This window comes from Pseudovibrio sp. Tun.PSC04-5.I4 (genome assembly GCF_900104145.1).
Lineage (GTDB): Bacteria > Pseudomonadota > Alphaproteobacteria > Rhizobiales > Stappiaceae > Pseudovibrio.
Window position 1 is genome coordinate 1 of record NZ_FNLB01000001.1, and the last position, 57,671, is coordinate 57,671.

49 protein-coding genes and 5 pseudogenes (1 of these 54 running past the window's edge) are annotated in these 57,671 nt (G+C 50.2%); 27 read left to right on the forward strand and 27 right to left on the reverse strand.

Going from position 1 to position 57,671, the window contains the following annotated elements:
- Positions 1-127: 127 nt before the first annotated feature.
- A complete protein-coding gene (locus BLS62_RS00005; protein ID WP_143521456.1) occupies positions 128-535 on the reverse strand; it encodes a hypothetical protein in 408 nt (135 codons plus the stop codon).
- Positions 532-933 (reverse strand): hypothetical protein, encoded by a 402-nt coding sequence (locus BLS62_RS00010; RefSeq protein ID WP_093174753.1) that lies wholly within the window; start codon positions 931-933, stop codon positions 532-534. Before BLS62_RS00010 ends, BLS62_RS00005 begins: the two co-directional genes overlap by 4 nt.
- 484 nt (positions 934-1,417) lie before the next feature.
- On the opposite strand from BLS62_RS00010, the gene BLS62_RS00015 reads away from it, so the two are divergent.
- The 6 genes from BLS62_RS00015 to BLS62_RS00040 all read left to right on the forward strand — a co-directional run bounded on the left by BLS62_RS00015 (position 1,418) and on the right by BLS62_RS00040 (position 7,705).
- Positions 1,418-2,158 (forward strand): class I SAM-dependent methyltransferase, encoded by a 741-nt coding sequence (locus BLS62_RS00015; RefSeq protein ID WP_093176844.1) that lies wholly within the window; start codon positions 1,418-1,420, stop codon positions 2,156-2,158.
- Positions 2,159-3,136: 978 nt separating this feature from the next.
- The gene (locus BLS62_RS00020) at positions 3,137-3,520 is read left to right on the forward strand and encodes a GNAT family N-acetyltransferase (RefSeq protein ID WP_208990609.1); all 384 of its coding nucleotides are present in this window, start codon (positions 3,137-3,139) and stop codon (positions 3,518-3,520) included.
- 260 nt (positions 3,521-3,780) lie between these two features.
- Positions 3,781-4,293, forward strand: a complete 513-nt coding sequence (locus tag BLS62_RS00025; RefSeq protein WP_093174758.1) for a YgjV family protein — start codon at positions 3,781-3,783, stop codon at positions 4,291-4,293.
- A gap of 142 nt (positions 4,294-4,435) precedes the next feature.
- Positions 4,436-5,557 (forward strand): type III polyketide synthase, encoded by a 1,122-nt coding sequence (locus tag BLS62_RS00030; protein WP_093174763.1) that lies wholly within the window; start codon positions 4,436-4,438, stop codon positions 5,555-5,557.
- Positions 5,550-6,050: an isoprenylcysteine carboxyl methyltransferase family protein gene (locus tag BLS62_RS00035; RefSeq protein ID WP_093174768.1), complete on the forward strand. Its 501-nt coding sequence runs from the start codon at positions 5,550-5,552 to the stop codon at positions 6,048-6,050. Before BLS62_RS00030 ends, BLS62_RS00035 begins: the two co-directional genes overlap by 8 nt.
- Positions 6,051-6,187: 137 nt before the next feature.
- Positions 6,188-7,705 (forward strand): aldehyde dehydrogenase (NADP(+)), encoded by a 1,518-nt coding sequence (locus BLS62_RS00040; protein ID WP_093174773.1) that lies wholly within the window; start codon positions 6,188-6,190, stop codon positions 7,703-7,705.
- Between the two features lie 441 nt (positions 7,706-8,146).
- Here the strand turns inward: BLS62_RS00040 and BLS62_RS31900 are convergent.
- Positions 8,147-8,395 (reverse strand): annotated as a pseudogene (locus BLS62_RS31900) (transposase); the annotation flags it as partial.
- 97 nt (positions 8,396-8,492) lie between these two features.
- Entirely contained in the window at positions 8,493-8,645 is a 153-nt protein-coding gene (locus BLS62_RS31905) for a transposase (RefSeq protein ID WP_244283428.1), read from the reverse strand.
- Between the two features lie 568 nt (positions 8,646-9,213).
- On the opposite strand from BLS62_RS31905, the gene BLS62_RS00050 reads away from it, so the two are divergent.
- From BLS62_RS00050 to BLS62_RS00060, 3 genes are all read left to right on the forward strand, one after another.
- Positions 9,214-10,896 carry a sensor histidine kinase gene (locus tag BLS62_RS00050; protein ID WP_093174777.1) on the forward strand — a complete coding sequence of 561 codons (1,683 nt, stop codon included), beginning with the start codon at positions 9,214-9,216 and terminating at the stop codon, positions 10,894-10,896.
- Positions 10,893-11,603, forward strand: coding sequence for a two-component system response regulator BtsR (btsR, locus tag BLS62_RS00055; protein ID WP_093174780.1), 711 nt, complete (start codon positions 10,893-10,895; stop codon positions 11,601-11,603). The genes BLS62_RS00050 and btsR overlap by 4 nt, the downstream gene beginning before the upstream one ends.
- Before the next feature lie 181 nt (positions 11,604-11,784).
- Positions 11,785-13,230 (forward strand): carbon starvation CstA family protein, encoded by a 1,446-nt coding sequence (locus BLS62_RS00060; protein ID WP_093174785.1) that lies wholly within the window; start codon positions 11,785-11,787, stop codon positions 13,228-13,230.
- 190 nt (positions 13,231-13,420) lie between these two features.
- Here the strand turns inward: BLS62_RS00060 and BLS62_RS00065 are convergent.
- From BLS62_RS00065 to BLS62_RS00165, 20 genes and pseudogenes are all read right to left on the reverse strand, one after another.
- Positions 13,421-13,672 (reverse strand): annotated as a pseudogene (locus tag BLS62_RS00065) (DDE-type integrase/transposase/recombinase); the annotation flags it as partial.
- Positions 13,673-13,958: 286 nt separating this feature from the next.
- Positions 13,959-16,319 (reverse strand): carbamoyltransferase HypF, encoded by a 2,361-nt coding sequence (gene hypF, locus BLS62_RS00070; RefSeq protein WP_093174789.1) that lies wholly within the window; start codon positions 16,317-16,319, stop codon positions 13,959-13,961.
- A 34-nt stretch (positions 16,320-16,353) separates the two neighbouring features.
- Complete coding sequence (locus BLS62_RS00075) at positions 16,354-17,082, reverse strand: HoxN/HupN/NixA family nickel/cobalt transporter (RefSeq protein ID WP_093174794.1); 729 nt, start codon at positions 17,080-17,082, stop codon at positions 16,354-16,356.
- A 29-nt stretch (positions 17,083-17,111) separates the two neighbouring features.
- Positions 17,112-18,161, reverse strand: coding sequence for a hydrogenase expression/formation protein HypE (gene hypE, locus BLS62_RS00080; protein WP_093174799.1), 1,050 nt, complete (start codon positions 18,159-18,161; stop codon positions 17,112-17,114).
- A gap of 19 nt (positions 18,162-18,180) precedes the next feature.
- Complete coding sequence (hypD, locus tag BLS62_RS00085; protein WP_093174803.1) at positions 18,181-19,332, reverse strand: hydrogenase formation protein HypD; 1,152 nt, start codon at positions 19,330-19,332, stop codon at positions 18,181-18,183.
- Positions 19,319-19,600, reverse strand: a complete 282-nt coding sequence (locus BLS62_RS00090) for a HypC/HybG/HupF family hydrogenase formation chaperone (RefSeq protein ID WP_093174808.1) — start codon at positions 19,598-19,600, stop codon at positions 19,319-19,321. The genes hypD and BLS62_RS00090 overlap by 14 nt, the downstream gene beginning before the upstream one ends.
- A gap of 30 nt (positions 19,601-19,630) precedes the next feature.
- The gene (locus tag BLS62_RS00095; RefSeq protein WP_093174813.1) at positions 19,631-20,719 is read right to left on the reverse strand and encodes a hydrogenase large subunit; all 1,089 of its coding nucleotides are present in this window, start codon (positions 20,717-20,719) and stop codon (positions 19,631-19,633) included.
- Positions 20,719-21,288 carry an NADH-quinone oxidoreductase subunit C gene (locus tag BLS62_RS00100; protein WP_093174818.1) on the reverse strand — a complete coding sequence of 190 codons (570 nt, stop codon included), beginning with the start codon at positions 21,286-21,288 and terminating at the stop codon, positions 20,719-20,721. Before BLS62_RS00100 ends, BLS62_RS00095 begins: the two co-directional genes overlap by 1 nt.
- Complete coding sequence (locus BLS62_RS00105; RefSeq protein WP_093174822.1) at positions 21,285-21,767, reverse strand: hypothetical protein; 483 nt, start codon at positions 21,765-21,767, stop codon at positions 21,285-21,287. The genes BLS62_RS00100 and BLS62_RS00105 overlap by 4 nt, the downstream gene beginning before the upstream one ends.
- Positions 21,764-22,273 carry a 4Fe-4S dicluster domain-containing protein gene (locus BLS62_RS00110; protein ID WP_093174827.1) on the reverse strand — a complete coding sequence of 170 codons (510 nt, stop codon included), beginning with the start codon at positions 22,271-22,273 and terminating at the stop codon, positions 21,764-21,766. Before BLS62_RS00110 ends, BLS62_RS00105 begins: the two co-directional genes overlap by 4 nt.
- Positions 22,273-22,704 (reverse strand): NADH-quinone oxidoreductase subunit B family protein, encoded by a 432-nt coding sequence (locus tag BLS62_RS00115; RefSeq protein WP_093174832.1) that lies wholly within the window; start codon positions 22,702-22,704, stop codon positions 22,273-22,275. The genes BLS62_RS00110 and BLS62_RS00115 overlap by 1 nt, the downstream gene beginning before the upstream one ends.
- A gap of 11 nt (positions 22,705-22,715) precedes the next feature.
- Positions 22,716-23,672 (reverse strand): respiratory chain complex I subunit 1 family protein, encoded by a 957-nt coding sequence (locus tag BLS62_RS00120; protein WP_093174837.1) that lies wholly within the window; start codon positions 23,670-23,672, stop codon positions 22,716-22,718.
- A complete protein-coding gene (locus BLS62_RS00125; RefSeq protein WP_093174841.1) occupies positions 23,669-27,424 on the reverse strand; it encodes a proton-conducting transporter transmembrane domain-containing protein in 3,756 nt (1,251 codons plus the stop codon). The genes BLS62_RS00120 and BLS62_RS00125 overlap by 4 nt, the downstream gene beginning before the upstream one ends.
- A complete protein-coding gene (gene hypB, locus BLS62_RS00130) occupies positions 27,411-28,172 on the reverse strand; it encodes a hydrogenase nickel incorporation protein HypB (RefSeq protein ID WP_093174845.1) in 762 nt (253 codons plus the stop codon). Before hypB ends, BLS62_RS00125 begins: the two co-directional genes overlap by 14 nt.
- 16 nt (positions 28,173-28,188) lie before the next feature.
- Positions 28,189-28,440, reverse strand: coding sequence for a hypothetical protein (locus BLS62_RS00135; RefSeq protein WP_143521457.1), 252 nt, complete (start codon positions 28,438-28,440; stop codon positions 28,189-28,191).
- Positions 28,433-28,639 carry a hypothetical protein gene (locus BLS62_RS00140; protein ID WP_093174855.1) on the reverse strand — a complete coding sequence of 69 codons (207 nt, stop codon included), beginning with the start codon at positions 28,637-28,639 and terminating at the stop codon, positions 28,433-28,435. Before BLS62_RS00140 ends, BLS62_RS00135 begins: the two co-directional genes overlap by 8 nt.
- Complete coding sequence (locus BLS62_RS00145) at positions 28,629-29,504, reverse strand: ATP-binding protein (RefSeq protein ID WP_143521459.1); 876 nt, start codon at positions 29,502-29,504, stop codon at positions 28,629-28,631. The genes BLS62_RS00140 and BLS62_RS00145 overlap by 11 nt, the downstream gene beginning before the upstream one ends.
- Before the next feature lie 57 nt (positions 29,505-29,561).
- On the reverse strand, positions 29,562-31,475 hold the full coding sequence (gene cooS, locus BLS62_RS00150; RefSeq protein WP_093174864.1) for an anaerobic carbon-monoxide dehydrogenase catalytic subunit: 1,914 nt from the start codon (positions 31,473-31,475) through the stop codon (positions 29,562-29,564).
- Between the two features lie 236 nt (positions 31,476-31,711).
- Positions 31,712-32,287: a 4Fe-4S dicluster domain-containing protein gene (locus BLS62_RS00160; protein WP_093174874.1), complete on the reverse strand. Its 576-nt coding sequence runs from the start codon at positions 32,285-32,287 to the stop codon at positions 31,712-31,714.
- 149 nt (positions 32,288-32,436) lie between these two features.
- On the reverse strand, positions 32,437-32,688 hold the full coding sequence (locus tag BLS62_RS00165; RefSeq protein WP_093174879.1) for a hydrogenase maturation nickel metallochaperone HypA/HybF: 252 nt from the start codon (positions 32,686-32,688) through the stop codon (positions 32,437-32,439).
- Between the two features lie 540 nt (positions 32,689-33,228).
- On the opposite strand from BLS62_RS00165, the gene BLS62_RS00170 reads away from it, so the two are divergent.
- The 5 genes and pseudogenes from BLS62_RS00170 to BLS62_RS30365 form a co-directional block, all read left to right on the forward strand.
- Positions 33,229-34,407 (forward strand): MHYT domain-containing protein, encoded by a 1,179-nt coding sequence (locus tag BLS62_RS00170; RefSeq protein ID WP_093174883.1) that lies wholly within the window; start codon positions 33,229-33,231, stop codon positions 34,405-34,407.
- 643 nt (positions 34,408-35,050) lie between these two features.
- Positions 35,051-35,380: a hypothetical protein gene (locus tag BLS62_RS31495; RefSeq protein WP_208990610.1), complete on the forward strand. Its 330-nt coding sequence runs from the start codon at positions 35,051-35,053 to the stop codon at positions 35,378-35,380.
- Between the two features lie 902 nt (positions 35,381-36,282).
- Positions 36,283-36,963 (forward strand): hypothetical protein, encoded by a 681-nt coding sequence (locus BLS62_RS31915; protein WP_244283430.1) that lies wholly within the window; start codon positions 36,283-36,285, stop codon positions 36,961-36,963.
- A complete protein-coding gene (locus tag BLS62_RS00185) occupies positions 36,872-39,415 on the forward strand; it encodes an autotransporter outer membrane beta-barrel domain-containing protein (protein WP_244283459.1) in 2,544 nt (847 codons plus the stop codon). The genes BLS62_RS31915 and BLS62_RS00185 overlap by 92 nt, the downstream gene beginning before the upstream one ends.
- A 443-nt stretch (positions 39,416-39,858) precedes the next feature.
- A pseudogene (locus BLS62_RS30365) lies at positions 39,859-39,930 on the forward strand (IS6 family transposase); the annotation flags it as partial.
- Positions 39,931-39,981: 51 nt separating this feature from the next.
- Here BLS62_RS30365 and BLS62_RS00190 read toward each other — a convergent pair.
- Entirely contained in the window at positions 39,982-41,037 is a 1,056-nt protein-coding gene (locus tag BLS62_RS00190; protein ID WP_208990611.1) for a LacI family DNA-binding transcriptional regulator, read from the reverse strand.
- Between the two features lie 373 nt (positions 41,038-41,410).
- On the opposite strand from BLS62_RS00190, the gene BLS62_RS00195 reads away from it, so the two are divergent.
- From BLS62_RS00195 to kduI, 12 genes and pseudogenes are all read left to right on the forward strand, one after another.
- Entirely contained in the window at positions 41,411-43,390 is a 1,980-nt protein-coding gene (locus BLS62_RS00195) for an ABC transporter substrate-binding protein (RefSeq protein WP_244283433.1), read from the forward strand.
- A gap of 97 nt (positions 43,391-43,487) precedes the next feature.
- Positions 43,488-44,474 (forward strand): ABC transporter permease, encoded by a 987-nt coding sequence (locus BLS62_RS00200; RefSeq protein ID WP_093174897.1) that lies wholly within the window; start codon positions 43,488-43,490, stop codon positions 44,472-44,474.
- A gap of 6 nt (positions 44,475-44,480) precedes the next feature.
- Entirely contained in the window at positions 44,481-45,623 is a 1,143-nt protein-coding gene (locus BLS62_RS00205; RefSeq protein ID WP_093174901.1) for an ABC transporter permease, read from the forward strand.
- A 12-nt stretch (positions 45,624-45,635) separates the two neighbouring features.
- Positions 45,636-46,634 carry an ABC transporter ATP-binding protein gene (locus BLS62_RS00210; RefSeq protein WP_093174906.1) on the forward strand — a complete coding sequence of 333 codons (999 nt, stop codon included), beginning with the start codon at positions 45,636-45,638 and terminating at the stop codon, positions 46,632-46,634.
- Between the two features lie 13 nt (positions 46,635-46,647).
- On the forward strand, positions 46,648-47,688 hold the full coding sequence (locus BLS62_RS00215; protein ID WP_093174911.1) for an ABC transporter ATP-binding protein: 1,041 nt from the start codon (positions 46,648-46,650) through the stop codon (positions 47,686-47,688).
- Positions 47,678-48,487 (forward strand): hypothetical protein, encoded by an 810-nt coding sequence (locus BLS62_RS00220; protein ID WP_208990612.1) that lies wholly within the window; start codon positions 47,678-47,680, stop codon positions 48,485-48,487. Before BLS62_RS00215 ends, BLS62_RS00220 begins: the two co-directional genes overlap by 11 nt.
- 15 nt (positions 48,488-48,502) lie before the next feature.
- A pseudogene (locus BLS62_RS31500) lies at positions 48,503-48,913 on the forward strand (HAD family hydrolase); the annotation flags it as partial.
- A 38-nt stretch (positions 48,914-48,951) separates the two neighbouring features.
- A complete protein-coding gene (locus BLS62_RS00225; protein ID WP_093174916.1) occupies positions 48,952-51,465 on the forward strand; it encodes a hypothetical protein in 2,514 nt (837 codons plus the stop codon).
- Positions 51,458-52,549, forward strand: coding sequence for a beta-galactosidase BglB (locus BLS62_RS00230; RefSeq protein ID WP_093174921.1), 1,092 nt, complete (start codon positions 51,458-51,460; stop codon positions 52,547-52,549). The genes BLS62_RS00225 and BLS62_RS00230 overlap by 8 nt, the downstream gene beginning before the upstream one ends.
- Entirely contained in the window at positions 52,539-53,930 is a 1,392-nt protein-coding gene (locus BLS62_RS00235; protein WP_093174926.1) for a glycoside hydrolase family 28 protein, read from the forward strand. Before BLS62_RS00230 ends, BLS62_RS00235 begins: the two co-directional genes overlap by 11 nt.
- A gap of 9 nt (positions 53,931-53,939) precedes the next feature.
- Positions 53,940-54,698 carry a 2-dehydro-3-deoxy-D-gluconate 5-dehydrogenase KduD gene (gene kduD, locus BLS62_RS00240; RefSeq protein ID WP_093174932.1) on the forward strand — a complete coding sequence of 253 codons (759 nt, stop codon included), beginning with the start codon at positions 53,940-53,942 and terminating at the stop codon, positions 54,696-54,698.
- Positions 54,699-54,792: 94 nt separating this feature from the next.
- Entirely contained in the window at positions 54,793-55,629 is an 837-nt protein-coding gene (gene kduI, locus BLS62_RS00245) for a 5-dehydro-4-deoxy-D-glucuronate isomerase (protein ID WP_093174936.1), read from the forward strand.
- A gap of 128 nt (positions 55,630-55,757) precedes the next feature.
- Here the strand turns inward: kduI and BLS62_RS00250 are convergent.
- Positions 55,758-55,943, reverse strand: a pseudogene (locus BLS62_RS00250) (ISKra4 family transposase); the annotation flags it as partial.
- Between the two features lie 450 nt (positions 55,944-56,393).
- A complete protein-coding gene (locus tag BLS62_RS00255; RefSeq protein WP_244283434.1) occupies positions 56,394-57,347 on the reverse strand; it encodes a LysR family transcriptional regulator in 954 nt (317 codons plus the stop codon).
- A 43-nt stretch (positions 57,348-57,390) separates the two neighbouring features.
- On the opposite strand from BLS62_RS00255, the gene BLS62_RS00260 reads away from it, so the two are divergent.
- On the forward strand, positions 57,391-57,671 hold the 5' end (the start) of the coding sequence (locus BLS62_RS00260; protein WP_093174942.1) for an aldo/keto reductase. The gene runs 703 nt beyond the window's last position; the window shows 281 of its 984 coding nt (coding positions 1-281); the start codon lies at positions 57,391-57,393; its stop codon lies beyond the right edge, outside the window.

Consider the following 57,671-nt stretch of genomic DNA (forward strand, 5'->3'; position numbering starts at 1 on the left):
ATCACAAGACGAACAGAAGTCATAATCCCTCCAAGGTTAGGGGTTTTTCCGGATTCTGGAACCACAATTGCGGTCACCGCCTCGCCAAACTCAGGGCAGACATAAATCCGCCCTGAGTTATCAACGGCTACGCAGCTTCTTGTACAGCATACTGGTTTTCCCAGAAAGCACACCAGCGATCACAGAACGCAAAAGCGAGTTCGTGCGCACGGGCATGGTCTTCTGGCATCATGAACTGAGACAGAATAACAAGGATATCATTCTGATGCTCATCGTCTTCAGCGTCGGTCTCATCATCTGAGCTACTTCCGTGAGCATTGTAGTATCCCGCATCGACGGAGACACCGACTGCACGAGCAGCCTCGCGCATTGGTGGGCTGTACACCATGGCCTCTTCTTCTGTCACCGCGATGTACATCAGGACGCCAAGGAAATCATTCATGATTTCCTCAACATAGCGGTGAAGTTCTACAGCTGGGGCGCCGCATTTGTAAGCATCACGGCCTTCGCGAGGTACACCCAGTTGATCAATCACCTGCTCAAACAAGAGGTAATGTGAGTGTTTGGTGTTCCTTCATAATCACCCTGACCGGCATAAAAGCCGAGTTCATCAAGAAGATTCAGCGTGATAAGGAACCGCGCGGACATATGGTCCATGTTCCGTTTGCTATCAATTTCACGCGTCAAAAACTGCGCCATCAAAATCACATCAGTGAACTGTTTGGTGAGCAGACGAAAATCCATGTGTAGATCTGTGACAGCAGCTTTAGATAAAACGCCGTTTTGAAGATCAGAAATCACCGGGTGAGAAAATAGCCGATGCTCTTTAATTTCAACCATCAGTTGCTCGATGAACTTGTAATTCTGCGCGTATCTGTCTGTAGGTGTCTCTGCCTTAATAAGGTCTTGAACGACGTAACGAGTAGCCTTCATAATAAGTTCCCTCTCCCAAAACATCCTGAGATGACAAATTTGCAAATTCAAAGCTAGTAATTATGCGGGATGATATTAATCATCACTAAGTATATTTATCAACACTACCTCCAAAAATCCTGCCCACTGAATGGTCTTCATGCAAATTTTGCAATCGCAAAAGGAAAATAAATATAAAATTTCTAGTTGATCCAAATTCATCAAGCTGGAGTGATTGATGAATTGCTATATCTCGTAAATATATTCAGGCCTTTGATTTTCTTACTCTAGGTCAATTTTGCACATCACCAAATGTGAACAATATTCATCATTATATTTTTACTGTTCGCTCTGAAGCCATGTGCGTTTAATTTATTTCAGCAATGCAGCACGCATTTATTTTTTTTGTGAATCCAAAGGTTATCCAGACTTGTCCAAGTCTTGTTCAGAGACAGGGAGCGAACTAAACTCTTTTTTGCCCCTATATCGAAAGCCATTCATTCAGATGATTCACCACACAATCTTTACTGACCCTTCCGTTGCACAGTTTTATGAGCTTGGTGAAGTTGTCCGCTCTGACTATGATTTTTGCAAAGCTCAGGCAGCAAACGCCCGTTCAATTTTGGACTTAGGCTGCGGAACGGGTGAGCTCACTGTTCAGCTCACAAAAGGACGACACGTCGTTGGGTTGGACCCCGCCACAGCAATGTTGGATATTGCGAGAGCTAGAGCGGGGGGAGAAAATGTGACGTGGATTGAAGGCGATGCGCGCAACTTCTCTCTCAATGAGCATTTCGATCTTGTAGTCTTGACGGGCCACTCCTTTCAGTTTTTCCTGAATGAAAAAGACCAACTGTCCGCTTTGAACTGCATAGCAAAACACCTCTCTCCCAATGGGCGCTTTATCTTTGACACCCGCAACCCGGATTTTGGGGGCCGCAAGACAAGAGAAAAACACGAAACACTGCAGTGTCGTGTGCATCCAGATCTCGGTGAAATCGAAAGCTGGAACATCTCCGAGTACGATGAGGAAAATCGTATCCTCAGTTTCGTTAATGTCTACAAACATCTGGAGACGGGCGAGGTCTATAGTGCACCCTCTCAGATCAAATACACCAATCAAAACAAGATCAAGGCTCTGATAAAACAGGCGGGCCTGCACGTAGATGAATGGCTAGGAGAGTGGACGGGCGAGCCGTACAATCCGGCTTCTCGTGAGATCATCCCGATTGGAAGAAAAGCGTAGGCCTCGGCGCTCAATACGAGCGAAGGCAAAGCGGATGCCAGAGCCAATGAATAAGGCACCGGTCAACTGGCAATTCCCCAATCTTTGATCGAGTCGATAAGATCGACAGAGGACGAGCTTCGCCGCTTCATGAAATGTACGCGGAGCTCATCCTACAAGAGAATTTTTGAAAGAAGCTCTGGGAAAAAGGACGAAGTCCATCTCAACGTAAAGAGATAACCCGCACAGCCGTGGCAACAAGCAGATATCGATTTCTTGGGAGTAAACCAACAGTGTTATCGCTATGAGCGAGCTTGCCGCATTTACCAGTATTTGGAGCTAAACCTTCGGACCAAACCACGTAAGCGGCAGAAACGGGATAAGCCGAATAAGTTAGAAGCTCCGGCAACAACCAATCTAGTTTGGCCAATGGACTTCATGTCTGACAAAAAGGACGACGGTTCAGAACTTTGAATATCCTTGATGACTTCAACTGGGAGAGACCGGCTATTGAAGTGGGTATTTCATTCCCAGCACTGCGGATCATACGTGCTTTGAAACAAGTGACGGAATGAGTGGGATGCCTGAGACCAATCGGGTTGGCAATGGGCCCGAGAAGATCAGTGAACTATTGTTGTTCCGGGTAGAAATCAGGGCATCAGGATTTTGCATATTTAGCCGGCCAACCAGCGCAGGATGCATATATAGAGCGTTTTAGCCGGACTGTTCGGCAGGAATGACTGGATCAAAATTGTTTTGCAACGATCAACAAGCCCAGACGGAAACAACCAATTGGCTCTGACCTTACAATACCGAACAGCTCATCATGGTCATCCGCGGTGTTACACCCGCAACCAAAATGAGTTTGGCAGCATAACTCTACTGCCAAACTCATCCAATAACGGGAGGATTACTCCCTCGCACATCCGTGTGAGGGGGTTTCACTTTCTGTTGCATGGGTATGGTTGGACGAACCCAATATTTCGAGAAGATATTTCCATGGCAACAATTCCAATTCCGCAAACGGTACACATTCATGAGTTGGCCGAGAGTGATGCCATTGATTTACTGAAATTTGAAAGAGCCAATAAGTCTTTCTTTGAGAAATGGGTTCCAGCTCGCACCGAAGACTATTTTGAACTGGAAAGCCTCAAAGAGATTATCCGCGAGCTTGTTATGGACGAGGATCATTTTTTCCTCGTTAGAAACGAAGAGTACCAACTGATCGGCAGAATTAATCTGCGTGCAGCAGGCGCTAGTACTGATGGAGGTGCAGAACTCGGCTATCGCATCGGAGAAGCATTCGGCGGGAAGGGATTTGCCAAAGCCTCAACCCTCGCGCTTATTCAACATTTGAAGGCGGAAGGCGGGCCGTCCTCCTAATCGCCTTTGCCGCAGTTAATAATCCGGCATCCTCAAGCGTCCTCAAGCCTGTGGCTTCCAACAGGACGCGACAGGCACCAAATCTGTTCAACTGAACGACCAAACGCTGACCCTGCACAAATATACACGTCTCCTGGAGGCATAAGTTCGTAAAGTATGCGCTTTTTCTGAACTCTAGCCAGTATTCTTCGCGATAATACAGACGCGGCGAAATCCTTTTTCGGCTTAATGTCTTCGTCCCAGACGAAAGACGCCGACATATGGATCTCTATATTATTCAAGCCCTTGGTATAACGGCTTTTGCAGTCAACATGGTTGGCTTTTCAACTTCCCGAGATCAGTTGCTCCGCAGCCTGATTTTCCTCAGCGCCAGTCTGTTTTGCATACACTACGTATTACTGGGTGCATATGTTGCTGGTCTAAGCCTTGCGCTTAGCGGTTTGCGATCCTTAATATCGTTGAAATACAAAGGAAATCGCTGGTTTTTTGGCTTTGCTATTGTGCAAACGCTGATGAGCCTTGCCATTTATGACTCTCCCTTCGACCTTTTACCATGGTCTGCCTCCCTCCTCAACGGCTATGCCATGTTCTGCTTAAGCGGCATCCGTATGCGCGTTGTCATGCTGGTTGGTGCTGCCCTCTGGTGTTCAAATGCTGTCATCGTCGGGTCCTGGGGCGGCGCAATAAATGACCTGACAAACGGCACACTGTTGCTCGTAACCATTTATCGCATGAAAACGGCCACAAATAAGGAAGTGCTTAACCAAGCCTGATAAAACCCTCCACCTTTTCACACCAACAATCCATCCCCAGCAAAACAACCCTAAAAAACGCCGGATTTTCAGAGGTTTGTTCACCGCCTATAACGTTGAAGAGCAGAAATGGCATAACAATAAATCAGGGTTGGAGAGCCGAATGCCCGTTTATCTGACCGGCCTTGCGACAGCGGTGCCGCCCTACGAATTAACTCAGAACCTGGTGTTGGAGTATGCACGCCGCATCCTCGGTCCAAAGTTCGCCCAGTTTGAGCGCATGTCTGGCACTTTTTTAAATGCAGGCGTTGAAAAACGCTATTCTCTTGCGCCGCTGGAATGGTTTTTAGAACCACAAAACTGGCGGACACGCAATGAGGTGTACCTACGCGGTGGAACAGAACTGTTTATTGATGCTGCCCGAAGAGCGCTCTTGAAGGCAGGCCTGCGTGCACAAGACATAGACACAATCGTAACAGTTTCATCCACTGGCATTGCCACCCCAACATTGGAAGCACAGGCATGGAGCCAAATGGGGTTTCGGCAGGATATTCTGCGGGTTCCGGTTTTCGGCCTCGGTTGCGCTGGCGGTGTATCCGGCATGGCAATCGCGCGCGAGCTTGCCCAAGCCAAACCCGGTACCAACGTACTGCTGGTTGCACTGGAAGCCTGCACGCTCTCATTCCGGTCTGATCGTCTCACCAAGGCTGATATCATCGCAACTGTATTGTTTGGGGACGGCGCTGCAGCTGCATGCCTTTCCACCAACATGCCAGAAGACACGCGCAAAACTATAGAGCTGGGTTCGGGCCAGCAGGAGATTTGGCCCGATACACTCAACATTATGGGCTGGAATGTAGATGAGAGCGGGCTTGGTGTGGTGTTTGATCGGTCCATTCCTGACTTTGCTAGAGACCATTTCAAAGATGTGACGGATCGCAGGTTATCAGCGCAAGGGTTGTCCATGCAGGATCTTACCCGGTTTGTCTGTCATCCCGGCGGCGCTAAGGTTGTTCAAGCGTTGGAGCAAGCACTGGACCTGCCCTCCAATTCCCTTGATGCGGAACGAGAGGTATTACGGGATTATGGCAACATGTCAGCACCGACTGCTCTGTTTGTTTTAGAACGCGTGCTGGAACAACCAAAACCAGGTCTGATGATGATGTGCGCACTCGGCCCGGGTTTTACTGCCTCGTTCCTCCCAATCACGGTTGTGGCGCAGCCATCATCATCTGCAAGCCTTGCCACCGATCACACTGAGCCAACAGGAGTAATCAATGCCTGATGCCTCGCTACCCGCCCTGCTCTTCCTCGCGTTTATCGTCGTTCAACGCCTTTCTGAGCTCGTAATCGCAAAACGCAACACGGCTAGGTTGCTAAAAAAAGGAGCCCGTGAAGTTGGTGCCAGCCACTATCCGCTTGTTGTGAGCGTTCATGTGGCATGGATACTTTCACTTGTTGTTCTGGGTTACAACAAACCGGTCGCAATGCCGTGGCTCTATATTTTTGCGGGCCTACAGATTTTTCGATTATGGATTTTGTTGTCTCTTGGTTCCAGATGGACAACACGCATTATTGTGCTCAAGGAGCCTTTGGTGAAAAGGGGTCCATTCGCCTTCATAAAGCACCCCAACTATCTTCTTGTGGCATTGGAGATCTTCACCGCACCGATGGTTTTGGGTTTATTCCCCGTTGCCTTTCTGTTTTCCGGCATAAATGGCGCAATACTCGCTCTGCGCATTCGCGTGGAAGATGAAGCTCTGGTAGACCTCAGGTAACATGAGTTTCTCCGTAAAACTTAGTTAAGTGCTTGAACTGGATAAAACATAGTGATATATCACTATCCAATTACCATGCGAGTTGATCACGGTTGCTCGCTAATCTGACTTATCAAAGTTTTTGTGCCGAGGTCATCATGCTAACAGGTTGCCATCTTATCGCTGGAAAATGGGTCGATAACACCCAGAAATTCCAGTCCACTCCGTACTCAGGTGACGCCAGCTCTTATTCCTGTGGCACTGCTGAACTGATCGACAAAGCCGTTCAAGGCGCAGAAGACGCTTTTATGAGCTTTGGCTGGTCCTCCCGTTCAGAGCGCGCCACCTTCATTCGCAAAATCGCTGAGGAAATCGACGCACGCGGTGCGGAAATCACCAAGGTTGGCTGTGCTGAAACTGGCCTTCCAGAAATGCGCCTCAATGGTGAGCGCGGTCGCACCGTTGGTCAGTTGCGCCTGTTCGCTGATCATATTGAAAAAGGCGATTACCTCGATCTGGCTCATGATAAAGCTATACCAGACCGCGCGCCGCTTCCACGTCCTGATATTCGTTTGAGCCAGCGCCCTGTTGGGCCGGTTGCTGTATTTGGCGCCTCCAACTTCCCTTTGGCCTTCTCCACTGCCGGCGGAGACACAGCGTCCGCCCTTGCAGCAGGGTGTCCGGTTGTTGTCAAAGGCCATGAAGCTCATCCGGGTACTGCTGAGCTGGTAGCCCAAGCCATTGACGCGGCAATCAAATCCTGCGGCATGCATCCCGGCGTTTTCTCACTGGTACAAGGTGGCAGCCGCGAAGTTGGTACAGCCCTTGTCAAGCATCCATTGATCAAAGCAGTTGGGTTTACCGGGTCACTAGCTGGTGGCCGCGCTTTGTTTGACCTTTGTGTTTCTCGCCCTGAGCCTATCCCGTTCTTTGGTGAACTGGGCTCTGTCAACCCTTCCTTCCTGTTCCCCAATGCTCTCGCCAGCCGCGGCGAAGCAATTGCCGCTGGTTGGGCTGGTTCTCTGTGCATGGGTGCAGGTCAGTTCTGTACCAATCCAGGCGTCATGCTCGTGGTTGATGGTCCGGATACAGATGCCTTCATCGCCAAAGCAAAAGGCGCACTGGAAGCAGCTGGCGAACAACCAATGCTCACAGACGGCATTGCCGCAGCCTATCGTGCAAGCTCGGCCAAAATCGCAGACGAAGCCGGCGTAGAAGAGTTGGTAGGCACAGCTTGCACAACACGCGGCGCTAAGCCTTACATGTTCGTGACCGACGCTGCTAACTGGCTTAAAAACAAAGAGCTGCAAGAAGAAGTATTTGGGCCACTCGGCATCGTCGTCAAACTGGAAAACCTTGATCAGATGCACGATGTCGCCAAGCAAATCGAAGGTCAGTTGACTTGTTCCGTTCATGTGGATGCTGCCGATTATGCTGATGCCCGCAAATTGATGCCGCTTCTGGAGCGTAAAGCTGGCCGCGTGCTTGCCAATGGGTTCCCAACCGGTGTTGAAGTTTGTGATGCGATGGTTCATGGCGGTCCGTACCCGGCTTCCACCAACTTTGGCGCAACCTCTGTGGGCACCATGGCAATCCGCCGCTTCCTACGTCCAGTAAGTTATCAGGACATTCCGCTGGAGTTGGTCTCCAGTTTTGAAGTCGAGGAAATGGCGTAAAGCTGTCTCAATATAACCATCAATAGCCCTGAACGTAGCTGTTCAGGGCTTTTCTTCGTCTACTGGTCGCTCTGGAGTGGTTAGGCTGCCAGGTTTTTCAGGGTACCTCGGCCGTGTTGCACAACTCCAATTTAGATTGCGGCTTGCCCAAACCCATAAATTGAGGTGTCCTGAAACCCTTTCGAACGGCGGCTGTCCGAAGGACGTTATTTTATTTAGAACAGCAACGCCAATTTGCGCTTCTATCCTCTGATGTTTAAAGTTTCTTGAGCTCAGTTTTCCCCCGACCACCCGCTTTAAACGACCCATCGGGGTTTCACCTCGCGCCCGCTGCCCGTATCAGGTGTATTTCTGCCAGTCCATTCTGCCGCACTTTTGAATTGCAAGGATATGCGCGTCACGCGATGTCAGGTCAGTCTCAGTGTCTCGACTGAGGATTGCCTATTTAGGCGATGGAATAACAACCTCAACACTTTCAAAGCACTCTGCCAATTCTTGTCTGGTTGGCTCGCCGTCGTAAGCGCCATCACCCAGAAACTTCGCCACCGTGTCGTCAATTTGATCCAACAAATCCGTTAGGGCTGACGGCTCGTCAACGCTCTCTTCCGTCAACTCACCGCACAGGATTTTGCGCGTATTCAGCTCTGTCCCCAGATGCAGTTTGCGCCAGTTTCTGCGTTTTATCTTGGTTCTCTGCCATTCACCCGCCCAAAGACCTTTAGTCCTGTGCTGTCTATTACTAGATGAGCCGGTTCAGCTATGCGTGTAGCCCGCAGCTTTGTCAGCTTCAAACCTTCCGTCCGACGCGACAGCGTAGAAAATCAGAAACAGGCAGGTCCAGTTGTATCAGGCGAAACAGAGAGCGTGCAAATCCTTGGATCGGGCGAAGCGCGAGACCGAATAATGACCTCACCTGCAAACAGGTTTCGATGGCAAGCACTGAGAATTTGGTAGGACGACCGCGGCGCTTGCTGTGTGGGGCGTGCCAATAAACCTGGCAATGTCCTCATCGATTCAAACGCTCACATCTCAGCGCTGGCGAAGACTTTCGTTAGACTCTGGCCAGTTGGTGAGACGATATCCGGTTTTTGTAAATATCTCCCGCCGAGCAGCATTATGTTTGAAGGGCATGAAAAGACTACCTGACCAAAAAATAGGCTGCCTACATACACGCTGGAGGCGGATTTGTGCAGCAAGGCCGTTATACCCCACGTCGCGAACGACAGTTACTCGCGCATGTTCTTCAGTTGTTCTGAAACGAGGCCAATTTTGCAGCTTCGGGGCCACTGGGCCAAGTTCGTGCATTTTAAGCGAGCTGAACTCAACGGGTAAGGGCTATCTGTAAGCAAGTTCCAAATTAGGCAGGAACGCTGCGTCTTTCCATTAATTCAGAGCCTGTCCATTCCTAGCTTTTCTTAGGATTTGATTGAAGTCTTTGCATAGGCTTCAATTATCTGGCAGTTGCTTCAGACAACAACATAAATAACCGACAAAGAAGCTTGTTGTCCATGGCGCTGATCCTTCTTCTGCTGCAACAGATGTGTGTCTATCTCGTTATTGTATATCTGGTCAGCAAGACGCCGCTGTTCAAGATATTCACGGAGGATGCACCCCGCCTCCCGCATAAGGTCCTAATTTACTTCGTGTTTTCCGGCTTTTGCATTATCGCAACTTATTTCGGTGAGCAGGTTAACGGAGCGATTGCGAACACACGTGCCATGGGAGCCGTGCTCGGCGGTCTGCTTGGCGGACCGATCACGGGCTTGCTGGTGGGCATTACAGGAGGCCTGCATCGCTACAGCTTTGGCGGTTTTACCGATCTGGCCTGCACCATTTCCACCACTTCTGAAGGGCTATTGACGGGTGCTGCGGCTCTGTATTTGCGCCAACAAAACAAGGGCGCTCTTCTGTTCCGGCCCCTCTTCGTGTTCTGGCTGACGTTGGCTGCCGAGGCAATGCAGATGCTCATCATTCTGGCAGTTGCGCGCCCGTTTGACCATGCATTTGAGTTAGTCCAGCAAATTGCTATTCCGATGCTTCTGGTGAATTCCTTAGGGGCGGCGCTCTTCATGAGCATTGTTCGCGATCAGAAGACCATGTTCGACAAGCTTTCCTCCGCATTTTCCAGTCAAGCGCTCAAGATTGCAGAACGGTGTGTCGGAGTTCTGGCCAAGGGCCTCAATGAGACATCGTCGGCCAAAGTCGCCAGGATTGTGAGTGAGGAAACGAAAGTTGGCGCCGTTGCCATAACCGATAGATATAAGTTGCTGGCCTTTACCGGCAGTGGATCAGATCATCACATTCCCGGAACGCCGATTTCCTCTCGGTTGACGCTGGATGCGATTACGCACAACACAGTTATGTATGCAAACGGTGTTGAGGTGCCCTACGGCTGCTCAATCTCTCAGTGTTGCAAACTGGGGTCATGTCTGGTTATTCCACTCCGCAGCGATACCGAGGTGATTGGCACCATCAAAATGTATGAGCAGAAGAACAAAATGTTCCTCAACATCAACCGGACTCTTGGAGAAGGTATTGCCAAGTTACTTTCCAACCAGATCCTTTATGGGGAGCTGGAAGAGAAACAAAACCTGCTGACGTGTGCTGAACTTAAGTTGTTGCAGGCTCAGGTGAATCCGCATTTCCTATTCAACACGCTCAATACTATTGCAATTATTACGAAGCGTGATCCTGTGAAAGCTCGTTTTTTGCTCCTGCAGTTTTCCAAATTCCTCCGCATCAATCTAAAACGCACATCCGGCCTTGTGTCGCTGAGCGATGAGCTTGACCACATTGATGCGTATCTGGCGATTGAAAAAGCACGGTTTGCGGACAAACTGAGTGTGGAGATTGATCTGCCGACAAAGCTTCACAATATTCAGGTCCCCGCCTTCACGCTCCAACCAATTATCGAGAACGCCATCAAACACGGCATTTCACAAAGTGTAAATCAGGGCCACATTCATATCAGTGGCCATATTCAAGATGATGCTATTGAACTGCGCGTCGAAGACAATGCAGGATTGTATGTTCCTCCAAAAGACAAGGAGGGTCTTGGCATGTCCCTCGTCGATAAGCGGCTTAAGAAACAATGGGGTGAGGACTATGGCCTTTCCATTGAATGGGAAGATGATCTGTTTACACGGGTGAGTATCCGCGTGCCTCAACATGATCTGGAGGCTGCGCAATGATCACCTGTCTTGTGGTTGATGATGAACCCTACGCCCGCGAAGAGCTTGTTGAGCTGCTGGATAAAGCCGGGAACATCGAGGTTATCGGAGAATGCAGCAACGCGATTGAAGCTCTCAGCACCATCAATAAGCTGAAGCCTCAACTGGTGTTTTTAGATATCCAAATGCCACGCATTTCGGGAATTGAGCTGATTGCAATGCTCGACCCGGAAACTATGCCACGGATCGTTTTTTCAACGGCCTATGACGAGTACGCCATCAAGGCCTTTGAACATCACGCCTATGATTATCTTCTGAAGCCGGTTGAAGAGGAACGTCTGGCGAAAACGCTCAACCGGATTAGGGTCGATTTACGTCCTCAAATGTTACAGGACATCACCCCGCAGCAACTTACTCACTTGCCCTGTTACATCGGCAATCGCCTGAAGGTTATTCCGCTCGCCAACGTGGAATATGTCTTCAGCGACCTCAGCGGCATTCACGTTGCCACCACAAACGAATACGTGCACACACAACTCACCTTGAAGGTTCTGGAACAGAAAACGCCGTTGGTGCGATCCCATCGCCAGTACCTTGTTTCCCGCGATACGATTGCCGAAATCACATTGCTGGAGACCGGAGCGGAAGTCATCACTCATAGCGGCACGAAAATTCCGGTTTCGCGGCGTTATTTGCGAAGTGTAAAACAGGTGTTTGGCTATGCCTGAACCAAGCCAAAACAACGGTTTCTCAATTCGAATCAAATTTTCTTGAAACAGGACATGTGCCGCGGACCGCTTATCTACGATTATTACCGCTTAGCCTCCCAGCATGCCGCTTAGCTGAAACCTCAACATCAAACCCTTGAAACCGTTTTACTCCTACCCAAAGAAATAGGAGGAAGAAGAAATGTTGTGGTTTCTCTTTAGTGTTGGACTTCTGCTAGTAGGCTACTTTGTCTACGGCACATTCGTTGAAAAAGTTTTTGGGGCACGCCCTGGACGCCAAACACCGGCGCATGCGCAAACCGACGGTGTTGATTACGTTCCGATGTCAACACCTAAGGTCTATCTGGTTCAGTTGCTGAACATCGCTGGCGTTGGTCCGATCTTCGGCCCGATCCTTGGTGCGATGTACGGCGTTTCTGCCATGCTCTGGATTGTGCTTGGCTGTATTTTTGCTGGCGCGGTGCACGATTACTTCTCAGGTATGCTGTCTGTGCGTAATGGCGGTCAGTCCGTTCCAAACCTTGCCGGTAAGTACCTTGGAACTGGTGCAAAGCATTTTATGAACATCTTCGCGCTCATCCTGCTGTTGCTGGTTGGTGTTGTGTTTGTTTCTGCTCCTGCCAGCCTTTTGGGTCGCCTGACAGGTGTTGATGTCACCATCTTCCTGATTTGCATCTTTGCCTACTACCTTGTTGCAACAATTGTTCCTGTCGACAAAATCATTGGCCGCTTCTATCCGTTCTTTGGTGCGTTGCTGGTGTTCATGTCTGTTGGCCTGACTGTCGCTCTTGCGCTCTCCAGCGAACATTCCATGTTGCCAGGCGTAGAAGCCAGTGACTTCTTTCTCAATCTGAACCCGAACGACATGCCTTTGTGGCCAGCTCTGTTCATCACCATCGCGTGTGGTGCAATCTCAGGTTTCCATGCGACCCAGTCTCCTTTGATGGCACGTTGCATGGAAAACGAACGAAATGGTCGTTTCGTATTCTATGGTGCAATGATCGGTGAAGGCATTATCGCTCTTATCTGGTGTGCGATTGCATTGTCTTTCTTCGACGGTGTTGAAGGCCTCGCTGAAGGCATGGCTGGCAACCCAGCGAACGTCGTTTATGAAGCATCAAACGGTCTGCTTGGTACAGTTGGCGGCTACCTGGCCGTTCTTGGTGTGATTGTTCTGCCAATCACCTCCGGCGATACCGCGTTCCGCTCTGCCCGCTTGATCATGGCAGAATTCTTCGAAATGCCACAGAACAAGCTGCCTAAGCGTTTGTTGCTTGCTCTGCCCTTGTTTGTTGGCGGTGCCCTTCTCACTCAGGTCGACTTCGGCATTATCTGGCGCTACTTCGGTGTCGCAAACCAAGCAACAGCAACCATGATGCTCTGGACTGCGGCGGCCTACCTGCTGCGCCACAACAAGCTGCATTGGATTTGCACCATTCCAGCTCTGTTTATGACAACAGTTGTGGTCACTTTCTTGATGAATTCAAGCACACTTGGCTTCGGTCTGCCAATGACAATCTCCACCGTCGCGGGCATCTCAGCTGCAGCGCTGGCAGGCATCACTGTCATAATGAAAGTCAAAGGCAAAGTGGTTGATCCCGAAGACATCTTAGAACCGGGCGAATAACCCCAAATCACCACAAACACCCAACCAACGCACTGACCAAACTCAGTGCGTTGGCTTTTTCATAGACACTGCCTAGGATTTTACATTTCCCGTCGTTTGACTTTGCTACGTAAACGCACTTCGGGCGTCCCGTTTAGGCTGCGTCGCCAACTTTGTCTTTGGGTGTAATACAGTTGTTGACTGGATAGATTCATCCCGCGAGCGCCATGAACTGGCGAAAGGGTGGAATATCCTCCTGACGTAGTTGGCCTTTTCTGATCATCTGAGCGCTTTCAATACCGTCGAGTGTGGTGGCGGCTGAACGGAAGGCCTTAAAGCCTATCATCGGCGTCGTCAGTCGTTTAATGAACCGATGGTCGTGTCCAATGATGTTGGTGAGCCCAGCACAATTGGCTCCGTTCTTGTCCATGACACGATATAGGTCAACCCACTTGCCTTCATTGAATAAACGCTTTTGCTCATTGGAAAATGGCTGCCATTATTGATGCTTGAAATGTGCTTGCCGCGGCCTTTCGCAAACAATTTCAAGTTAATGTGACAACACCCCTGCACTAAATATACATGTTCATGGTGGGCTCCTGTTCTGGGCATCATGCCAGTTTCAGGAGCTAAATCCACTTATACCACCTGTCTAAAATTCCCGAGCCAGCTCTCTGCCGCCAGTAGGGCCTTTATGCAACACCGCCAGCTGGAACTATAAAGGTGATCCCTCTTCCAGCAGGTGCATTCTATTGGTTTTGCGCAGCTGCGACTAGAGCCTGCCCTAAGCTTATGCCTCCGTCGCCCATAGGGTACAGGCTTGGCAAAAGGACGTTGATACCGCTCTTTCCCATGCATTGACGGAGCGCATTAGCTAAAAGTCGGTTCTGGCAAACACCCCCGCTCAGCAGAATATGGTCGCATTGATGTTCTTTGGCTAACGCTATTGCCATCTCACTGATCCCACGAGCCAACGTGTTGTGAAATCTGGCGGCGATGTAGCCAACAGACTGTTTGTCCGCAAGATCTTTTAACAAAGCAGGCCATAGGGGTCGAAAGCTCAGAACAGCAGGGGCATCCATTTGAACTCGAGTTGGGTAAGTAGGAACATCCAGTAGATCAGTCCTACTAAGGTAGTCCTCTGCGCAGGCCTGCAACCGCATTGCGGCTTCCCCTTCATAGGAAATGCAGGCTCTGCAAATGTCCAAGGCGCCAGCTACGGCATCAAACAACCTGCCAGCGGAGGAACTGAGCGGCGTATTAAGCCCCTTTTCCAGCATGGTTTCCAGAACGGAAAGCGGTTTACATTGTAACCAGTTCGCCAGTTCAAGATCCCCGAAATCCCGCTCAAATACTTCCCAGCCCATTGCACACTGAATATGGGAATAGGTGTTACGCCAAGGCTCTTGATTTGCCTTATCTCCCCCAAGTAGGCCTACCTCTTCAAAATGCCCAAGGCGTTCGGAGCTGGTATAATCTGCAAGTAGGAATTCCCCACCCCAAAGATGGCCATCAGTCCCAAGGCCGAGCCCATCTAACACGACTGCCAGAACTGGCTTCGTATCCATGGGCAAGGCAAACTCCGCTAGGCCTGCTGCCACATGCGCGTGGTGGTGCTGTACTTGCACCAATTCCACGTCCAGCTTCTGGGCGAGACTGACCCCCTTCTTGGTGGAAGCGTAGTCTGGGTGGAGATCCACGGCGATGCTGGCAGGTTTGAACTGACGTGTGTCACCATAAAGCGCCATCGCTTTGCTGTAATCATCATGTGCACTTACTCGGTCAAGATTACCAATGTGGTGTGAAACGATGGCTTGGCCGTCACTCAGCTGACAAAATGTATTTTTGAGTGCAGCTCCCATGCCCAACACGGGCGCACAGGAGTCAAATCCGCGGGGCAGCAGCAGAGGTTCCGGAGCAAACCCACGGGCGCGGCGCATAACTGTAAGCGTGTCTCCAATCACCTGTACTACAGAGTCATCTATGCGATTAACAATGGTTCGGTTATGTAAAAGAAAGGCGTCAGCAACACTGCTAAGGTCCGTCAGTGCCTGCTCATTTTCAATAACTTGCGGTTCACCAGACAGGTTGCCAGAGGTCATTACAAGCGGCCTGTCACACAGCTTATGCAAAAGATGGTGAAGCGGAGTATAGGGCAGCATCACACCAACGCGAGCTATCCCCGGTGCAATCTGATCCGCAAGTTTTGCGACTGAAGATTGCCCCTCCTGCCCTGATTGGTCCGCTAAAACGATTGGGGCTGCCGTCCCTATCAGCGCCTTTTCTTCCAAAGATGATAGGCTCACATATTGGCGAGCCATTTCAACGCACTTTACCGTCACCGCCAGCGGCTTGCTTGGGCGGTGTTTGCGGGCCCGCAAAAGGGCCACTGCCGCTTCATTGGTTGCATCACAAGCAAGATGGAAACCACCCAGCCCTTTGATAGCAAGGATTACTCCTTCTTTGAGAAGTGCCGCCGCCGCCGTAAGAATTTCACAATCTTCCTGAGCGCCAATCGCGGCACCGTCGTTATTCACCAATGACAGGCGTGGGCCGCACTGGGGGCATGCGTTAGGTTGTGCGTGAAATCTACGGTCTGCTGGGTCGTCATATTCGCCCTGGCAGGCTGAACACATGGTAAAATCAGCCATGGATGTGTTCTTGCGGTCATAAGGTAAGTGCCGTGTAATGGTGAGGCGCGGCCCGCAGTGCGTACAGTTGGCAAAGGAATAACCTGCACGGCGATTATTCTGATCCAATATGTCCTCCAAGCAGTGAGGGCACGTCGCGGCATCAGGAACAATCGCTGTGCTGATCTTTCCTTGCTTACTGGGTATAATTTGGAAGTCTATATACGAACAAGCTTCCTTCAGCTCGGCACTTTCAATCACGTCAATCCGAGATAAAGGGGGCCGTTCAGCCTCCAAACGGACAATAAACCTGTCAATGTTGGAGGACGTTCCATACAAATGGATAAGCACGCCCTCGCCATCATTGAGGACAGTTCCAACCAATCCAAGCTGGGTAGCGATTTGCCACACGGTGGGACGAAATCCGACGCCTTGCACCAATCCACGCACTCGAATACGTCTTCCAACACTCAGCTTCATTTCTTAACCTATTGGGAAGAATGCCCTCTAAGTGTCAAAGCACTGTAGTTAGACTTCCAAGAATGAGGGACCCGGTATCGACTGTGATTTTGATACCAACAACAATAGCAAGACAACCCGTTACGACTTGAAGGCCGCCCATAAGATTCTTTGTGAATCGTGCACCGAATTGGATCGGCCAGGAAATGACGAAGGTGAGGAAAGCCATGCCAAATACAGAGCCTAAACCAAACAACAGAACATACAGCAATGCCATCATTGGATCCTGTGTTGAAGCAGTCACAAGAACCAGCAATCCTGCTGTCCCAGCAACACCATGAACCAAACCAATCGCATAGGATTTCAGTGAAAAACGGGAGACATGCTCGTGATCATGCGCGTCTTTACTATGAGCTTCCTTCGTTTCATGATGGTGTGCATGAATGTGTTGTGGGCCAGTTCCGTGTGTGTGCCTATGAAAATGGATACCAGATTTCTTTAGTTTCCAAAGTGCGTGAAGGCCAAGCGCTATTAGCATACAGCCAACAAAAAATTCCAAAGTGTTGGTCATCAATTCACTGAGAACGAAGCCGAACGTTATTACAAAAACAGCAAGAACAAAAAGTGTCGTTGTATGGCCTAATCCCCAAGCAGCCCCTAAAGCAGCCATACGGCGCGGGGAGTTTTTGCCTGACGTGACCAGCGTACCAACAGCGGCTAAATGATCTGTTTCAAAAGCGTGGGTCATGCCAATCAGAAAACCCAGCATCAAATATGAATTCATCGTGTTTTAAACCTTCTTATTTTTGCGCACTAACAAATACGGGGTAATTGGTCGCCCGAGAGCCATTCAACAATGCGGGTGCCCCCAAAATCGGTTTGCATAGTCACGAGGTGCCGGTCATCAACAACAGCTTCCCCAATAATGGCTGCATCAGATCCCAATGGATGAGCTTTCATGACAGAGAGTAAATCATGTGCTTGATCAGGCTTACAGAACGCGACAAGTTTGCCCTCATTGGCAACGTTCAACGGATCTAGCCCAAGTAACTCGCAGGCTGCCTTCACTTGTTCTTTAACTGGAATGGCATTTTCCTTCAAACGCATTCCAACGGATGATTGGTGGGCAATTTCATTCAGAGTCGCAGCCAATCCGCCTCGTGTTGGGTCACGCAGGCAGCGGATTTGTGGGCACTGACCAATCATGGTTTCCACCAAGCCGTGCAGAGCAGCGCTGTCAGATTGAATAGTTGTCTCGAACTGCAGGTTCTCTCGGCTAGACATGATAGCGACGCCATGATCTCCAAGGGAACCGCTGGTCAGAATAACATCGCCCGGCTCGACCTTGTTTCCTGATAGGCAGACTCCATCGGGAATCAAACCAACCCCAGTTGTGGTGATAAAGATGCCATCGCCCTTCCCCTTCTCAACCACTTTGGTATCACCGGTTACGATGTTCACCCCTGCGTCCCGTGCAGCAGCACCCATCGATTGCACGATGCGATCCAACTGTTCGAGCGGAAACCCCTCCTCCAAAATAACAGCAACGGAAAGATAGAGTGGTTTTGCGCCTGACATCGCTACATCGTTGATGGTGCCATGTACGGAAAGTGAACCTATATCTCCACCGGGGAAGAACAAGGGCGAGATAACATGGCCATCAACCGACATAACCATGCGCCCGGCGGGTACGCTAAACAGGGCTTGATCATTGCCCTGTCGCAGCCATTCGTTGTCCAGATGGCGCATGAAAATTTCGTCAATGAGCTGCGCACTTGCCCGGCCTCCTGCACCGTGTGTCATGTCCACTCGCCCATTGCGAATATCTAGCGAGAACGGAAAGCGTTTATTCTTATCGGTCATCTTATGGATCTCACTAAACTCAATGATGGGAGGTGTTCGCATGGGGATGTTCATGGCGAACCCGGCCATAGGACCAATAGGCGGCACATGCCCCTTCGGAGGACACCATGCACGCACCCCGTGGATTATCTGGGGTGCAAACCGTGCCAAATAATTTGCAATCTGTTGGCTTTTTCTCGCCCCGCAAAATTGCTGGACAAGCACACCCTTTCACATCGCTGATCGCTTGTTCAGACAAGGCAAACCGATGCTCCGCATCATAAGCAAGGTAGGTTTGCTTTAACTGCAGACTGCTGTCTGGTACCTCTCCCAAACCCCGCCATTCAAAAGACCCGCGCTTTTCAAAAACACGTTCAACAATCTGTTGCGCCTTGAGGTTCCCTTCCTGCGAAACAACGCGGGTATATTGGTTTTCAACCTTTGCTGTTCCCCGGTTCGCCTGCCGCACCAACATCAAAGTAGATTGCAGAACGTCCAGCGGCTCAAATCCGGCAACAACCACAGGTTTGTTGAATGCCTGCGCCAGTGGCGCATAAGGCCCGGCCCCAATCACAGCACTCACATGAGAGGGCCCTAAAAACCCATCAATCCGACTGGCATTGGTGACGCCAAGCCCTGCTGACTCAAGGATAAAGCGTATGACTGCGGGTGTGAGCAGGTGATTGCATAAGATCGAGAAATTCGTCAGGCCCTCGGCAGCAGCATGCAGAATGGCAACCGCACTTGGCGGGGTCGTCGTTTCAAACCCAATGGCAAGAAACACGACTTCACGCTCCGGGTTTTCATGGGCCAGCCGCAAAGCATCTGTGATGGAATACACCATGCGCACATCGGCACCCTTTGCCTTAGCTGTGATCAGGCTCGTGCCCTTTTTTGCAGGCACACGCATCACATCGCCATAAGTACACAAAATCACCCCTTCCGCTTCCGCCAGTTCAATCGCCATTTGAATGCGCGAAGCTGGAAGAACACACACAGGGCAACCCGGTCCGTGCAAAAAGGTTACGTCCTCTGGCACCAGATCCATCAGGCCATAGCGGAAGATCGCGTGGGTATGGCCACCGCAGAATTCCATCAGACCATAGCGACGGCCTGGTTCAACGGCTGCCGCTATTTCTGCAGATAGGTGGAGAGCTTTTTCGCGATTACGAAAATCATCAAGAAAGCGCATCAGTGCCTCCTTGAGATCCGCCCTCAGCAGCTTCAGAGGTACCCTTCTCCAACATGCCAGCATCTTCCATTATGGCAAGTGTTTTCGCCGCTTCTTCTGGGCTGATCTTGCTCAAAGCAAACCCAACATGCAGCAGCACATAATCCCCGACAGCTACTGTATCAAGGAGCGCTAAAGAGACGCTCTTTCGAACGCCCCCCAGTAACACGATACCTGTGCTCGCATTTTCGCTGATCTCTACAACTTCAGCTGGAATAGCCAGACACATCAGTTCGGTCCTCTTGTTAACGCGTGCATTTTAGCGCTCGGTGCAGGCGATACACGGGTCAATGGAGCCGATAATGATCGCAGCATCAGCCACATCCGCCTGGCGGAGCATCACACGCAGAGCTTCCCAGTTTGGATAGGACGGAACACGCCATTTCACGCGTGCAGGACCATCACTTCCGTCCGTGCGCAGATAGTAGATCAACTCTCCACGAGGGGCCTCACTGCGGGCCACACTTTCACCAACAGGAACATGAGGCATATAACCAATACCGAGATCCCCTTTTGGCAGACGATCAACACACTGTCGGACTAGGCTGATCGCGGTTAAAACTTCACGCGTGCGCACCACTGCACGGGAATACACATCCCCATCCGGCAAAAGGTGTTGTTCCATTTCAAGCTCAGGAAAAGCGTAGTACGGCGCTGTCACTCGCACATCATTTCCCACCCCCGCGGCACGGGCTACTGGGCCGACCACACCGTATCGTCTTGCATGGTCATGATCGAGAATACCAACGCCTTTGGTCCGTCTGGCAATGGAACTGTGCGTTTCAATGAAATTGAAGGCTTCACGCAGCTGTGGTTCAAGTTCATCCAAGCGGGTTTTCAGATAAGTGATTTTGTCATGATCAAGATCGACACGAACACCGCCAATAACATTGACGCCCAGGTTCATGCGGTTGCCCCAGAGCACCTCCTTAATGTCCTGCACAATTTCGCGCAGTTCCATCAGGTGCATAAACAAGGTGTCAAAGCCCACCAGATGGGCCAGAAGAGAAACATTGAAGGTGTTAGACGCTATGCGCTTCACTTCCTCGGCAATCACGCGGATGTAGCGCGCCCGAGGTGGAATTTCGATCCCGGCGATGTTTTCAACTGCCATGCAGTAAGTTGCCGGGTGAGAATTAGAGCACAAAGAACATAGGCGCTCTGTCAGAATGATGCACTGAAAGAAGTTCCTATTCAGCGCGATCTGTTCAATCCCCCTGTGCAGGTGACCAGCAAAGATGTCAACGTTCTGAATTGTATCGCCTCGAACATCGAGCTTAAAATACATCGGCTCTTCAAGAGCGACATGCAGCGGTCCGACTGGGACTTCGAAGGTTTCGGTGGTCATTACATCGCTTCCTTGTCGTTTGTCTCAGTCTTTTGTTCAGCCGCATCTTTGGCACGACTTTCTTCGCGAATTCGGTTCCAAACACCATCCGCATTGGCAAGGTTTGTGAGTTCTGAGAACGGAACGTAGCGATCAAACACACCTGCATCCACGCTCTCATCCAGAAAGAGACGGCGCGGATCGGGATGTCCCGTAACCACGACATCCGACAGCTCCATCAACTCCCTCTCTTCCCAATCTGCATTGGGGAACAAGCTGGTGACAGACGGCAAAGTCTCGCCCGCCTCCACAATGACCCTCACGGTCAAAGGCAACCCTTCCAGCATGAAGTGATAGGCAATCTCATGACGCTCAGGTGCGCCTTTCGGGTCCGGGCGGTACACAGTCACCGTAGCAAGGCGGCAACCAACCTCATACATCTTGGTTGCAAACTCGAAAAATTGACTGGGCTGCGCAAATTGCATCCAAGTAGACGCCAAACCAGCTGGGCTCACATCCACACGCACGCCTTCCTCTGGCATAGCATAAGGCTCACAGAGCGGTTTGATGGTCTCGATCAGATGTTTCATATCCGCACTCCCGCGACTTGCCGGGCATCGTGTGCACGGCAACAGTTATTGCAAAGCGGAGCATCTTTTTGCGTAATGTGCTCCTGCCCGATGATAGATAATGAGGTGACACCTTCCTGAGGCATCATCAGTGTCTCACCGCAGCTCACACACGCCTCATAATTTGCGACAATTGTGTTCGCGATGGCGCGTTCTTCCACGATGACCTTCACGGTCAGAGGCAGCTCTTCCAGCATGAAATTATAGGTAATCTCGCGCCGATCCTTCGCTGTTTCCTGATCAGGGCTATCCACTGTCGCCGTTGCAAGGCGACATCCGACTTCCTGCATCTTGGTCGCAAACTCCAAAAACTGAGTTGAGTGCGCCAACTGCATCCACATCGATGCTGAACCAGCTGGATCGACGTCCACACGCAACCCTTCTGCTGGCGTAGCGTATGGCCCACAGAGCGGCCTGATGGTTTCGATCAGGGGGTTCATATCCGCACTCCCGCGATCTGTCGGGCTTTCTGCACACGGCGGCATTTATTGCATCGCGGAGCATCTTTTTGGTTCAAACGTTCATGCCCGATGATGGAGGATGAGATTACGCCTCCATGCGGCACCATCAGTGCCTCACCACAATCCACACACACCTGATATTTAGCAACGATGGTGTCCGCGATGGCGAATTTCTGTTCGTTTCGGTGGCTTAAGTCCCACTCGTTGGTCACAGTCATGGCATCAGTTGGACAGTAGTAGGCACAAAGACCACAGAAGGTGCATTTGGAGTGCCAGATGGTCAGAGCAATACCGTCCTTCTCTTCCACAAGGTCGATGGCACTGGAAACGCAAACTCTGGCACAGGTGGAACACCCAACGCATTTTTCAGCTGTTACAACCACCTTGCCGCGATAAGAGGCTGGCGTTTGTGGAGGAGCAAAGGGAAAGGCCTCTGTTCTTGGCGGTTTCAGCAAGTTGGAAATAATTTTCTTCAGGAAGCCCATCAGATCCTCTCTTTCCAAAGCTCAATGGCATCAGCCAGTCCAGAAACAATGGCTTGAGGCCGCGGGGGGCAGCCCAGGATATTGATGTCGATAGGGATATGCTTATCAACGGGCCCAACCACATGGTAGCTGTCGGCAAAAACACACCCAGTCACCGGGCAAATGCCCACGGCAACAGTCACTTTTGGTTCCGGCACTTCCGCATAAAGGCGCATAACTTTGTCATAAAGCGGTCTGGTCATCAGTCCGGTGATGAGCACAATATCGGCATGTTTGGGCGAACCGCAGTATTTGCAGCCTAAACGCTCAACGTCATAACGTGGGATCAATGCGGTGGTCGCAAGCTCCACATCACACCCGTTACAAGACCCCGCGTTGATCCTGTAAAGCCAGGGAGAACGTGCAGCAGAGGGGAGTAAATTCTTTAACATTGTTTTTGCCTCTACACGAAAGTGATGATTGCGATCAGACCAAGAAGCCCAAGAGCTTCTGGCCAGGTGAAGAAAAAGCCGAATGCCTGATCGATGCGCATTCGGCCCATGGAAGCGCGCAGCAAAGTGATGGCAACCATGGCAAACAGTGTTGTTTTGCCCATCATCACAATCAGACCGAGTATTCCGTCAGGCCCGTTGGGGATGAACAACACAACACCAAGAACAAGCACCACCAGCCGTTGCATAGCCTGCATCAACTGCAAGTAGGCAAGCGGTGGGCCGGAGTACTCGATCAATGGACCTTCCAGAATTTCTGTTTCAGCCTCTGCGATATCAAACGGGCCGACGCCCAATGTAGCTGGCAGACACGCAAGGTAGGTGAGAAGCGCAGGCCACATCAGTGGCTCCAGCAACAAAGGACCATTGGCTTTCTGGTAGGCAACAATTTCGCTGAGCGAGAACACCGCAAATGAACCCGTGGATTGACCTACGAACACCGCTACTGATGTCAAAGCAAACAGCAGCGGGCCTTCATAAGCCAGGATCAATGACATTTCTCGGGAGAAGCCCAAAGATCCATAGACAGACCCGGAAGATGACCCCGCTAGCATGATTACGATACCGGGCACTGCAAGGAGATAGAGCAGAACCAGCAAGTCGCCCCCTATTGAAAGAGAGCTCCAACCTGGAATTGGCAGAAGGCACACGGCCAGCACCATGGAAGCCACACCAATCAATGGCACTCCCAAAAACAACGGTTCATGAGCGTCATTTGGAATCAGGATCTGTTTCTGCAACAGCTTTGAAACATCGTAGAACGGCTGGACAAGAGGAGGCCCCTGCCGCGCCTGCAAACGCGCAATCAGTTTACGATCCACGCCTTTCAACAGGAGGCTGAAAGCAACACCAAAGAAGCTTGCAGCTAGAACTGAGGCAATTGCCTCAATGGGGAAATAGCCACTCATTTGCCGTCTCCTCGAACAAACAGAACTTTGCGGATCAACCGGTCTGGCGTTGCGTAAAGATTTCCGGCAGCAACCCGTGTCTGGTGCGGTCTGATATCTACACCGCACGTGTGTGCATGAACTCGTCTGACAGGTAGGCCTGACAGTTTCATCAGGGACCACCCAAGAGCCATGACCGCCAAAAGCGGGATCATCAATGCCAACGGGTGCCAGCCATAAAGGCCGGGTAATGGCCCAAACCAAGTTGCTTGCACAGGTTCAAGGCCCATTGCAGCTTGCAATCGTGACACCGGTACAAGTAGGAGGCCGGGGAAGATGCTGATCATCAGGGACATTGCATTCATTGCCAGCATTGGTGCCAACATTGTCCAGGACGCCTCTGACATTTTCTCTGACTGAGGTGACGGCGCACCCATAAACGCAGCGTGAGCAAATTTAAGTATGGCCGCCAAAGTTGTCAGGCTCGCCCCCATCAACATCAAGGCAATGAACGGATGACCAGAAAGCATTGCACCTTCATAAATCAGCCATTTAGAGCCCAGTCCATTGAACGGTGGCATGCCAGAAAGAGACAACCCGGCAAACAGGAACATCGCAAAGGTGATCGGCATGCGTTTCGCTAACCCGCCAAGATCATCCAGAGAGGTTACATGGGCTTGGGCAAGGATAACGCCAGCTGCAAGGAACAATGTATTTTTGAGCAGAGCATGGTTGGCAAGATGCGCCAGACCGCCTGCAACACTAAGCGAGTCCCCCAGTGAGAGAGCACACATCACATAGCCGAGCTGAGCAACGGTGGAGTAAACCAACAGACGTTTGATGCCTGTTTGAATAACCGCCATCATGCCGGCGTAGAGCGCTGTTACGGCCCCAATAATTGCCAGAGAGTAGCTGAACGGATCCAAACCGGACACGACCCCAAACCGACTTGCAAGAACCCCGGTTCCAATCAGGAAGAGAAACTTAAAAGCGAACAAAGGACCGCTTTTCAAAAGCACAGCGGAGATATAGCCAGAGACAGGTGTTGGTGCTGTTGCCGGATGCATCTGATAATCTACCCGCACAGTCAGCATGGCCGCTTTCATAGCCACGCCCAACAAAACACTTCCAAGCCCCAACCCAAGTTGCCACAAAGGCATTGTCTGTGCAGCGGCACGCACACTGTCAAAGTCCAGAGCTTGGGCCCCAACAGCCAACATGGCGACACCAAAGAACAGGAAGCTCGCCCCGATCATGTTGAACAGGAAATATTTGAAGCCTTCTTGCAGAGCCTCCTTGGTTTCATCGTGAATAATAGCGAAGTAGAGCGTCCAGCTGCTCATGATCTCCCAGAAGAAGAAAAAGCTGAACAGGTCGTCGGCCCGTGCCATGCCGATGAGGCCACCTATCATCAAAATGAAGCTGGCCAAGAACCGCTCGATCCGATGCCCGTGATGCTGAAAATAGCCAATGGTGTGCAAAATATTGAGCAAGCCCAGACCAGTGACAATCACCACGAACCCCAGAGACAAAGCCCCAAATTGTGCCCGCTCAATGTACAGTGCCAGAATTGCACCAACCATTGTCAGTACGGCCAAGACCCCCGCAAGGGTGTCGGAACGACGACCAAGCACGTAAATGACAATAGCACCAACAGCACAAGTTATGGCGGCAAGTGGCCACGTCACATCCAATGTGAGGGCAACACCTTTTGCTCCAGTCACCCATTGACCTGCCTCAGTAGCAAGGCCGAGGAAGTACTCAGGAGCAAGGCCACTGACCACAAGCGCTGCGGCCAAGACCACTAACGGCAGTTGCATCAAGAGTGGTGCTGCGCTCACAGGCGCTGATGTTTCCTGGACTTTATCAAACAGGATAACCCGGATCAGGCGGCCATAGTAAAGAACACCAATCACCCCACCCAGCAGAAGCGACGCTGCGATAACAGGCATCCCCGCATCCATGCTGGCGTAGATCATCATGAACTTGCTGTAAAAACCCGCGAATGGCGGCAACCCCATGATGGCCAATAGGCCAACTGTAAGCATCACGGCAGACACCGGCATGGACCGGCCAATACCAGCGAGATCAGAAATCTGACGCGATCCGGCCCGGTAGATAAGAGCACCTGCCCCAAGGAACAATAATGTCTTCATGAAACCGTGGGTCAGAATATGAGCAAGACCAGCGGTGGCGGACAGTGTTGTCGCTAACCCGATCAACGCCATAATCTCGCCCACCTGAGCGATGGTGGAATAGGCCAGCATCCGCTTTAGGTCAGTTTGACGCCACGCCATGATTTCACCATACAGCAACGACAAAACGCCGATCAGGCTGATGGTCAATCCAAGTCTGGGAAGGTTGACCAACGCAAGACCAAGCACAATCAATTTAAAAGTGCCAAGCATGCCTGTTTTAGTCAGGATGGACGAAAGCGGAGCAGACACAGGAGACGGTGCTGCAGGGTGAGCAACAGGCAACCAACTGTGCAGCGGCACAAGGCCAGCTTTCACAGCAAAGCCAGTAAAGAGCAACAACCCGATCATGGTTGCAGTTGTTGTATCCAGAGCTGCGGCGTGCGCATAAACCGCCTCGAAACTAAAGCCTCCAGCTTCAAGTCCCAGCCAGACAATACCCAACAGCATCACGTAGGCACCACCCACGCACATAATGAAATAACGCTGACCTGCTGCAAGAGCTTCCTCAGACCGTGTCTGAACGATCAGCAGATAGCTGGACCAGGTCATCAATTCCCAAAACAGGTAGAAGGAACCGAGATCCTCTGCCACAGCTAGGCCGATCAAACTACCGCTCATCAAAAACAGGAAGAAGAAGTAAAGCCGTGTATCGCCTTCATGACTCATATACGCGACTGAGTAGATGGTGACAGCCACCATGACAGCTGCAAACAACAGCGCGAACAAATAGGAAAGTGGGTCGACACCTGTTGCAGTAGCAACTATTCCTAGGGTCACAATTGCTAACGTAATAGCCACGCCATCACGTGCGCGGGTCGAGATAAATCCGAGAGCCAGAATGACAAACGCGCCCGCATAAGGCAACGTGGACAACATAGGCCACGGCCCTTCCACATGGGGCATGCGTGCAGTTAGTTGGAAGATAACCGCCGCGATTTCTGCCACAGGCTCTGGAAAGAAATTCATCAACGCGGTGAGCGCTCCCAGAACCAGCAAAACCGCATTGCTGACCAGCCAGATGCCTGTTCCACTTTGGGTTTTCGGGGAACTCACGTTGACAGGGTTTGCAAAGCAAATACCTTGAATGAGCCGGATCGCGTAAATACTAGCCAGAATGCTGGCAAGTGTTGCGCAAACAGCCAGAACCCAATAGCCCCCGGCCACAAGTTCATTGACGATCAAGAAACGGCTCATCGCCCCTTTGAACGGTGAAAGCCCAAGCAGGGAAAACATGCCAAACGCAAACAAAACACCGTAAAGCGGTGTTGTTCTGCCTGCGCCGCGCAAATCTTTTAGTTGCCAACCACCGGCCTTTGCCGCCATGCGGGCCGCAACCACTATAACCAGCAAGCGCATAATGGATTGGTACACAATGTGCATACCTCCGCCCAACTCACCGGTTTCACTAAGCGCAAAACCAATGAGGGCGAACCCGATTTCTGCAATCGTTGACAGGACCAAAACCCGTTTGAGATCACGCCAGACCAGAAGTGCAGCGATCTCACCCAGCATCAAAATGGTGACACCGAGATAGGCCATTATTGGTTGGAACAGAGATGGTTCAGAGACGTGCATGATCTACCTGACCTTCTGTTCGTAAAACCGTGAGTTTGGTGCCAAGCCAGTCCAACCAACTTTCCACGCCTTCGCCGGTTTTGCTTGAAAGCGTCAGAATTTCAGTCTTTGGGTTGATCCTTCGAATGCAACGCCGAGCGGTGTCCATATCAAAGTCATCCAGCACAGGAAGAAGGTCGGATTTGGTAATGAGGACACAATCAGCCGACTGGAACATGACAGGATATTTTTCCGCCTTGTCAGCCCCTTCCGTGGTGGACAGCAGGACCACATTAAGGTGCTGGCCCAGGTCGAAGGTTGCCGGGCAAATCAAATTACCCACGTTTTCAATAAACAGCAGGTCCGCACCTTGCCACTGCAAATGGTCTAGCCCCTTGGCCACCATTCCCGCTTCCAGATGACACGCCATGCCAGTGGTAATCTGATAGGCTTGCACACCGTGCGCGCGGATGCGATCTGCATCATTTTCCGTTTCCAGATCGCCCTCAATCACCGCCATCTTTGCAGCTCCGAGGCGAATTGCAGTTTCTTCCAAAAGCCGGGTCTTGCCGGAGCCCGGAGACGACATCAAGTTCAGGCCTAAAGTGCCCTGCTCGGTCAGTTTCTCGCGAACAGCCGCAGCCGTCTGGTCATTTCTCGCCAGAATATCTTCCAGTACTTCAACTTCTAAAACCGGGTCGATCACGTAATCTGCTGTCGATGGTCCAGTGTGTTGGTGTTGGGGTGCGCAGCCACAGTTTCCACACATGTCAATTATCCTTGTTTCATTCTGAAAGTGCGGAGCCAGAAAGGGCTTCGGCTACAGTGAGAAGAAGCAGTGTTGCTTCCTGCATTTTGGATTTGGCGACGCCCAGCTGGTCTTTCAGTTGCTCGTTTGGCAAATGCGCAGACTGCATAAGCTGATCCAGCTCATCTTCATGACCTTTCAAATGATCAGCCCAGTGCAAGATGAGTTTGCTGGTCCGCTCAGTGGTGGACACCACCGCCGAGTTCGTCCTCTGTGAATGGCTATGCATGGGGCTGATCTTTCGTAGCAAAGGTAGCGATATAGATTTCACCTTGCGAGCAATCGACACCCACTATGGTTTTGCCCGGCAGATGTTTGGTTCCGTCCAAAAGCGTCTCAACCACCAACCCGTCTGCTGTTGTTTTCACTGCAGTAATGTTTTCAAACCGTTGGTTCTGACCCTCGTCATCGAGGCAATTAATTTTCATCAGGCACATGGGTGTTCGCCTTCGCGTTTATTTTTGCACCCAGAGCCTGAATTCGGGATTGGATGTCTTTGATTTGCGACAGAGGGGCGTCGTCCTGATCGAAAGGAGACAGGTCATTTAAATCCGCTGTTCGGATCGCATCACTCAACTGAATACCACCCAGAAAACGTTCATTTGGCAAAGCGTTGGAGAGGAAGTCCATGTCCGCACTATCGCGCAGCTTTGACCCCACATAAGCTAGGTTTTCGATGCCCAGATCTTTGGCTAAGCGCTCAATTTGTGCAGCTGTTTCCAAGCTGCGGCGGCCGGGCTCCACAACGATGATCAGCAGATCAACGGCCTCTGCCGTGCCCCGACCCAGATGTTCGATGCCCGCTTCCATATCCATCAGGACAAGGTCATTTTCTTTCAGCAGAATATGGTTCATCAACGCACGAACAATGGTGTGCTGGGGGCAAACGAAACCAGATCCACCATGACGAATAGAACCTAAAGACAGAATTCTGATGCCCTCGTGTTTGATGGACAACGCTTCGGGCAGATCATCGACGGTAGGATTTAGAACAAAGAAGCCGCCATACCCGCTGCCATGGCCGGTGCGTTCAATGGCCAGATCTTTCATATTGGCGATAGGAACGAGTTTCTCACGGTTTTCGGGACTAACCCCCAAAGCACCAGCCAAATTCGCATCAGGATCCGCATCGATCGCGAGAACTCTCATGCCTTCTTTCGCAAACGAGCGGGCCAACATACTTGTCAAAGTTGTCTTCCCAACACCGCCCTTGCCCGCAACTGCTATTTTCATTAGTTCACCCGCATTTTTAGATTGCTTTCCAAAGAGCTCGGTCTTAGTTGGCCACTTCACTTCAAAACAGGAGGGACAGAAAGCTAGCTTCCTGCCCGCCCTGATTCTTGGCTAAACCTAGATTCCAAGCCCTTTGCGGCGTTCAAGGATCGCCTCATAGAGAGTTTCAGCTGCGGAGATTGGGTCCGGATCAACGACGAAGTACCCGCCGAACAACTCCTTGGTGGTTTCAGTGACCAGCTCGACCACTGCGTCAGAACCCATAATCTGTGGGATATTACCGAGATGGGTTGGGAACCCGAGCGCTACAGACCAACTGCCGATTGCGACAGCCTTTTCAGCCATAGCCTCTGGTGCACTTGCGACGACGGGCAGATCAGAAAGGTCAACGCCCAGCTTTTCAGCAATCGCAGTGGCAAGCATCACAGCACGGCTGTTGTCAACGCAAGAACCCATATGGAAGACCAGCGGGAGTGGTCCGTTGAGGCCAGCTGCTTCGCCCAAAGTGGTCAAAACAGATTTGAGGCCCGGTCCGGCAAATTCCTCGACGGCTTGCTGAGACATCAAGCCATCTTTTGCAAATGCACCAGCACCACACCCTGTTGCCAGTAGAAGAACATCACGCTTGGCCAGTTCACGGCCCATCTCTTTGAAGTTCCTATCCTGATCAACTTGGGTCGTGTTACACCCAGCAAAAAGAGCAATTCCTTTGATCTGACCGCTCACGATTGCATCAATCAGTGGCTTCAGAGGATCCTCAGCGTTGAGCCGTTCCAGAACTTGCATGATGGCTTCAGTAGAGAAACCAACGATGCAGGTCTCTTTGCTATCCGGGATAAGGACATTGGCAGGATTACGGCGTGTGTATGCATCCAGCGCCAGCTTCACAATGCCTTCAGCAGCTTCACGTGCGTTGTCTGCATGAACACTTCTGTGAACGGCACCCGGGATCTTGTTTTCATCATGAGTGGTAATGATGACCGTATGGAAGTTTTCCGCGACGCTTACGATGCCCGGCATGATGCATTGAACGTCAACCACCATTGCATCAATGGCTCCTGTGACCAGAACCATTTCCTGACTGAGGTAGTTGCCCGCCATTGGCACACCATGGCGCAGCATGGACTCATTCCCCGTGCAGCAAACACCAACAATGTTTATGCCGTCTTTAGCGCCAAGCGCTTTTGCCTGTTCTTGCATCTGGCCGGCAATCAGACAAACAGCTTCGGCAACCAGCGGGTTATGACCATTGACGGCGATGTTGACCGAGTTTTCGTTGATTACTCCGAGGTTCGCTTCGCTGACGATTGGGCTTGGAGTACCAAACAAGATGTCAGACATTTCCGTTGCCAATGCCATGCCATCAAAATCACAAAGTGCTGCACGAATGCCACCCATGACAATATTTGCAGGGTCCGCATCACAACCAACTGCGGTACGTGCAACAGTTTGACAAACAGCCATGTCAATATTTGGCGCAAGAACTCCCAGTTTCTGCAAGCGGTCAATGCGTTTTTGCGGCAAAGTCACCCGCAGCCAGTTCATGACATTGTCATCTTCCTGGTTGCCGAAATCATCATAGGTGGCGTCTACAACATCGCTGGCAACGCTCATGATGGCGCGGCCTTCTGTTTCAATGCCCATCCGCTTGGCACAGGCCAGCAATTTGGCTTCGTCTTTGATGTTATAGATGTCTGTCACTTCACCACGCACGATCTGGCGCATTGCGTGAAGAATATGACGACCGTGCTCGGAGTGTGCGCCGGCACCGGCTGCCATCATACGCGCCAGTTGGCGAGCCACGATGGTGTGACGGTCAGCTCCACAAATACCAGTTTGCGGGCCCGCACCAAACGGATCAATCCGGCAAGGACCTTTCCAGCAGAAGCGACAGCATAAACCAAGTGTTCCGAAGCCACATTGAGGCTGTTGCTGCTGATACCGGTCGAAGACTGTTTCGATGTTGCTTGTCGCTGCTTTAGAGATCATCTCTTGCACAGCTACGTCTGAAGATTTTTCTCGTTGGTCCATTTTATTTCGCTTTCTCACGCATAGAGCGATCGTCTTCGTTCAGCGATGAACAACTTGAGCAGAGAGAATCCTGCGGGGCACCCGGCTTCAGTTCTGCAAGGAGTTTGGAAAGGCCGGAACATCTCGAGCATGCCCCCATAGCTGACCCCGTGTTTGATGCTGCACCCCAAAGAGGAGGGAATTTTTGCTTGGTGTTCTCTGCTTTTTCAGTCACTGATCCGCTCCTGTGCGGTTGCTCAGAATGTGAAGAAGATTGATTTGTGGGCATTGGCGATTTCGGCGGCACGTGCTTTGCTGCGTGCTGTGCGATACTCGTATAGGTCAACCAGTTTGATGGCCTGTGTCGGGCAAGCCTGCTCGCAGGCCGTCTGAGTTTCGCCTTTTTCTTTACGCCAATCGTTACAAAGGTCGCACTTCATGGCAACGCCGTTGTTGGTTGCGCTGCTACTGTCTGAGTCAGGTTTTTTCTCAACCGAAATCACACCAAACGGGCACACCATCGTGCAGAGCTTACAACCGATACAGCTTTGCTCGGTGATCGACACTGACCCAAGGCCCGTTGCCTGTCTCAGTGACCCAGTTGGACACACCTTAGTGCAGGGTGCGTCTTCGCAGTGGCGACACTGCATCGGCACATTGGAATCCCCAACTTTGACCACATGCGTTCGACTGACAGCGCCCTTTAATGCTTCCACATCAAACAATGATTTAGCGGAACTGTGCGCCAACGCGCAGGAAAATTCGCAACTATGGCACCCGAGGCACTTGCCCGGATCCACATAGATAATTTTATTCTGAGATTTATTTCTCATGATTTGGCTTTCTCTCAACCGTGTCATCGGAGAAAATGTTAGGTTCAATTGTGAAGGATAGGTTTTGCGAGAATTCTCTCAACTTTGAGCTCACGACCAGACAGGATCTCCAGATCGGAGCCCGAACAGAAATCGCATTTAAAGTGAAATCATTTGATTTCGGTCTTACCGCTACAGGACCGGCAACGGACTGTGACAGGAACCTCACGAGGTTGCAGTTTTGCATTTTCGCAAAGTGTCCCTTTGGCAAGGGCAGTAAAACACTGGACCAGCAATTCCGGTTCAATAGCCTTCAGCTTACCAATGACCACCTCGATACGATCCACTTCGGCATCTTTCAGATCCCCCATCGCCGAATTTGCGATGCGTAAAATGCTCATTGCAATGCTGGCTTCATGCATGATGCTTGCTCACCTAGTCCTCTACTCACCAGGACTGATGTACTCCTCTCCCCTACTCCCAAAGTCGAGAAGTCAGTCTAGCTTGCGGCCAAACTGGTGAAGTGTGAGCATGAGCTTGATGACCTGTATCAAAAAGGCCCTCAGCGGCATTCGTCGTTCATCAAATGCGACTAATTCTGCACAAAATGCGACTGAGAAAATCACGAGTAGCGATAAAAGGAAGTGATAAATCTGGAGTAATTAACTCACGTATTGTAGTAATGTAATAGTTGAATGTAACGATTGACCGTCGCCATCAAGAAGATTTTGAATTTCACGGGAAAACAACCTAGAAACAAACTTGCTGTAAGCCATTTTGATTGTAATCAATGTGACCTTGATCTTAACAAGTAATCCAAGTGCGACTTCAAATCACATTGCACAACTACAAAGATAGAAGATATGTGACAATGGAAGGAAACTGGAGTTTAAGCCCATGACGCACCACTTACTCGTTTCAGAGTCTGTGCCTTCTGCAATGATACTGTAGGTCTCCCGAGCATGTTGACCTATACCTATGATCTTCCCCTTGTCATGGCGTCGATCCTGATTGCGATCCTTTCTGCATTCACGGGTTTGGCGCTTACCAATGGCATTTCAGAGCTCTCCAACAACAAGAAGAAGCTCTCCATCGGCATGGCCGCTATTGTGCTTGGTGGGGGGATTTGGTCTATGCATTTTGTTGCGTTTCTAGCACTACAATTACCAGTTTCCATATACTACGACCCGTTATGGACGCTCAGTTCTGTGCTCATCGCGATTTTGATGACCTGCACCTCTTTGCTGATCATACATTTTGGAAGCCGCAACCCGCGCAACACGATCATTTCGGGTTGTTTCCTAGGGTATGGTATCGTCACCATGCACTACATTGGAATTCTGGGCATTCAGGGGTGTTTGCCCGTATTTGATTATACAAATCAAATTTTTGTCGTTTTGATTGGCCCGTTAACGGGCATTCTGGCTATTTGGGCCGCCTACAAACAACGTGCGCGATTCAATATAATTCTTGGCGCCACAATATTCGGCTTATCCGTCTCTCTTGTGCATTATCTGGGATTGTATTTGACGAACTTTGCCATACTGCCGGTCGAGGAGCCTATCGTTATGGCCTTAGACAACGGTGAGTTGGCATTTCTTGTTATTATCTCTGCCTTTACAATTTGCGCAGCGTTCCTCCTCACCGCAACAACGTTTCTCGTGCCCGAGGTGTCAATCGCACAGCAGGTCCCTCAGCCAGATATCACGGTTGCAGCATCGCACAGCGACGGCGCCTACGAAGACCCTCCTGTGATGGATGTGGTGGACTTAGAAAACAAAACCTCTCCTCTTGCACCCACCCCGCAAAATACTGTCCGGGTCCCCGTCGAAAAAGATAACCAAATCACTTTTTTAACGGAGGAAGACATTGCCGCTGTTCAGGCCGAAGGGCATTATACTTTGCTGCATACACCTGCAGGCCGCTTCTTCTGTTCCTGGTCCATTTCAGTTGCTCATAGCAAATTGCCAGACAACTTCATTCAGACACACCGTTCCTTCCTAGTGAACATTAAACATGTCCAGGGTTTCACCAGGAACAAAGACAACGGCAAGTGTCTATTTGATACCATTTCATCGCTAACCTCGGTACCCGTCAGCCGCTCCCGCATCAATGAAGTAAAAGCAGTTCTGGGCCTTTAACAAAGGTTGTGTCGCAAAATTTAGTCGATTTCCAACTCTGATCGCTTCGCTTACCACCGGCACGCTCGGAATTCACGGTTCGAAGTTTGGTGAGTTGATCAGTTTTAGACCGTGTTGCTAGCTATCCGATACAGCGTTTCCTTGAGCGCTGATCAGTGGTTCCACATCCGCATTGCAGATTTTGGGTGTTGTCACGTTAAGCTGGGTTTGGTCGCAAAACCAAATAGAACGCACTTCATGGGTCAATCATGGCAGCCATTTTCCATTGAGCCAAAGAGCTAATTCGATAAAAGTGAGTGTCGATTGAAGAACGTTTATCGCGAGGTCAAACGAGGAGATTACGCAGGCCAGAGAAGACAGCCACAAACCTTTGCAGCATCCCGGTGATTTATGCCTCCGCATGCACTCTCACGTTTCCGCGGGGGCATATGTGAGTTCTCAGCGCGTTGTTCTAGCCTTTGTGAGAGCGGTGCTCAACATCAGGCATGACCCCGCGTTTTGCGGCACCATAGGACCCAAGCTTGTCGGTGATCATCCGCTTTGGAGCTCCACCTTGGTTTTGTCAAAAGGCGGGTTAGCAAACGCTTGACGGTCTTGAAGTTGCGCCGTTTCTGAAGGATTTCATCGAGGATATATCCATGTAATGAATGAACAGAGCATTTCTCTGCCCTTTCACTTTAAAGAGGATGGTGAGGAAGAAGACGTGTACGATCTGCTGCAGGCCGGTGTGGAAAATGGTTTCACGGTAAGCACTTATGCCACACCGCGCCAGATGGAACCCGACTATGATCCCACTACAGAAAAGCTGGGACCACCATTGGCAACCTACACTGCCCCAACAGCGAGGACGCGCCTGCAGGCTACTCTGCGCAATGTGACGGAGGCCTCTGCTCTACCAGTACTCAAGGGCGGGATTTCCTGGGTATCAGGCCAGTCGAGGAAGATGAAATTATCTATTCCTGTCCCCCGATAGCCAGCCCTTCCAAGGGCTTTCAGATATCCGGCCCTTGGAGTGTGCTCCGGATGACCGCATCTGATGGCAAGTGCTGCGATAAGTCGTTCCATGATAAGCTCTGTTCGGTCAAAAATGTCAATTCCACTGGTACGGGGCTTATGGTTGACGCGCCCTTAGGAGTCGCCAAATTGCTTTCGAAAAAGCTGGATGGCCAGACTCCGGGCATTAACCGCTGCGTATTTAAATAGGCAGCAGGTGCATCAGGTCGGAATTTGGCCGATCCAAAGTAAGCCTGACACCGGAATAAAAACACCTTAACCTGCCCATTGTCGGCAGGTTAGGTTCAAAACCCTCAAATCAATCTGTAATTATCACGCTTCATGCGTGCATCAACAATTTATAAATGATCGACTTTGAGTTGAACTGTGTCTCAGGTTGGATAGTCCCAGGGCTAAGACGCACGTCCGCTTTGGTCACACAGCTACATGCTACGCCAGCAAAATGTTGTAAACGGGCCTGCATTTGGAGTGATGCTTTATTTTCATTTTAGGCAACTCAGGACGGAATATATTTCAATGGATGGCCCTATATTTCCATCCCACAGGAATGCCAACGTTGCGCAAAAAGTCATGGGCTTGGCAATCTGCATCCTAAACGTAAATTGAGTATTTCGACCAAACTTAGAGATTGCACGTGGCCTCAGTGGAAGGGTGCCACAAACACTTCGTGGGTGCTGTGAGAGGGAAGATGTGTGCTGCTGTTGGAGATGCAAATTGTAGAAACAGAAATGAGAATAATAGAGGATATCCTCTAATAATACCGTTAGTGATATTCAAAAAAAATCAACTTGAAGTAGATGTTTTAAATTAGGTTCATTTCGTGCATCCCGCATGTTTTCCGGCTTCAGGTGATCAAATTTTATGAATAAGCCTCAACTCTTCTTCACTAGAGCTTTAATCTTGGCATCAACGGCCCTCTCCCTCTCTCTACCTGCTCATGCAGGTGGAGAAGGTGGTCGGGCACTAATAGGCGAAGGTGGAGACGGTGGAGATGGTGCGGATGGCGTGGCGACAAGCGGAGTAATTTCCAGCAGCATATTTGGTGGAGGAGGTGGAGCTGGAGGCGGTCCGACTAGCCCTACAACACCAGGTGAAGCTGGAAGTGGTGGCAATGGTGGCTCCCTGGGAAATAACAGCACAGCTTCTGAAGGCGGTTCAGGATCAAGTGGGGTTCGATATGACGGTGAGAATGGCGGGGATGGAGCTGGGGGCATTGGTGGTTCAGCAGGGGCGACTGAAGATGGAGCCGATGGCTTAACAGCAGGAGCTGGCGGCGGCGGCGGTTACGGAAAGACTAGTGGGTTCCACGGCGGTGGTGGAGGTGGTAGTGACGCAGTTCGTATGATTGGTGACGTAATTGTTAACGTCGGGACCTCCGTGAGCGGGGGCAATGGCGGAGCTTCTGGAAGTGGTAGTGGCAAAGGCGGTTCAGGAATTGAAGCTAGGGTGGGTGGTCTTTTACTCACCAACCGTAGCTTCAATTCAAGGCGGAAATGGAGGATATGGTCGTTATGGCAGTGCAGCTGGCGGCATAGCCGTTGATCTTTCTGGAGGGGCCTACACCATTCATAATGAAGGCAGTATTATTGGGGGAAACAAGGCAAAAGGTATCGTTGGTTCAAATATTGAAATAACCAATAGCGGTACTATTCAAGGTGGCGAAATTTCTACTGGAAATTATGCTTCAGCAATAAAGTTTGGATCCGGAATAAATCGTCTTACAATTACATCGGAATCAAACATAATTGGCAGAGTTGAAGCAACAACGAGCACCAATGACGCATTCATATTGGGAGGAAACACAAGTGCTTTCTTTAATGTAAATGATATCGGAAATAGCTCACAATACCAGGGTTTTGAAACCTATCAAAAGAATGGTTCCTCAACTTGGACATTGACAGGTACTGGTGTTCAGAACTGGGATGTCGCACAAGGCCGCCTCAAGGGCAATACGGTTAGCATTCAAGGCGATGTTGATATTGCAGCGACCGCAGAACTTGAGCTTGATCAATCAAATGATGGAGCTTTTGCCGGAGATATCTCTGGCGCAGGACAGTTGATTAAATCCGGCACGAGTACAATCACGCTCACTGGTACCAACAGCTATACTGGCGGCACGACAATCAACGCAGGTCTGCTTTCTATCTCCGATATGGCGCAGTTGGGAACTGGAGAAATCCTGCTCAATGGCGGTACATTCCAAACAACAGGCAATAGCGATCTAACAACAGATAAATTTGATCTGGATGCCGCTGGCGGCGAACTTGATGTCTCCAGTAAGAGCTTTACGCTGACCGGAGATGTGAGCACGACAAGTAATCTGCAGAAAACAGGTACTGGCGCCCTTGTCCTTGACGCGACTTCTAACACAATCAGCGGCGGCACATCCGTTCAAAATGGATCACTTATTGTTGGCAGCACTTCCGGCATGAGCGCTGTACAGCTCATCAGTGACGTCACGGTTGAGAATTCTGCTGTGCTGGGTGGTCATGGAACGATCATTGGCGATGTGACTAACAATAATGGCCGCATCGCGCCAGGTAACTCTATAGGCACCACAACAATCACCGGGAGCTACTCGGGTGTTGGTAGTTTGGAGATTGAAGTTGAGGGTGATACCAAACTTGCCGACAAACTCGTTGTTAATGGCACAGTTGATGTGAGTGGAACTGCTCTTGATCTGGTCCTGACACCTGCAGGCAAAGCTGATTGGAGTGTCGACCCGACAGGCCCTTTTATTATTGTTGAGAATGATGGAACCGATGCAATCACTGGAACGTTTGCTTCAGTTTCCGACAATCTACTCTTTATCGACACCACGCTTGACTATGCCGCAGGCACGAATAACAATGATATCGAACTCACGCTCACACGAAATGACGTCGAGTTTGCTAGTTCTGCAAGAACTGTAAACCAGAAAGCATCTGGGTCAGCGGTGCAAAACCTTGGCTCCGGTAATGCTGTCTATAATGCGCTTATCGCAACTGTGAGTGATGAAGCTGCGGCTCAAGCTGCATTTGATAGTCTTTCTGGCGAGATCAATGCTTCCGCTCGCAGCATTCTTATTGAAAATAGCCGCTTCGTTCGCAACGCTGTCAACGATCGTTTGTATGCATCAGCCACCAGAAATTCAGAAACCAGCGGAGCTCAGACAACTCAGCTTGGCTCTTTAACTTTATGGAACACGACCTTTGGGAGCTGGGGTAAAGCAGATAGCGACGGGAACGCTGCCTCTGTTGAGCATTCAACCGGGGGTGTTTTGTTTGGTGCAGATGGTGACGTATTCGGAAATGTTCGTGTGGGCCTGACCGGCGGGTATAGCCGAACCAAAGTCAGTGCAGGCGACAGAAACTCCTCTGCAACCAGCGATAACTACACGCTTGGTGGATATGCGGGCACTCAGTTCAACGCTTTCTCTCTTCGTGCAGGCACTGCTCTGACATGGCATCAAATTGAGACAGAGCGCTCTGTTACTGTTTCTGCCGGATCGTTTACCGATGAACTTGAAGCCGATCAAAATGCAGCTCAATTGCAAGCATTTGGTGAGTTGGGTTATGGATTTAATTTTGGGCCAACATCCATCGAGCCGTTTGCGGGCTTAGCCCATGTTCATCTTATGAGCCAGGGTTTTACTGAAGACGGCGGAGCATCAGCTCTTTCAGCCAAGGAACAAAGTGCTGCCGTGACCTTCTCCACACTTGGAGTGCGTGCTACATCGCAGTTTACTCTGGGCGGGATGGGGCTAACAGCACGAGGTCTTGCGGGCTGGCAGCATGCTTCTAACGACGCAATCAACTTTACCCAAAGTTTTGCTGGCACCGGGGACACGTTTACAGTTGTTGGCACTCCAATTGCAAAAGACATTGGCATCCTTGAAGCTGGTTTAGATCTTGCCATTAACGAGCGCGCTCAATTTGGGCTTTCCTATACAGGCCAACTTGCAAGGGAAAGTACAAAACATGGCCTAACTGCAAGATTGAATTTGCAGTTTTGATTGAGCAGACATGTGCGAATGGCAGGCATGGTCACAGAGCGACATACCGGGAATATCTATGTAAATAGGGCTACAAGCGGTCGGTCGCTCATTTCAACCACTGTTAGACTGTTTTTCTCAGATAAAAGTTCTCACGACGCAACAAAGACGCTTTGCTCTTCTTCACTCAGTTCGGCCCAAAAGCCGTCTGTTGCTAGAATAAGTGAGGTGTTATCGACTTGGATTGTTTTAGTGCCCCTGTCCGCTGTCCTAAGACAGAGGACACCAGAGCGTATATGAAGGCAATTATCTACGTTTCATCTGAAAAGCCTGACCGGCCGCCGATGGTTGTGTCGCAAAGTTTAGTCGGAGTCCAACTCTGATCGTTTCGTTTACAATCGACGCGCTCTGAATTGGCGGTTTGAGGTTTGGTGAGTTGATCACGATACCCTCAACCGCTGGTTATCAAGCGATTGACTAGGCCAATGATGGGCTTCAAGGCCTTTCATTCAGCCGCCGCTACACTCGATGGGATCTAGTCTTTTGATCGATACAGGCAAAACTGCGTCTCGAATATAGTCGATCTTTCATAGTTCCGGCTCCACTTTCTTGGCAGGGGGTGGAGCTGTGCTGCCTCTTTCGACCAGGCGGCAACCTAATTCTACACGGCGTGCGCTCCGTTCGCCATCTGGCAGAGTGAGAGCTTCTTCAAGCAGGTTGAGTGCGACATGCCCGATCTCCTCCATAGGGACATGCATTGTGGTGAGGGGAGGATTGGAGAGTTCTCCGAATAATGCATTGTCAAAGCCTGTTACAGATACGTCCTTGGGAACGTTGTAGCCCGTATTTTGAAGTGCATTGATGGCGCCAAGTGCAACATTGTCTGCTGAGCAGAAGAACGCAGTATAGGGGGCGATACCATCATGCTCCCTCAACCACTTTCCCATATTGTCTTCAACCACGTCCTGCTGGTAATCACCAACGTCAATCACCATCTCGGGATGAGTTTCAAGGCCAGCCAGCCGAAGAGCGTCAAGGTACCCCTCTGTTCTTTGACGGCCAACACGGCGACGACCCCAAGTCAAATGACCAATATTGCGATGTCCCAGTTTAAGGAGGTGGTCCACGGCCAGTTTTGCGCCGTATCGGTTGCTCGGGGTCACTGTATCAACCCGCATGGATGGATCTTGACCGCTAAGAATGACTGAGGAACAGGGCAGTTTAGCCAAGACATCTATGAGTTCTTGCTTGTCATCTTGCATGACAGCAATGCCCTGAGGTCGGTGTTTCATAACCGCGCGGCTGACATTGGCGGGGTCGATCTGCTCATCCTCTTCAATATGAGGGATGAGACGGATACCGCGACTTTGGCATTCCTTCCGAAATGCGTTGAGCATGGTCCAAGCGACGAAGTTTCTGTCGGATTTTGGAAAGGCTTTTTTTGTTCCTACCAAAAGTACAGTCGAGAGAAGAGAAATAGAGGCTTTACGTCGTCTCTTCGCAAGATATCCGGTTTCACGAGCAACGCTTAATACACGTTCCTGCACTTGGCTGCTTATGGGAGCCGATGCATTTAAGACATGTGAAACCGTGCTGATTGACACGTTCGCGAGTTCTGCAATTTGCTTGATACCGGTTGCCACGAAACTTCCATTCTTCAAGGTTTCTATAAGTAAGTAGTGAATGAAAATATTTTCATATGCAACGCTTACGTATGGGAGGAAACAGAGATTATGAAGTGGTTTGTTGATGAAATTTACTTATGTATTTCAAAAATAGTACCAAACATTCTTATAGATATTAGTCAGCATACTTCGCTAATAAATTGATTCAACTGAGCAAATAACTGATTTCACAAGGATGGGATGATTTTGAAATTATTAGGTGTGTTTGCGAGTTATTTGTGGAAGTTATAATGATGAAAATATTTTCATAATACCACCTTGTTGTCGTGGACTTCTCCTGTAACCTCCGCCGGGCAAGTGATTGTCATAATTGGTCTTATTGAGATTGAACATGGCCACTATGCTTATTTTGGAAGGCTCTGTCGTCGTCGGGGAGGAACTGATTGCGCGGGGCTGGGGGGAGAATTTGATGAAGAGCGTAACTCTTACGTCGATTGTTGCTTTGACGCTGCCACTGTTGGCTGCCAACAGTTGGGCTTATAGCGAAGCACCTATGTTAAAAAAACTGGTTGAAGCTGGGCAGCTTCCGTCCGTTGATGAGCGTCTGCCAAAAAATCCACGCGTCATTCCTGTTTATGACAGCATTGGTACATACGGCGGCGTTATGAAGCGTGCATTCAAAGGTCCAAGTGATCGTTGGGGGCCGACAAAGCTCATGGAAGAGCGTGTCGTTGAAACCTACATGGATGCGGACAAGAACCTATCATTAGTACCTGGCTGGATTAGTGAGTATTCTGTCAGTGATGACTCTCGAGAGTTTACCTTTAAAATTCGCGAGGGTCTGCGCTGGTCTGACGGCGCTTTGGTCACTACTCGTGATGTGCGTTTTTGGTATGAAGACGTGTTCCTCAATAAAGAGCTGATGCCAAACGTTAAGGCGCTTTACACCTCTGATGGTGTGCCAATGAAACTGTCTTTTCCCGATGAACTTACCTTTACTGTTTCCTTTGAAAAACCTTACCCGCTGTTTTTAACCGTGCTGGCCAAAGAGAGCACTGGCCGTCCTGGTTTGGATCGGCCCGGTTTCATTGAGCCATTCCATTATTTGAAAGAATATCATCCTGCTTATGCAGATCCAGCCAAGCTGGAAGCTGCGGTTGCTAAGTATGGCGCCAAAAAGTGGACTGATCTATGGGATTCAAAAGGCCAAATTCAAGCTTGGTGGTTCAACCCGGATATGCCGGTTTTGACTGCGTGGCGTGTGAAAACACCACCGCCATCAAGCACAGTGGTGATGGAACGTAACCCTTACTATTACGGCGTGGACGCAGAAGGAAATCAGCTTCCTTACATCGATCAGATCGAACATCGTCTCTTCCAGGATGCTCAAGCCATAAATTTCATGGCAATTCAGGGTGAGATTGACCTACAGAACCGCCACATCAATGTCGCTGACTTTACACTGCTAAAAGAAAACGAGGCCAAGGGTGATTATACCATTGAGAAATGGGTCAAGGCGCTCACATGGTCGATTATTCCAAACCTCAACTCAGCGGATGAAGTTAAACAAGCGCTGTTTGAAGATATCCGCTTCCGCGAAGCGCTAAACGTATCTGTTGACCGTGAAACCATCAATGAATTGGCTTTCTCCGGCCTTGGGGAAGCCCGGCAGGCAAGTCCAATTTCCGGTTCTCCGTTCTATGATGAAGAAGCAGAATCCAAATGGACGAATTTTGATCCTGATCGTGCGGAAGTGCTTTTGGACGAACTGGGTCTGACTGAGCGTGACGGAGATGGTTATCGTCTGATGGCGGATGGACGCCGACTGAGCTTCGTGCTTGAAACGCGCTGGGATATTCAAGGCGAGCTTCTAGAAGTGGTCCGCACCTACTGGCAGGATGTAGGTATTGAAGTGTTGGTGCGTATCATTGACCGTACCCTTTATCAGCAACATGTTGATACAGCTGACTTTGACATGGTTCTGGATACATTTGATCGTTCTTCCGTGATTACAGCTGATCCACTGCGTTTCCTTGGTCGTTATGGCTTTGCGCAAAGTTATTATACTTGGTGGACGACAGGTGGTGAGACTGGCGTGGAGCCGCCGAAGGAACACCCAATCCGTAAGGTTTGGCAAGCGTGGGAATCTGCGCAAACTGCCAGCAACCTTGAGGAAGCCAATGCATATGCTCAGGAAATGGTGACATTACACAAGCAGTACGGCTGGCATGTGGGGTTGGTTGGTGAAACGCCTGCGATATACGTTCGCAAAAATAACCTGAAAAACTTCCCTGTGGGGCTCGTCCATGACGACGCATTACGCGGCGTTGGCCTCGCATATCCGCAGCAGCTCTACTTCTCCCAAGATTAATCTGCTCTGCGGTTGAGCTGGTGGTGAACTTCCCAAATTGCCACCAGCTCAATTTCACAATGCTTCCATGCAAGTACAAGAAAACGGAAAAAGGGACATGGCAGGTTATATTGTGCGTCGCCTCTTGTGGTCGATCCCCACATTGTTCGTTATCACAGTGGTTACATTTGTTATTATTCAGCTGCCACCAGGTGACTATGTTACCGCATATATCGCGGAACTGGTGGAAACTGGTGAAGTTATCGATGTCGAAACAGCAGCTCAGCTTCGTCACGAATTCGGCCTTGATCGTCCTATGTACGAGCAGTTCTTTACCTGGATAGGTGGAATTTTGCTCCATGGTGACTTTGGACTATCTCTAGATTGGAAACTACCGGTTTCCGACCTCATCTGGGGCCGTCTAGGGCTTACCTTGATGATCTCCATTCTTTCTTTGTTGATGACTTGGGTGATTGCTATACCGATCGGTGTTTACTCAGCAACTCGGCAGTATTCATTCCTCGATCACCTCTTCACTGTTCTTGGTTTCCTTGGCCGCGGTATTCCCGACTTCCTGCTTGCGCTGGTGTTGATGTGGATGGGATTCTTATACTTCAATCTCCACGTTGGAGGCTTGTTCTCGCCCGAGTTTGAAAATGCAGCATGGTCTTTCGCGAAGTTCACCGACCTTCTCTCTCATCTTTGGGTCCCTGTTCTTGTGCTCTCGACAGGCGGTGCTGCGGGCCTGTTACGCATCATGCGTGCAAACATGCTGGAAGAACTTGGCAAGCCCTATGTTGAAACTGCTTATGCGCAAGGTTTGAGCGAGCGGCAGGTTGTTTGGCGGTACCCGGTGCGCGTAGCTCTGAACCCGTTCATCTCTACGGTGGGGTGGGCTCTGCCTGCGCTTATTTCAGGCGATGTTATCACTGCAGTTGTTTTGAACTTGCCGACCACCGGGCCTTTGCTTCTTCGTTCGTTGCAAAATCAGGACATGTACCTGGCTGGCGGTTTCATTCTCATTCTTAGCGTCTTCACCATCATCGGCACGTTGCTTTCAGACATTCTGCTGGTGCTGACCGATCCACGCATTCGTCATTCGTGAGGGACTATGTCAGAGCAAACATTATCCGGTTCTGCCGTAGAACCTGAAGTAAAAGTAACAGAGAACTCAACCTACACAGCAAAGCCGCTGACTTTGATGTGGTGGCGTTTCAAAAAGCACAAATTAGCGGTGTGGTCTCTGGGCATTATTATCGTGCTCTACCTTATCGCCGCATTCGCAGGGTTCTTGGCACCTTATGATCCATTCCGGCATAACCGTCTGCATCCTTTTGTTCCGCCGCAATCTATCCATCTCTTTAGTGAGGATGGCAGTTTTGAAGGCCCGTTTGTCTATGGGTTGAAACGCCATCGTGACCCTGTAACCGCCCGCTTATCCTTTGAAGAAGACACTCAGAAAATCAATCGTATTCAGCTCTTCGTGACGGGCGATAAGTACAATTTCTGGGGCTTTATTCCCACGACTAGGCACTTGTATGGTGTTGAGGGACGTCGGAACAGGATTTACATTCTTGGAACAGATAAGCTGGGTCGAGATCTGTTTTCTCGCCTTACTTACGGTGCCCGGGTGACACTTTCCGTTGGTTTGATCGGTGTTTTCTTTAGCTTTATCATAGGTATTACGCTTGGCAGCCTTGCTGGACTGATTGGCGGGACAATTGATACAATTATTCAGCGCATGGCCGAGCTGGTGCGATCTATTCCAACTATTCCCTTATGGCTGGGGCTAGCCGCGGCGTTGCCCGTGAATTGGGATCCGATCATCGTCTATCTGCTCATAACGGTCATTCTGGCACTGATTGGTTGGACAAACCTTGCTCGTGTGGTTCGTGGTCACTTTATGACCATCCGCAATCAGGATTTTGTTCTTGCTGCACGGCTTTCTGGGGCAACCAAAACACGCATTGTCACCCGGCATATGCTGCCTTCTATGACGTCCTATGTGATTGCCGCGATCTCCCTTGCCATTCCTGAGATGATCCTTGGTGAAACAGCTTTGAGTTTCCTTGGGTTGGGCTTGCGTCCACCTGTGGTCAGTTGGGGTGTACTTTTGCAGGATGCGCAGAACTTGCGTTCGATTGCATTGGCCCCGTGGCTCCTCCTTCCCGGAATCGCGATTGTCGTGACTATCCTTGCTTTTAACTTCCTCGGCGATGGCTTGCGTGATGCTGCCGACCCCTATCAGAAATAAGGAGAACGGATCATGCAGGATGAAACCATTCTCGAAATCAAAGACCTCAATGTCTGCTTTGATATGCGTGAGGGGACTGTTAACGCCGTGAATGGTGTCAGTTTCTCCGTCAAACCAGGGGAGGTTCTTGGCATCGTCGGAGAGAGCGGCAGCGGAAAATCTCTCAGTGCGCGGTCCATAATGAACCTGTTGCCGCGGAATGCGAAGGTGACAAGTGGATCAGTCAAATTCCGTGGGAGTGATGGAGAGGTTGTTGATATTCTCGCTGAAAAGCGGGAAAGCCGCAAAATGCGTGAGTTACGCGGTGGCCAGATCGGCATGATTTTTCAAGAGCCGATGACAGCGTTGAGCCCAGTGCATTCCATTGGCAAGCAGATCATGACGACGCTAAGCCTGCACACAGACCTTTCAAAAAAAGCACAAGTGGAGCGGGCGCAGGATCTTTTGGCAATGGTGCAGATGCCCAAGCCAGCGGAAATGATGAGGAAGTATCCGCATCAGTTATCTGGTGGGATGCGCCAGCGTGCCATGATTGCGATGGCACTTTCCTGTAATCCGAGCCTGTTGTTGGCGGATGAGCCGACCACTGCGCTGGATGTGACCACTGAAGCGCAGATTCTGGATCTCATCATGTCTTTGCAAGATGAGCTGAATATGGCCGTGATTTTCATCACCCATAACTTTGGCGTGGTTGCAGAAATCGCGGATCGTGTTTCGGTTATGTATCTGGGAAATGCAGTTGAGACGGCATCTGTCGATGACATTTTTTATAATCCTAAACATCCATATACCCGGGCATTGCTGCAATCTATTCCTCGATTAGATGGCCAGAAGCATCGGCGTTTGCAGACTATTGAGGGCATGGTTCCTGATCCTTTCAATCTGCCCAATGGATGTGTTTTCCATACACGCTGTGCGGAAAAACTAACTGGCAAATGCACCAGTGAAATTCCAGCTTTAACGCAATTCGAAAATGATCAGATGGCACGTTGTCATCTCCATCAGGCTTAAGAGCGGCACTCCTATGACGAATATTAATATACCTGACGATGCACTGATCAGCGTTGAGAATCTTCAGATGCACTTTCCGCTCAAGAAGGGATTTCTGGGTCGGAACAATGGAACCGTTAAAGCTGTCGATGATGTTTCCTTTTACATCCGTAAGGGAGAAACGTTCGGGATCGTAGGTGAAAGTGGCTCTGGCAAATCTACCACTGCTCGAGCACTTTTACGGGCCTATGAGCCAACAGGTGGCACGATCCGGTTTAAAGACCCTGATGGTGTTTGGCATGATCTCACCAATAAATCTGAATCAGAAATGCGCGTGCTACGGCGTTATATGCAGATGATCTTTCAGGATCCATATGCTTCATTGAACCCACGCATGACACTGTTTCAACTGGTGAGCGAACCACTTGTCAACATTGGCGTCACCAATCGAAGTGAGTTGGAGGATCGGGTTGGATACCTTCTGGCTAAGGTTGGTTTGCGTCCGGAGAATATGGTGCGATATCCGCATGCATTCAGTGGCGGACAACGTCAGCGCATTGGTATTGCACGTGCATTAGCACTCAATCCAACCTTTATTGCTGCTGATGAAGCTGTATCGGCGCTTGATGTGTCCATCGCGGCTCAAACCATCAATCTCCTACAGGACCTGCAGGAGCAGATGGGGCTGACTTACCTCTTCATCACCCATGATTTGAGTATGGTTGAGCACATCAGCGATCGCATAGGTGTGATGTATGCAGGGCGTTTGGTCGAGGTCGCGGATACCGCCAGTTTCTTTGATCGTCCTTTACATCCTTACTCTGAGGCTCTTTTGTCGGCTATCCCGATCCCTGATCCGAAGCGAGCACGCGCCAAAAAACGTGGGCTGGTGAAAGGGGAAGTCGCGGATCCTGCCAATCTGCCGATTGGTTGTGCGTATGCGAGCCGCTGCCTGCATGCCACCGAGCACTGCCAGATGTCCAATCCAGAACTCACTGAAACAGCAGAGGGGCGGTTTGTACGCTGCCACCATTCTGCCGACCTAACGTTACAAGGGGCAAACTATGAACAATAATAATGGAAGCCTCAGCGCCTTGAGACAGGGCCTTCAAGAAACTGAAGATCTTGTGCTTGCGCGAAAATTTGCGCCTGTTCTTCGGCTGGACCGATCCGAACCTTGGCGACCGACTGCTATTGGATACACTGTGTCTGATAGAGTTAGTAAGTCCGCAAGTAGCAAGTTTGAGATTACGCCCCGCGTTGGCCGTGTAATCGAATATGCGATCTTTTGGGATTACGACATTCAGCACTTGTATGACCTTGAGCATGTCTGGGTTCATCTGGATATGCAGGATCAGGTTGTTGCTGTTGAAGCATCACAACATGGCAAGCGGATTGAGATGCTGGTGAATGGTGATCTGCCTCTTGAAAACGGGCGTGTCACCCTGTGGGCGGAACCCGGCAAACATGCTCACTTCGCTTCGCGCGATGCAATGAAAGAACGTGAGGCGCACACCCGTTATGAATGCTCGTTGGGGGCGGGGCTTTATGGTGTTCATATGGGGAATCCATTCTCTCATGAGTTTGGTGAAATTACGCCATACGAACACCGCCTCGCTCGCTTGCAAGCGCAGCGGTTGTCTCTGGAACCTTCCTTCGGCGAGACCATTCGTTGGGATTGTGCTGAGGGGGATTTGGCTTCTTGGCCTACGGTGCAAACCTGGATCCCGCAGCGCGTCAAATATCTTATCGCCGATTTGCGGGTGAACCTTCCTCATCTGAAAGCAATCTTTTTGGATTGCGGTGACACGCTTATTGATGAGGGAACTGAGATTAAAAAGGAAGGCAGCGATGTTGCTCATGGGGCGGAGTAGCTTCCCTATGCGCGGGACGCGTTAAACATGCTGTTTGATCGCGGATATCGCCTTGCATTGGTTGCAGATGGGCCAAGGGCGACGTTCGAGAATATCCTCCAGCAGCATGAGCTCTGGGACCATTTTGAAACACACACCATTTCAGGCGATGTAGGTGTGTTAAAGCCCGACTACAAAATGTTTGAGACAGCTATGTCTTCCCTAGGCCTAGTCTCAGCAGACGCACCAAATATCGTCATGGTTGGCAACAATCTCGAACGCGATATCAAAGGCGCAAATGGGGCTGGTCACAAAAGCATCTTCCATAAATGGACGGAGCGCCGCAACGTGGTGCCGGTTGATGCGAGCGAAGAACCAACCCGGACTATTCGATCACTTCATGAGCTTGTTTCCAGCATCGAGCAGATTGAACTGTCGCTCTCCTGAAGACCTTAGAAAACACCCCATTTACAAGGAGTGGTTTTGTGCCAAAGACACAATTCCCATGGCAGATCAAAAAGGGCGAGCCGCTGAGCTACTGGGAGGTTTCTGGTCTTTCAGAGGCGCCTTTTGCCGGAGAAGCAGGTACGCTGCCTGACAAAGTAAATTACACCTACATCAACGGGTTTACAGATGTTGGTGATCTTCCATGTCGTATAGCGTTCTGGAATGAGATGAAGGGAAGAGAACTTGCTTTTCCTGAGAGTGCGCAGTTTTGTGAAACACGTATCCAGCCCTCTCTGTCCACCCTAGATTTTAGCGGTTTCTGGCATTGTCCAACACATTTACAACGGGTGTTGCGATGTACAGTCCATGCGCCTGTTGCCGGATTATATGCTTTCCGCGTTCGGACTGCCGGTGGCGTGCGCGTTTGGAGGAATGGTGAATTTGGGTTTGCATTTGAACCTCTAACTCGAAATGCGCCTAAAGAAGCCGTCAAACTGTTGGAGCTGGTTTGCGGCGCGAATGAACTTGTTGTGCATCTGGAAGATATCGCCGAGCGGGACACCGTTTATTCCCTCGAACTTATCTATGAGGGGATTGAAGGCTGTGAGGCAGACCTTCAAATTGGGTTGAGTAAAGCTTATGATGCAGCGGCTCTTAAAGCTGCAGAAGCTTTCGTTTCCAGTGTTCAGACGGATAAGCTCTATTATAGCGAAGGAAATATTGAGCTTCAGTTTGAAGGGGCATTGCCAGCAGAAGCGGACCTAGAGGTGCAGACGCTTCCGCTTCTCAAACCCTCTCTGGAAGGAAGCCATAATTCTTACACTTTGGCCAAGGGCGATAATAAGCTTGTTGGACCAAGTGTTGAGGATCTGGCACCTGCGACCAATCTGTTGCGCGTAACATTGCAGCATCAAGGACTTAGGGTGACACGAGAACTTGGTGTTGTGTGCCTTAAAGATCTGCAAAAAGGACATGGTTTAACACTGGAAGATCGCCGGCTTGAATTGCTTAACTCAAGCGCAGAATTCGGGGAAAGCCACCTTTCTCATGCTTTGGCGAAGCTTCATTGTGGTGTGCAGTTGGAAAGTGCTGAACGTATTCTCATAGATGCTCTCAGAATAATTTCCCGCCGCGAAGATTGTGCTGACTTTGCTTTCCTGCCGCTGTTGTGGATCTGGAAAGAGCATGCATGGACCAAGCTGCCTGATTTGGTTTGGCGCCGCGTTCAATCAACGGTGTTGGGCTTTCGGTATTGGTTTGATGAACCGGGAAATGACGCCATGTGGTTCTGGAGTGAGAACCACACATTGTGTTTCCATGCGTCTCAATATCTGGCCGGGGCTATGTTTCCTGACGAGCTCTTCATTTGCTCCGGTCGCAAGGGGCAGGCGCAAAAGCGACTTGGTTATGAACGATTGCTGAAATGGTTTGATACGGTTGAGAAGGATGGATTGGCCGAGTGGAACTCCATTCCCTATTACCCAATTGATCTTATTGGCCTTACCAGTTTGTATCACCTTGCTCCTGATGCCGATATTCGGACCCGCTCAAAATCCCTTTTGGATTCAATCTTCCAAATGATGGCGTTACATACCCAGCCCGGTATGCCAGCTGGGAGCATGGGACGGTGTTATGACAAAGACATTTTCGCCGGTCCCTCAAGTGAACTCGCCACACTTTGCCACTTTGCGTGGGGGGATGGTTGGGTTTCCTCAGGTAATTTTGCTTCAACTCTGATTGCACTGAGTGATTATGCCCCGCCCGAAGAGACGAATGCATATGCAAAGGTTTCTGAAGGTCTGGCAATAGAGGCGGGCTACACGCAGGGACATGAGCATGCCGGCAAGCTGAAGCTTTTCAAAACTGCAGACGCACAGCTCTCTACGGTTGTGGATCACAAAACAGGATCTCACGGACATCAGCAACATGTGCAGGATGTGATGCTCTCGGGCAATCCGTATGCGCGTTTCTGGATCAATCACCCTGGTGAAACGCAAGTATGGGGAAATGGACGCCCATCCTATTGGTCAGGCAATGGAACTTTGCCGCGGGCTGAGCAGGTAGGCGCAACTGGTTTGCTCATTTTTAATTGCGATCTGCCGGAATCCGATTTCACGCACCTTTATGCACCTCTGCACGTATGTGATGAGCACGAATTGACCTCCCGATGGCTGTTTGCCCGCGTTGGACAAGGGTTTGTCGCATTTTATGCAGCTAATGGGCTGACATCTTTAAACAGCGGATGCTTTGCGGGTGTTGAATTTCGCAGCAAGGGTCGTCGCAACATGTGGCTCACGGTTGTTGGCACACAGCAGAGCGAGCGCTTTGACTGCTTCAAGAAGCGATTACTTTCCAGCTTTATTGACTGGGATGCAGAGCAGCTTTCTGTATCTGCCACGGTCAATGCGCAGAAGGACGTGTTCTTAAACTGGTCCGGGGAGTTTGTTGTTAGAGGGGAGACCTGCTCATTTGAGGATCTCAATCCAACTCCGCGTGTAAGCTTCCACAAAATTGGACTTGCTACAGAAATTCAGGGTGCCGAAAATGTTTGATAGAACCAAACTTGAAAAGGCTCTTGCTGGGACGGCGGACGGATTTCGGAGTTTAAAAGGCATCAATGATGCTCCGTCCCAACTCCATGAAGACGGTTCTATTCATTTCGATGAATGGGATTGGGAAGTCGGAGTGGGGCTCTACGGCTTCTATAAGCATGCTTGCATAGTTGGCGATGAACGCATGAAACGCAATTTGACCAGTTGGTATGCCGCACAGATCGCCCGCGGGTTGCCTCCGCGCCAGATTAACTCCACGGCCCCCATGTTGTGTATGGCGCTTCTTGCTCGTGAAACGAACAACGAGGCATGGAAGCAAATTGTTTTTGAGTGGGCAGAGTGGCTGGTCAACGACATGCCGAAGACTGTCGATGGTGGTTTCCAACATCTGGTAAAAGAACGGGAAAATGAAGGGCAGCTCTGGGATGACACGCTCTTTATGGCTGCACTGTTCATAGGGGTTGCCGGAGACTGGCTAGATAAGCCGGAGTGGGTTGAAGAAGCTTACTACCAATTTCTCGTTCATGGCCGCTATCTGTCTGATCCCGTGACCGGACTTTGGTACCATGGCTGGACCTTCCTTGGCCATCATAACTACGCTGAGGCATTCTGGGCGCGGGGCACTGCGTGGATCACGATTGCGGTTCCCGAACTGTTTGAGTTGGTTGGGGAGCGGTACGGCCCGGCAACTCGACAGATCAAAGCATTGTATCGGCGTCAGGTAGAGGCTTTGCTGCCGCTTCAATTGGCCAATGGTATGTGGCCAACGTTGCTGGACCAGCCAGACTCTCCTCCTGAGACGTCTGCAACTGCTGGGTTTGCTTATGGTCTGTTACGCGGCGTACGAACCGGGTTGCTTGCCAGCACTTATCGAAGACCTGCAATGCTGGCTGCTAAGGCTGTGCTGACTCGAATTGATGCTGCAGGGATTGTTCAGGAAGTGTCGGACGGAACCGCTATGGGACATGACTTCGAGTTTTACCGCAACATTCCCAATACACCCACTCCATACGGGCAGGCGCTGGCAAGCCTTCTCCTAATTGAACTGCTTGCAGCTGAGGAATTTTTGCAAGATGTCGCTTAATATTCACCATGTCACTGTTTCGAACGGTGCAAAGGACATAACACGTAACGTCCAGCAAGCGATTGACGAAGTTCATGCTGCTGGCGGCGGTCAGGTTGTGTTGCCAAGAGGGCAATGGGTTTCTAAAGCTCTGAAGCTCAAATCCTATGTCGATTTACACTTACCCAACGGATGTGAACTGTCTTGTTCCACCAATTATGATGAATTGGTGGAAGGGCAAGTATCCGTCATTGCGGAAGATTCTGATCGTGCCTTCATCACCGCACGAGATCAGCAGGGTATTTCGATTTCAGGCAGCGGTGCAATCCTTGGGCATAGCTCTAAGTGGTGCAGCCGGGAGGGGCTTTTTGAGGGCACTTTGTGGCCGAAGATGCTGCGCCCGCGTATTGTTGTTTTCGAAAACTGCAAGGATGTCAGCCTGACGGGTATTTCCATTCTGGAAGCGCCCATGTGGACTATTCATCTGATTGCGTGTCATCAGGTGAAAGCGGAAGGTCTGCGGATCCTGAATGATATGCGTATGCCAAATACGGATGGCATCAACTTTGACAGTTGCACAGACGCATCTGTTCTTAACTGCATAATTCGCGCTGCAGATGATGCTATTTGTGTGAAGACTTGCCGGAAGGAAGACGAGCGTCTGAATGGCCCTGCTGAACGGATCATCGTCAGCAATAGCAACCTGTCTTCGCGTTCTTGTGCGTTGAAAATTGGAACCGAGACCTATCAGGATGTTCGGGATGTGTTGTTCACCACTTGCACCATCACTGAATCGAACAGGGCGTTCGGCATTTTCTCCCGTGATGGCGGCAATATAGAACGTATCCGCTTCTCCAATTGCACTGTTCAGTGTGAGCAGACCCCTGATGGCTTTTGGGGTAGTGGCGAAGCGATCACAATCAACACACTGCCGCGGATTGCTGGAGACGTGCCGGGATACGTTCGCGATGTTTCTGTCGATGGCATTACTGGACGGGCTCAAGGCGCGATCAATATTGTGGGGCACGAAACCCAACAGATTGAAAATGTCTCATTGAGCAACATTCAGCTATCACTGGAGCAAGGCAAACATTCCGGGGCCTATTATTTGGATCTGCGACCCAGCCCTCATGACGTGAACGTTCTTGATAATCCTGATGAGGGACGACGCAACGCTTGGGTCAAGAACGAAGCTGGAGAAATCCTTGGCCTTGAGCACTACCCAAACGGGTTGCCAGCGGTGTGGCTTGATCACGCGCAGAATATTCGCTGTACAGATGTAGTCGTACATCGACCTGATCCGCTTCCTCGTGGTTGGTCGGATGAGCCTGTGGAACTTGGCCGCGTTTCCAATATTTCCTTTGGCAAGCCTGAGACCATCAATAACAGTATTCAGGTGTGAGAGATTAAGATGCAGAAACAGTTCGATTTAAGCGGAAAAACAGCTCTGGTCACTGGATGTAATACCGGTTTGGGGCAGGCAATGGCAGTTGCTTTGGCTCAAGCGGGTTGTGATGTCGTTGGCGTCAATCGTTCGGAACCAACTGAGACTACAAAACACGTAGCAGCAACGGGCCGTACTTTCTTCGATGTACGCGCAGACCTGAGTGATAAAACCGCTATTCCCAAGGCTTTTGAAGAGGCTTTGGCGGCAACAGGGCATCTGGATATTCTGGTCAACAATGCGGGTATCATTCGGCGTGAAGATGCCGTTGAATTTTCCGAGGAAGACTGGGATGCGGTGATGAATCTCAATATCCGCTCTCTCTTCTTCCTGTCACAGCTGGTTGCTAAGCAGTTCATCAAGCAGGGGTGGGGCGGTAAAATCATCAATATTGCATCAATGTTGTCGTATCAGGGCGGTGTTCGCGTGCCGTCTTATACGGCCTCCAAAAGCGCAGTTCTGGGGCTCACCAAAGCGCTGGCCAATGAGTGGGCAAAGCACAATATCAACGTCAACGCCATTGCTCCAGGGTATATGGAAACCAATAATACGCAGGCATTGCGCGCTGATGTCGATCGAAACAAAGCCATATTGGAACGAATTCCGGCGGAGCGCTGGGGCACTCCTGAGGATATCGCCGGGCCCTGTGTTTTTCTTGCCTCTGAGGCTTCTGCTTACGTCCATGGTTTCACTCTTGCAGTAGATGGCGGGTGGCTCGCCCGCTAACGGCAAACACATTACAAAACAATCAAATAACGCGCAGTTGGAAAATTGAGCGCTGGGATCAGTGCGCTTAACTCAAGAAATTTAGGAGATTATTATGGAAGTAAGACAGGCAATTCATAGCGATCAAGCCAAGACATTGGATACTGAAGGCCTTCGCCGAGAATTTCTGATCGAAAGCATTTTTGCAGCTGATGAAATTACTATGACCTACAGCCATATTGACCGGATTATTGTTGGTGGTGTCATGCCTGTTGAGCATGAAGTTGTCTTAAGCACAGACTACGGTAAGCAGCTAGGGGTTTCCACCTTTTTGGAACGTCGCGAAATTGGCTTCATTAACGTTGGCGGACCGGCAGTGATCACTGTAGATGGAGTAGCTTTTGATATTGCGCAGGAAGAAGCGCTCTACATTGGCATGGGAGCAAAAGACGTCGCCTTTAAGAGCGTAGACAAACAGAGCCCAGCAAAGCTTTACTACAACTGCGCTCCAGCTCACAAAACCTATCCAAACAAAAAGGTAACCCTTGCAGAAGCTTCTCCGGTCACTCTTGGGGATGCAGAAAACTGCAATGAGCGTACGATCAATAAATACTTCGTGCCGGATGTTTTGCCAACCTGCCAGCTGCTGATGGGTATGACTAAACTGCACAAAGGTTCTATCTGGAACACCATGCCTGCGCATACGCATGATCGCCGTATGGAAGTGTATTTCTACTTCAACATGAAAGACGAGGCATCAGTGTTGCATTTGATGGGTGAACCTCAGGAGACCCGTCATTTGTTTGTTCATAACGAACAGGCAGTGATCTCTCCAAGCTGGTCCATTCACAGCGGCGTTGGCACGCAATCCTACACCTTCATCTGGGGGATGACCGGCGAAAATCAAGAATTCACCGATATGGATCACATCGCCGTTCCAGATCTGAAATAACGATCCAAAACGTCTCTGGACATTCTTCTCGGAGGCGTTTTCTAGCTTGTAACACTTTCTGTATGAAGACCCAATTTGTCTTCATTAAGCGGTGGGTTCAACAGGAGAACCCAAAAAACTAGGGGCAATCAGGAGGCGAGTTTGTCGATTGCCGGATCTTGCGCTTTAGATTTCATCCCGGGATACCGTTGTTCAAACTTCTGCCTGAGTGTTCCATCCAGTGCCCGAGTGCGGGTTTGGAGTATGAGGTGAGCACCTGACTTCGACCAGCGCATCTGCTGTTTTTTGCCAAAGCGCTTGCCGACGACCGCAGATCCTCCCCTCCCCTGAAAGTGCTTCTATTGCTGGAAAAAAATCCGACGACTGGGAAGGCTTGGCATTGAAACACGCTCGTCAGAACTCAGGAGGTTATTCATGGATCGCGGGTAAAAAGCCACCAGCACGGCGCATCCGCAAGGCAATGCATGAGGATGACGATAATCGCGACAACTACAGAGTATCCGGATATTGGCGCCAATTACTCTTTTCAACCCATAACCACTTCTAGTATATCGCAAAATCACTGTGTTTGTGTTCTTCCGTTGTGCAAGAAAAATGATGAATCCAAAATCGGTTTCACGAGCAACGCATTCATAGAACGATGAATGCGTTGCTCGTGGGTCACTCAGCTAACTGTAACGGTCTAATGCAGGGCAATGATTAAGTGCCTGAAGTCCTGAAAACCAATTTCCAATACTGAACTCAGTTTATATGAAGTTGAAAACTCATCTTTGAGGGCCGCTTAGTTTGGCTCGGTTTTTTATGACTAAGTCAGAAAGAAAGTCTGCCACGGCTCTGGTGCGCCGAGATTGGGCTAAGTCAGATTGGACGACGAGATAGATCGGTTGGTCGACGCCAACATCAGAATCCAAACAAACTAAGCCTGCATCCGTAGCAAGGAAATGCGGTAGTACAGCTAGGCCAAGCCCGGCTTTTGTTGCTGCTAATTGAGTAGCCAACGACGATGTTAGAACAGCAGGTTGGCGGCCTCTTAAGACCCGTTCAATCCATTGCGCAGCAGGAAGATGCGACTGCGCTTCACACCAAGCAATGAAAACATCATTCTCATAGCTTCCAAGCTCTGCTAGTTCTTTGTGTTTGAGGGTGTATTCTAAACTTGCATAGAGGCCATAACCAAGTGTTCCCAGCCGTTTAAGAGAGACATTACCACGTTCCGGCTTGATCATTCTTATGGCCAAATCGGCATCACGGCGGTGCAAATTGACCGTATTTATATCGGTAATAATTTCAATCACCAAGTCTGGGTATCTGGCATGGAATTCAGGTAAGGAAGGCAAAATCAAACTTGTTGCAAGATTCTCAGCTGTAGCAAGGCGTACTTTTCCAAAAACCCCAGCTTGTGCATTTGCGCCTGAGACCAAAGCCAATGCGGCAACTTCCATCACTTCAGCCTTTTCCAGAAGCTCTTTGCCATCTTCTGTTAGCTGATAGCCAGATTGGTGCCTCACAAACAAAGGTATTTTTAAAGTGGCTTCGAGGCGATCTATCTTCCTCGACAAAGTGGCAACTCCGATAGTCAAGAATTGAGCTGCAGCGCTGAGCGTACCCGTTCTAGCGACAGCCAAAAATGCCTTGGTATCATCCCACACGAGATCGTTCGAACTGGACTTTCCATTTATGGAAATTAGTTTGCCATTAATATCTATATTTTCCATCATCGAAAAATGACAAATCTCGAATGATAAGGCAAGGAGTCTTTTCATGGAAAAAGGAAAATTGGGAACTCAGCTTGAAGTTTCCGCACTCGGTCTTGGGTGTATGGGCATGAGTGAATTCTACGGTCCTAGGGATGACAGCACATCCTTGCAAGTTTTGGCGCGTGCAGCTGATCTGGGAATAGATTTTTTCGATACAGCTGACATGTATGGCCCTCATCACAACGAAGAGCTGATCGGCCACTTTCTAAAAACAACGAAATCATCAATAAAAATTGCAACAAAGTTTGGCATTGTTCGTAAACCGGGAGAATACAACCGGTCTAT

Excerpts from the sequence above, each read along its gene's own strand:
- BLS62_RS00035 (WP_093174768.1), top strand. The coding sequence starts at position 5,550 with ATGCCTGATGCCTCGCTACCCGCCCTGCTCTTCCTCGCGTTTATCGTC.
- BLS62_RS00115 (WP_093174832.1), bottom strand. The coding sequence starts at position 22,704 with ATGTTAAAGAATTTACTCCCCTCTGCTGCACGTTCTCCCTGGCTTTAC.
- BLS62_RS00110 (WP_093174827.1), bottom strand. The coding sequence starts at position 22,273 with ATGGGCTTCCTGAAGAAAATTATTTCCAACTTGCTGAAACCGCCAAGA.
- hypF (WP_093174789.1), bottom strand. The coding sequence starts at position 16,319 with ATGAAGCTGAGTGTTGGAAGACGTATTCGAGTGCGTGGATTGGTGCAA.
- kduI (WP_093174936.1), top strand. The coding sequence starts at position 54,793 with ATGGAAGTAAGACAGGCAATTCATAGCGATCAAGCCAAGACATTGGAT.
- BLS62_RS00010 (WP_093174753.1), bottom strand. The coding sequence starts at position 933 with ATGAAGGCTACTCGTTACGTCGTTCAAGACCTTATTAAGGCAGAGACA.
- kduD (WP_093174932.1), top strand. The coding sequence starts at position 53,940 with ATGCAGAAACAGTTCGATTTAAGCGGAAAAACAGCTCTGGTCACTGGA.
- cooS (WP_093174864.1), bottom strand. The coding sequence starts at position 31,475 with ATGGACCAACGAGAAAAATCTTCAGACGTAGCTGTGCAAGAGATGATC.
- BLS62_RS00215 (WP_093174911.1), top strand. The coding sequence starts at position 46,648 with ATGACGAATATTAATATACCTGACGATGCACTGATCAGCGTTGAGAAT.
- BLS62_RS00040 (WP_093174773.1), top strand. The coding sequence starts at position 6,188 with ATGCTAACAGGTTGCCATCTTATCGCTGGAAAATGGGTCGATAACACC.
- BLS62_RS00025 (WP_093174758.1), top strand. The coding sequence starts at position 3,781 with ATGGATCTCTATATTATTCAAGCCCTTGGTATAACGGCTTTTGCAGTC.
- BLS62_RS00195 (WP_244283433.1), top strand. The coding sequence starts at position 41,411 with ATGGCCACTATGCTTATTTTGGAAGGCTCTGTCGTCGTCGGGGAGGAA.
- hypB (WP_093174845.1), bottom strand. The coding sequence starts at position 28,172 with ATGTGTGGAAACTGTGGCTGCGCACCCCAACACCAACACACTGGACCA.
- hypE (WP_093174799.1), bottom strand. The coding sequence starts at position 18,161 with ATGACCGATAAGAATAAACGCTTTCCGTTCTCGCTAGATATTCGCAAT.
- BLS62_RS00235 (WP_093174926.1), top strand. The coding sequence starts at position 52,539 with ATGTCGCTTAATATTCACCATGTCACTGTTTCGAACGGTGCAAAGGAC.
- BLS62_RS00050 (WP_093174777.1), top strand. The coding sequence starts at position 9,214 with ATGGCGCTGATCCTTCTTCTGCTGCAACAGATGTGTGTCTATCTCGTT.
- BLS62_RS00210 (WP_093174906.1), top strand. The coding sequence starts at position 45,636 with ATGCAGGATGAAACCATTCTCGAAATCAAAGACCTCAATGTCTGCTTT.
- BLS62_RS00105 (WP_093174822.1), bottom strand. The coding sequence starts at position 21,767 with ATGAACCCCCTGATCGAAACCATCAGGCCGCTCTGTGGGCCATACGCT.
- BLS62_RS00060 (WP_093174785.1), top strand. The coding sequence starts at position 11,785 with ATGTTGTGGTTTCTCTTTAGTGTTGGACTTCTGCTAGTAGGCTACTTT.
- BLS62_RS00160 (WP_093174874.1), bottom strand. The coding sequence starts at position 32,287 with ATGAGAAATAAATCTCAGAATAAAATTATCTATGTGGATCCGGGCAAG.
- BLS62_RS00220 (WP_208990612.1), top strand. The coding sequence starts at position 47,678 with ATGAACAATAATAATGGAAGCCTCAGCGCCTTGAGACAGGGCCTTCAA.
- BLS62_RS00140 (WP_093174855.1), bottom strand. The coding sequence starts at position 28,639 with ATGAAAATTAATTGCCTCGATGACGAGGGTCAGAACCAACGGTTTGAA.
- BLS62_RS31915 (WP_244283430.1), top strand. The coding sequence starts at position 36,283 with ATGAATAAGCCTCAACTCTTCTTCACTAGAGCTTTAATCTTGGCATCA.
- BLS62_RS00100 (WP_093174818.1), bottom strand. The coding sequence starts at position 21,288 with ATGAAACATCTGATCGAGACCATCAAACCGCTCTGTGAGCCTTATGCT.
- BLS62_RS00255 (WP_244283434.1), bottom strand. The coding sequence starts at position 57,347 with ATGATGGAAAATATAGATATTAATGGCAAACTAATTTCCATAAATGGA.
- hypD (WP_093174803.1), bottom strand. The coding sequence starts at position 19,332 with ATGCGCTTTCTTGATGATTTTCGTAATCGCGAAAAAGCTCTCCACCTA.
- BLS62_RS00170 (WP_093174883.1), top strand. The coding sequence starts at position 33,229 with ATGTTGACCTATACCTATGATCTTCCCCTTGTCATGGCGTCGATCCTG.
- BLS62_RS00230 (WP_093174921.1), top strand. The coding sequence starts at position 51,458 with ATGTTTGATAGAACCAAACTTGAAAAGGCTCTTGCTGGGACGGCGGAC.
- BLS62_RS00200 (WP_093174897.1), top strand. The coding sequence starts at position 43,488 with ATGGCAGGTTATATTGTGCGTCGCCTCTTGTGGTCGATCCCCACATTG.
- BLS62_RS00020 (WP_208990609.1), top strand. The coding sequence starts at position 3,137 with ATGGCAACAATTCCAATTCCGCAAACGGTACACATTCATGAGTTGGCC.
- BLS62_RS00095 (WP_093174813.1), bottom strand. The coding sequence starts at position 20,719 with ATGACCACCGAAACCTTCGAAGTCCCAGTCGGACCGCTGCATGTCGCT.
- BLS62_RS00030 (WP_093174763.1), top strand. The coding sequence starts at position 4,436 with ATGCCCGTTTATCTGACCGGCCTTGCGACAGCGGTGCCGCCCTACGAA.
- BLS62_RS00015 (WP_093176844.1), top strand. The coding sequence starts at position 1,418 with ATGATTCACCACACAATCTTTACTGACCCTTCCGTTGCACAGTTTTAT.
- BLS62_RS00165 (WP_093174879.1), bottom strand. The coding sequence starts at position 32,688 with ATGCATGAAGCCAGCATTGCAATGAGCATTTTACGCATCGCAAATTCG.
- btsR (WP_093174780.1), top strand. The coding sequence starts at position 10,893 with ATGATCACCTGTCTTGTGGTTGATGATGAACCCTACGCCCGCGAAGAG.
- BLS62_RS00075 (WP_093174794.1), bottom strand. The coding sequence starts at position 17,082 with ATGAATTCATATTTGATGCTGGGTTTTCTGATTGGCATGACCCACGCT.
- BLS62_RS00135 (WP_143521457.1), bottom strand. The coding sequence starts at position 28,440 with ATGCATAGCCATTCACAGAGGACGAACTCGGCGGTGGTGTCCACCACT.
- BLS62_RS31495 (WP_208990610.1), top strand. The coding sequence starts at position 35,051 with ATGAATGAACAGAGCATTTCTCTGCCCTTTCACTTTAAAGAGGATGGT.
- BLS62_RS00125 (WP_093174841.1), bottom strand. The coding sequence starts at position 27,424 with ATGCACGTCTCTGAACCATCTCTGTTCCAACCAATAATGGCCTATCTC.
- BLS62_RS00090 (WP_093174808.1), bottom strand. The coding sequence starts at position 19,600 with ATGTGTCTGGCTATTCCAGCTGAAGTTGTAGAGATCAGCGAAAATGCG.
- BLS62_RS00205 (WP_093174901.1), top strand. The coding sequence starts at position 44,481 with ATGTCAGAGCAAACATTATCCGGTTCTGCCGTAGAACCTGAAGTAAAA.
- BLS62_RS00120 (WP_093174837.1), bottom strand. The coding sequence starts at position 23,672 with ATGAGTGGCTATTTCCCCATTGAGGCAATTGCCTCAGTTCTAGCTGCA.